Consider the following 56,154-nt stretch of genomic DNA (forward strand, 5'->3'; position numbering starts at 1 on the left):
ATGGCTCGCAGCAACTTCTCCGGCGCGATGCTCGGCCGTCCACCTTTTATGTCCGCTTCGTACATCTCGGCGAACAGTCGATCCATCTTCGCCAGCGCTTCGTTCGCCATTACGCGGATCGAACGCAACGGATGCGACTTGGGGACGAAGTCGTCCAGCTTGCGCACGGAAAACAAACTCTCGGTGAAAGTGTCGGCGCCGCGCATGATCTCCAGTGGGTAAGTGGTGGTTCATCTATCAACGCTTCACGAACTCTGCGCGATGACATGTTTCAGCGGTACTTCAGCAACCTGTTAAGGCGCATTGAATAAGAGACGTTTGACTGTCCTTTCTTCATTCGAGAGCCGTCATGCGCCGCATCACTTATCACTGTGGAAGTAACCGGGTTGCGATTCCGGCACGCCTCTCAATCACGGATCTCCGCATGGACGGCCCGCAGTGCGAGGAGATAACTCTCAATCCCGAAACCGCAGATCTGCCCTCTGACGATATCGGCGAACACCGAATGGTGCCGGAATGGTTCCCTCGCATGGATGTTGGACATGTGCAGTTCGATGACCGGACAGGTCAGGATCGCGAGCGCGTCTCGGATGCCGTAGCTGTAGTGCGTCCACGCACCGGCGTTGATCAGCACAGCGTCCTCGCCCTCTTCGAAAGCTCGATGGATGCGCTCGCACATCGCCGCTTCGCTGTTCGTCTGAAACGATTCGACCTGCACACCTAGTGCCTCGCCCAGCGCCTGCAGCCTGGCATCGATGTCGGCGAGCGTAACCGTTCCGTATTGCGCCGGGTCGCGCTTGCCGAACATGTTGTGATTGATGCCATGAAGCATCAGGACGTTCTTCATCGGGCTCTCCTTTGCGCACTCAGTCGAGCGGCACGGTGAGGCGGTCGATGACCGCAGCCGTCAACGGGCGCACGCCGCGCCACCATGCAAAGGCTTCGGCCGCCTGTTCGACCAGCATGCCCACGCCGTCGGCGACACCGTGTACGCCGGCGTTGCGCGCGAGCCGCAGGAACGGCGTGAGCCGCTTTCCGTACGCAAGCTCGTAGGCAGTGCCATCCGGGCTGAACACGCCCGGAGGGACGGGTGGCAGGTCGCCCGTCAAGCTTGCGGAGGTCGCGTTGACCACAAGGTCGAAGCGGCCTCGCGTCGCGAGATCACCATAGCCGCAGGCGCTTAAGCCCGAACCGCGCGAGCCGACCTGGGCGACCAGCGCCTCGCCTTTGGACACATCGCGATTGGCGACGACCAGTTCGGCTGGACCCGCGGCGAGAAACGGCAGCAGCGCGCCGCGCGCTGCGCCGCCCGCGCCGAGCATCAGCACGCGTTTGCCGGCAAGCGGGACGCCGAGATTGACTTCGATATCGCGCAACAAGCCAACGCCGTCGAAATTCTCGGCAATGATCCGGCCGTTCTCGAACTTGAGCGCATTGGCGGCACCCGCCAGTGTCGCGCGCTCGCTGCGCTCGTCGGCGAGCGCGAAGGCCTTGAGCTTGAAAGGCGCGGTGACGTTCATGCCCTTGCCGCCGTCCGCAGCGAACTGGCGCACGACCTTCGCGAAGCCAGCGTCAGGATCGAGCGGACCTTCGATTGCGACGTAGGACATCGCCTGTTGCGTCGCTTCGGCAAACAGGCCGTGAATCAACGGAGACTTCGTGTGTCCGATCGGGTGGCCGATCACCGCATATTGGTCAGTCATGGTGTCTCACTTCGAGTAGAGAACGCCTTCGCTTTGCATCGCGTCGATCTCGGCGGCGGAAAAGCCGAGCGATTGCGCGACCTCCGTGTTGTGCTGCCCGAGATCCGGCGCGACGTCGCGAATGGTGGTGTCGCAATCAGAAAAGCGGAAAGGCAGGTTGGGCAAACGCAGCGTTCCATAGCGCGGGTGATGCTGCTCGACCACCATGCCGCGCGCCCGGATCTGGGGATCGTCGAGCACCTCGTCGATGCGCTGCACCTTTGCACAAGGCACATCGATGCCATCCAGCAGTTCCAGCACCTGCGCGACTGGCCGCGCGGCAACCCACGGCTGCACGACGGAGAGAATCGCCTGCCGATGCGTGTTACGGCCCACGCTATCGTGAAAGCGCGCATCGCTGCCAAATCCGGCGGGGCCGCCGTGCGCTTCGATCAACGCGGCGAGACGTTTCCATGCGTCATCCACCTGCGCAGCGATCACGAGGTCGCCGTCTGCTGCCCGAAACACGCCATAAAGCGTCGAAGTCGGCATGTCGTGACCGGTCTGTTCCGGCACCACACCTCGCAGCGTGTAGCACTGCACCGCATACTCGTGCATCGAGACGAGTGTGTCGTAGAGCGCCATGTCGATGTGCTGGCCGCGGCCGCTCTTCACGCGGCCGAGCAGCGCCGCGTTGATCGCCGCCACTGCGTGGATGCCCGTGTACATGTCGCCGAGCGAAATGCGCAGCAACGGCGGCGGCTCGCCCGGCGTGCCCACCATCTGCATGATGCCGCTCTTCGCCTCCGCGATCAGGCCGAATCCGGCGCGATGCGCGTCGGGGCCCGTATGGCCGTATGCCGAGATCGAGCAGTAGACGAGGCCCGGATTGCGCGCGGACAACCCCGCATAGCCCAGTCCGAGCTTGTCCAGCGCGCCGGGACGGTAGTTCTCGACGAACACGTCCGCCGAATCGCACAAGCGGCGCATGAACTCCTTGCCGCGCGCATCTTTCATGTTGACGCTGACGCCGCGCTTGCCCATGTTCAATTGCAGGAAATAGCCGCTTTGCTGGCCGTCCAGTACGGTCGCGTGCTGGCGCCCTGCGTCACCGCTGCCGGGACGCTCGACCTTGATGACTTCGGCGCCGAGCGCCGCAAGGCAGCGGCCCACGTAGGGACCGGCGAGGAAGTGGCTATAGTCGACAACGCGAATGCCTTCGAGAGGACGGCCCTGCATCAGTACGCTCCCGGCCGGCGCGGCACCATCAGACGATGCTCGCCGCGTTGAACTACCTTGCTATCCTGATTGATCAGCTCAGATGGCAGCACGACGATGCCCCATCCAGGACGGCTATTGCTGGGCCGCATGGCGCCGACGCGAAACTTCACGTGCAGCACATCGTTGACCTTGACAGGCAGCAGAAAATCCCAGGTCCAGCCGAGCGACATGCCGGGCAGAAAACGATAGTCGCACTGGGTCTTGAGGCCGTCGGCAATCGAGAGCCCGAACAACCCATGCGCGACGAGGCAGCCAAAGTGGCTCGCGTTCGCATACACCTCGTCCACGTGCACAGGCGTATGGTCACCCGTGAGGTCGGCATAGGCGAGGATGCGTTCCTTCGTCACGGTGTAGCTCGGGCTCACGCACTCGTCGCCTTCGCGGGCGTCGTCCCAGAACTTCTCGATAATCGTCATGCTCACGCCTCCGCGCGCGGGTTGATGTTCAGCGCCTGCGCGACACAGGACGCGGGTTTGGCCTGAATCAGTTCGACGGCCAGGCCGTCGGGCAGACGCAGCCAGTTGCGCCCTTGCGGCATTTCGCTGACGCCAAAGGCATGGGCCACTGCCAAAGCGGCTTCGAGGTCTTCGCACATGACGCCCAGATGCGCGAGGCGCCCTTCGGGGCCATCGTGTTGCGGCGCATGAATGAACTGAAGACCGCCGAGCGTCCAGTACTGGCGCGGCGCGTCGACGGTGCCGTCGACTTCGCGCATGGTCATGCCGAGCACGTCTTCGAAGAAGCGGATATGCCACCGGATGTCCTTCACCCAGATCGCGACATGTTCCAGGTAAGCCTTCGAGCCGCTCATGCCGTCGCCTCCTTGCGCGCTTCATCGGCCATCGCGCGCTCGATGCCCTTGATGCAGGCCACCAGCGTCGCGTTGACGGGCGTCGGCACGCCGAGCCGTTGTCCCCAGCGCACCACCGAACCGTTGATGAAATCGATCTCGGTGACCGAGGCTTTTTCGAGGCTTTGCAGCATCGACGTCTTGAACGTCGGAGAGAGACCTTCGGCCGCCAGTGTCCAGGCCTGCTCGGGGTCGGTCATTGACAACGTGATGCCCGCCGCGTGGGCTGCTGCCATAGCTTCGCCGATGGCCGCGAGAGCCGTCGCTTTCAGCAGCGGCTCGTCATAGAGCTGGCCGTAAGTGAGGCGCGTAATGCCCGTAATCGCGCCCGTAGCGACGTTCACGAGCAGCTTGTCCCACATCGTGCCCATGATGTTGTCGCTGACTGTGGTCATCAGCCCCGCTGCGTTGAGGGCCTCGGCGATCGTCTTCACACGGCGCGTGAGCTGGCCATCCAGTTCGCCGATGTACGTCGCCTTGCCGGTGACACCCGACTGGATATGCCCCGGACCGCGCAACACGCCGCCGACATACGTCTTGCCCGCCAGCACGCGCTCGCGGCCCACGATTTCGGCGAGCACGTCTTCATGCCCGAGGCCGTTCTGCAGCGACAGCACGAGCGTTTCGGGCCCGATCAGCGCGAGTGCGCCGCGCATCGCCGCGTCGGTGTGGAAGGACTTGACGAGCACGATCACCACGTCGGCTGCGCCGATTTCGCTCGCCTGGGTCGCGGCGCGCACCGCGATGCGCCGCGTGCCGTTGTCGTCGTCGACCAGCAGACCGTCGCGGAGCATCGTTTCGACATGGACGGGCGAACGGTCCAGCAGCCAGGTTTCGTGGCTGCCCTCCGTGAGGGTGGCACCGATCGCGCAGCCTAGTGCGCCGGCGCCGAGAATCGCAATCTTCACAGGGCTTCTCCTTGACGTGTAGGCACACGATAGGAGTTGCCGCCCATATCGGCAATGCAATGACTACAATGGCGTCATTGCACCAGCCAATAATGCTCGCTACGCCATGATGCCGACCGATTTGCCTGATCTGAAGCTGCTACAGCTGTTCGACCTTCTGTATGACACGCGCAGCGTCACGCGGGTTGCCGAGCAACTGGGGCAAAGCCAACCTACCATCAGCATCTGGCTCGGCCGGCTGCGCGAGTGTTTGCAGGATCCGCTTTTCATCCGCACGCCCGGCGGCATGGCGCCGACACCGCAGGCCGATGCGCTGATCGGGCCTTGCCGCGAGATTCTCGAATCGCTCAGGCGCTTCGTCGCGTGGGAGATCGCGTTCGATCCTGCGACGGCGCAGCGGCGCTTTCGCATCTGCATGACAGATGCGAGCCACATCACGCTGCTGCCGAGACTGCTCGCGCACGTACGCGCCCAGGCGCCCGGCATCCGGCTCGAGGCGGCGGGAATCGACGGCAACACGGAACGGGCGCTGGAGTCGGGTGAGGCCGATCTGGCTATTGGCTACGTCCCCTGGCTAAGCGGCGGCATCTACCAGCAGCAGCTTTATCACCAGGATTGGGTATGTCTGACGAACCTGCATCATCCGCGCGTTCGCGGGCGGCTCGGTTTGAAGCAGTACCGCTCGGAGGGACATGTCGCGATCGAATCGGGCACGGGCGCGCAATTGCTGGAACTGGCGCTGGCGCGCGAGCGGATCGAGCGTGACGTCGTGCTGCAGTTACCGGGCTTCCTCGGGCTCGGAACGATCGTCCAGACGACCGATCTGGTCGCCACGCTGCCACGCCACATTGGAGAAACGCTCGCGCAGGCCAACGATCTGGCTATACATGCGTGTCCCATCCCCGTGGATGGTTTCGCCGTCCGGCAACATTGGCATGCCCGGTATCATCACGAGGCCGGGAATCGCTGGTTGCGTAGTGTGGTCCTTCAGCTGTTTGGAGTATCGCCGCGTAAATGACACTAAGGCGCCGTGCGCCATTTCACGGACAATACGACCGTTGTACCTCTGCAACCAGCCGTCGCCACAGTCTATGAGCGAGCGTCCGGGTTGGGTCGGTTTGATGCATTCGCCGTCCGCCCGTGGTCGGCCATCAAGAGACACCCACCATGCAGCTTCGAACGACCGGAGCGCTGCCGAGTCCGGTCATTCGATGGAGATGCGCTACTGTGCTCCGGCCTCCTGCCCTGAGCTACCGCAAACGAACGGCTTTGCGCTGTTGATCTCCTCATCGGTCACGTTAGTGCTCCTCATTTTGAGACAGACGAGGAGTTCGTGATCGAATTGTGGCGAATGGCAGAACTGGTAAATCACTTCCTGGCCAGCATCTTTACAACTGCTTGGAATGCAGATCAATTTGACTGACAAATAGAGCGCGAATTCTGCCACTCTGAAATTCAAAGCGGTCAAGAGAACGAGGTACTTCCTTCACTAGCGCATGGAAGCTGAAGATGAACCTGGACTTCGGTTTCAGACTTGACCGTGGCCATCGCGGAGCGCTTCGACTGCTTCCAGCAGTCTTAGTTGGATGGCAGAATCCGCCCTGTTTTTGTCAGAGTGTTCCCCTTTGGAATCTGCAATACTTGGTTTGTACGCCTGAATATGAAGGCGCTATGACCCCAAATAGGGAGGCTCAGATGTTGTTCACGCATCGCAACCCCGAGATGGAACTTGACCACAAGCGCACGGCGCTCGTGCTGGTCGACATGCAAAACGAGTTTTTTGAAGAAAAGACCGGGACCTACTACGAGCTGATCGCGGACTCGCTGAAAGAACGGAACGTGATCTCACACACGGAACAGCTTCTCAAAACTGCACAAGAGTTGGGCTACTACATCCTTCACTCCCCCCACTGGTACTACCCAACAGATCTTCAATGGGTGGTTCCCGGTGGCGCTATCGCGCATTACCTCGGAGGGATCGGTTTCTGCGGGCGCAAGGATCCGGTGGACCTGGAGGGCTTTGCTCACTCGCGGGCGGACTATTACGAGCCGTTCAAGAAGTATCTGATGGACGGACGCACCTGCAACACATCTCCGCACAAGCACTTTGGAACTATGGCGAATGACATGGTCAAGCAACTCCGGATGCGCAAAGTGGAGAAAGTCATCATGGCTGGTCCGGCGGCGAATATCTGCCTGGAATCTCACATGCGTGACCTCATCGAAGCTGGTTTTGAGGTTGCAATGGTACGCGACGCGGTAGCGGGACCGAAGAACGAGGAAGGCGACGGCTATGTGGCTGCCATGGTCAATTGGCGCTTCATGGCGAACGGTCTCTGGACGACTGAGGAAGCAGTGAACAAGATGAAGGCTGCTGCGACAGCCGCTTAGCTTTGCGCTTGTGGCGGACGGCGCTGTGGGCAAGTCCGCTTCAACCAACCTGAGGAATAAAGAACTTTGAGTGATATCCAGAAAGTTGTCGTTGTGACGGGATCATCCCACGGGATCGGTGCGGCGTTTGTGAACGCTTATCGCGAGCGTGGGTGGCGAGTCGTAGGGAATGCACGCACCATTGCGGAATCGAATGATCCTGACTACATCACCGTCCCTGGTGATATCGGCAATCCTGAAATTGCACGGAAAGTCATCCATACCGCGCTCGACCGCTTCGGTCGCGTGGATACTTTAATCAACAACGCAGGAATCTGGCGTCCGGGAAGAATCGAAGATATCTCGGAAGAGACTTACCGCCAAGTAATGCGGACTAATCTCGACAGCGTCTTTTTCGCAACGCAAGCTGCAGTCCCGGCGATGAAGAAGCAAGGAGGTGGCCATATCGTCCAGATTTCGACCAGCCTCGTCGAGCATGCCCTGCAAACAGTTCCGGCGGTTGTTGCTTCACTCTCAAAGGGTGCCTGCGTTGCTGCTACGCGTGGTCTGGCCATGGAATTGGCCTCGAGCAACATCCGCGTGAACGCAATCTCGCTCGGCATCGTGATCACGCCGCTTCACGATGGATCAAATCCGGAGGACCTGAAGTCGTTCTCCCCTTTGAACCGTAACGGCAAGATCGAAGACGTCGTTCGCGCGATGAACTACCTCGAAGATGCCGACTACGTCACTGGCGAAATCCACTATGTCGACGGCGGTCGCACTGCCGGCCACTAGCCCGAAGCGTTCGAAGGCGCCCCCGCGCGCCTCCGACGCGACGCCTTCATGCGACAGCGCTCATGGCGCGGCACTACATGAAAGGAATTTCCCGATGAAAGCACTTCAACTCACCGCTTACGGCGACCCCAAAAACGTGATCTAGCTGGTCGAGCAGCCAGAATTCGGCGCATTGGCAGCCGATGAGTGGACTATCGACATGGAAGCCGCGCCGGTCTCGCCGCGATCAGTACATCATTGGGGGCATCTATGGCGAAATGCCGCCACTCCCTCACGGTTTAGGATGCGAGGGCGTCGGGCGCGTGTCCGCAGTAGGAAGCAGCGTTACACACGTCAAGGTGGGCGATCGAGTCATCGCGCCCATGCTTCAGAACACCACCTGGTCAACCCGCTTCGAGGCCAAGGAGACGTGGCAGCGGGCTCTGCCAGAAGGTGATCTGTGCCAGATGGCTCAAGTCGGTATGAACCCCATTACTGCCTTTCTGATCCTGCCTGAGTTCAAGACGTTGAAAGCTGGTGATTGGGCGATCTCCACGGCTGCCAATTCTGCTGTCGGTTGCAGATCTCATGGATCGGTCCGCCGATCTTCCACCCTGACGAGCCAGCCCGGCTAGGGTAACTATAAGAATGAGACCCTCTCTTGCTGACCGATGGCCTGAATATTTGATCGAAGCCTCTCTTTTGGGTTGTTTCATGGCTGCGACATGTTTTCTCGTCGTCGCTTTCGAGTCGCCCCTACTTTGGCCGTTCGCGTACGTTCCTAGCGCTCGTATCCGAACCGCCGTGCTGGCCCCGGCAATTGGCCTCACGGCCGCCCTCTTGATCCACTCCCCATGGGGAAAGCGCTCGGGTGCCCATTTAAACCCTGCCGTCACTCTAGCCTTTTTCATCCTGAAACGGATAAGCCCGTGGGACGCGTTGTTCTATGCGATCTCACAGATCATCGGAGCGGCGTCTGGAGTTTGGGTCGTGGTATTGGCAGCCGGGAAGCTCTTCACAGGGTCGCCGGTACTCTATGCCGTCACAATTCCAGGGGCCGCAGGTGTTTTGGCCGCCTTCATCGCGGAACTAGCGATTTCGTTTCTCCTCATGAGCGCAATCTTGATTTTCGTCGGCTCTCCCCGGCTGATCCGCTTCACTGGAATCGCGGTAGGCACATTGATTGCGTTCTTCATTCTCGTAGAAGCCCCTCTCTCTGGAACGAGCATGAACCCGGCTCGCACCTTAGCTTCAGCCATTCCAGGCAGGATGTGGGCTCATGTTTGAATTTATGTCACCGCACCGTCGCTCGGAATGATGCTTGCCGCGCATGTCTACACACGGATGGCGAACCCCCGAGGCCGAGTTTGCGCGAAGCTCTTACATCCCGGCTCGGTCCGTTGCATCCATTGCGGTTTCAATCCTTCATCGCACGGCTAACAAAACGCGCTGGGCGACGGTGAGACCGCCGCCCAGCGCCTTGTCTCTTATGTCATTCGTAAGAGCAAATCCGTGTTTGCGTCGTCTCTTTCTCTAGGTCGGGTTCCGCAGCGTTCACACGAACTCTTCATTTCCAACATAGACCACTCCTATCCTCAAAGCACCGTACCGTCTGAATCATGAAACCGAGTATCGCTATGAACCTCGTCATTGAGCGTCTTTCTATGAAACTGCAACGTTTTGCAATTCAGCTGATTGAAACCCATGCCGAGCCATGCCAAACCTTCGACGATAGTCTTTCGGCGTCGTCATGAGTTGTTGACTGAATGCTCTGCGAAGTGACAGTTCGTCGCGGAAGCCGGTCAGTCTTGCGATCGCCTTCACCGGCAGATCGTCGGTCGTAAGGTACACACAAGCTGCCTCTACTCGAATCTTTTGAACCCAACGTGCCGGAGTCGTCTTGAAGTGCAACTCAAACTGGCGAGCGAACGTTCGTGGTGTCATGGCGACCGCCTTTGCCATCGTGTTGACATCCAGTTTTTGCGTTAGGCGTGATTGTGCCCATGCGGGCAGGTCGCGAAGGCGTGTACCGCTGACGTCAGCCTGTTGGGCAAGAAGCGTGCTGTACTGCGATTCATGACTAGGGCGACGGACGTAGAGAACCATCGTATGAGCGATTGCGGCAACCTGTTGGTGTCCGAGATCTTCTTCAACGATCGAGAGTGCTAAATCTATCCCTGCCGTTACGCCGGCCGTGGAGTAGATTTTCCCGTCTTTGTGAAAAATCTTGTCCTTATCGACTTTCAGTTTCGGGAAAAGCTGGGCAAGCTTTGCTGCGTGATGCCAATGGGTAGTTACACGCTTCCCGTCAAGTAGGCCTGTGGGAGCCAAAACAAACGCCCCGGTACAGACAGAAACGAGACGGCGTGTTTGGGGTGCACGTCTACGCACCCATTGAATCAAGTCCGGCGAAACCTCAGCAAATGCACTGATACCTCCGACGACCACAAGTGTGTCAATTGGACCTGTGTACTCCGAGTAGGGGATACAGTCAGCAAGCGTGATTCCACCCGAACCCTGGACGACTTGGGTCGGTTGAGTCGAGAGGATCTTGGTCACGTACACAGACTTCCCATCAACTCGCGGGTAGGAGAAGACCGTAGAAATGGAAATCAAGTTGATCAGATCAGCAGGCGATCCAACCAGAAATGCGACTACCTTCGTGCGAGTTGGCATAGCGTTACCTCAAACCAGCGCGCATAGCTTCGTGCATAGCGCGTCGCGGTTTTTTAACTTTCGGGGTGTAGCAGGGCACAGGATCTGAAGCCTCAATGACAGGCCGCTTCTTGGGCGACAGATCTTTCAGATAAGCGGTGAATGCCTGTAGCCTTGCAGGGCGCGGCGACTCGCCCCTGCTGCGCGACGCGCTCCCCCGGCTCAGCCAGATAGCGCGCGCCATCAGCATGGACCTGCAAGGCGCGATCGTCAGTCTGGACGGCGTCTTCGACTGCCGGGCCAACCGCAAGGCGACTTTCAATCGCGGCATGGTTCCCAACATTCCCGAGAAGCAGCGTGGACGCAAAAGCTCAAAGCGCGGTCGTAAGCGACGCTTCGATCGGGCGATCTTTGAAGTGCGCTTTCGCACCACTGAGCGCGTGCTCGCCTGGGAAGATAAATTTCGCCGTCTGCTGCTGCGCTTCGAACGCATCAGTGACGTCCACTACGCCTTCAAGACGCTCGCCTATATGATGATCAATCTGCGCCACTACTGCTGAGCGTCATAGCAGGGGAACGCAGTTCATCAATGGCGCAGAGCGCAATGAATAGTCACGTCACATCAATTCGCTTTCTGATGGAAATATCCTGCTGAACAACCCAATAGCCGCCATTTCTCGCAATTATCCATTCTGCTTCGCAGGTTCATGAATGTCGCCGGTATCCTGCAATGCCGCACAGGCACGAAACTAGCAACCAGTTGCTTGTGTGTTCAGTAGTGAAAGAAGTTCGAGCGGACGTCGACGATCGAACCTTCGCGATACGTCTCTCGCTCATCGCCTGATCAGTCCGGCGAAAAGGTTCTGGATTTCGGAGTACGGCAAGGGATCGCTAGCGAGCGTTTCGGAACGACCGTCGTTCAGAAAGTTCTGCGCGAGGGCCTTCGCCTTGCCGAGCACGACCTGCGAGATGCCGCTGCCCGCGCTCAACCGGCGCACGCCGAGCTTGCCGAGCGTCGCTGCATCGGCGAGTCCTGGCACGGCCATGACGTTAAGAGGCAGACGCGTTGCGCCCGCAATGGTTTCGATATCGGATGACTGCACGAGGGCCGGCAGGAAAAGTCCATCCGCACCGGCCGATGCATATAGATTGCCGCGAGCAATCGACTCTTCGGCTTGCTTGGATTTTTCAGCGAGGCCTGCAAGAAAGACGTCGGAGCGTGCGTTGACGAAGAGATCCGAACCCGACCTCACAAGCGCATTCTTGATCGCCTCGATCTTCAGGGCGAGAAGCGATGCCGGGTCTGAGCCGTCTTCGATATTGATGCCGGCGATGCCGAGATCCACCAGTTGCATGACATGGTCCGCAACGGTCTTTGGGTCGTCGGAATAGCCATTCTCGATATCGATCGACAAAGGCACATTCAGCACGCGGACGATACGCCGAACAGAAGCGACGACCTCATCGAAAGGCAGTACGCGGCCGTCCGGATAGCCCAATGCCCACGCAAAGCCGGCGCTTGTCGTGGCGATGGCGGGTGCACCCAGCGATTCAATGAGACGTGCACTTCCGGCATCCCACGCGTTCGGCAAGCGGAGCGGGACCGAATTGTCGTGCAACCGACGAAATGTATTTACGTTAGACATTGCTTTTTCCTCGAATGGAAATGAAAACTCAAGCCGCTACGGCGCCTTTTGCTGTTTTTGCAAACGATGCGATGCGGCGCGTCGCGAGCCAGGAGACAAGGATCGCGATGACCACGGGAATGCTGGAGAGGTAGCCAAGGTTATGGCTGCCGATGACCGGGATCACAGCAGCACCGAGAGCACCAGCAATGGACACACCCACATAAGTCGCTGAAGTGTTGAGACCGACCAGTACAGCCGTCATCGGAGGATTCAGGCTTGCGAGGCGGAACTGTTGTGGCACCAGCACACCCCATGCACAGGCGCCCCAGATCGTCACCGCAATCGCTGCACTCCAAAGATGTGCGCCGGTGATCGGCATGGTGAGGATGACGATTGCCACGATGGAGAGTTTGATCAGAACGACTTTGTGCGAACCGATCTTGTCGAGGATCCGTCCAGTCAGCAGATTCGACAAGGTTCCTGCCAGTCCCCATAGAACAAGCAGTCCACCCAGTACCAGGGCGCTGTGGCCGATCGCACGATCGAACACAACCGAGAAGTAGCTAAAGATGATGAACGTGCCGATCTGTGCAAGCACAGTCGTCGTGAGCGTAAGTCCGACGCGGGAATCGGTGAGGGGAGATAGGCGTTCGCGCAGCGAAATGGCCGGCGGCAACGGTACGTCAGGCAGGAACGCAAGAATGCCGGCGAACGCGGCTGCGCCAAGTGCGGCAACGAGCACCAGCGTCCAGTGCCAGCTCGCGAGCCCGCCGATCACGGCACCGATGGGCGAGCCCAGCGCGGTAGCGGTTGTTAACCCCGCCACGATGATGGACAACGCGTACCCGCGACGCTCCGGCGGCACCAGTGACGCGCCCGTTCCGCTGGCAGTCGGAGAAAACATCGCTGCACCAAGACCTGCGAAAGCGCGGGTGGCCAACGCGATGGCGAGATTCGGCGCCACGATAGTGCCGAGATTAGCGATGACAAACAATCCGATGCCGCTGAGCAGCAGACGCTTGCGTGCAACGTTCGCAGCAAGCGCTGCGAGGGTCGGACCGAGCAGGGCATAGCTCAGCGCGTAGACGCTGATCAGCTGGCCCGCAGCGCCGATGCTGACGCCAAACGAATGCGCGATTTCAGGCAGGATGCCAGCGAAGACAAAGCTGTCGGTGCCCAACGCGAACATACCGAGTGAGAGTGTTAGAAGGCGGCGATCCATGTCGGCTTCTCCAGAAAGGTTGCGAATTAAGTCTCGTGACGAAACTATAGGGAAGCCGACTGCATCGCACTACGGGCCGAAAGCAGGAAGCTGTTCCCCATAAACCGGTTAAGTCGTGCTTCGGAGTCAGTTCGTCCGCGCGACCTGCTGATGCGGAGCGTCCCATCCCCCGCCAAGCGAACGGAACGTTCTCACTGCAGCACGGGCGGCGTCGGCCTTCGTTGCATCGAGATCGTCGCGTGACTCGAGAAGTTGCCGGTCGGCGTCGAGTACATCAGTGAGCGTGATCGAACCCGCGCGATACGCTTTCTCCGAAAGATCGCGCGCCTTCGTCAGTGCGAGGACTTCCTGTTGAATCTCCTGCGCACGAATCTCCGTTTGCGAAAGCGTCATCAACGCGTCTTCGACGTCTTCGGTCGCTTTGAGAGCAGCCTCGCGATACTGCGCCAATGCCTCCGCGTACGATCCGCGCGCACTCTTGACCTCGGCGTCCACCTTGCCGAAATCGAACAGGCGCCATTGCAGCGCACCTGTCCCGATTGGCTGGAACGACTTCGCGCTCAGGAAGTGACTGGCTGTGATGCTGTCGAATCCCAGTGCGCCAGCGAGCGAAATCTTCGGGTAGTAATCGGCAAGTGCCACGCCGATCGCTTCGTTGGACGCCGCCAGGCGGCGTTCGGCAGCAATGATGTCAGGGCGGCGCCGCAAGACGTCGACGGGCTGATCCGCGCTGCCGATGGCAGGCACGTCTGGAATCACACCCGCATTCGTGCCGAGTTCTGCCGCATAGGTCCCCGGTTGCGCGCCCATCAGCACATCGAGCCGGTTCAATTGCGCTTCGAGCGACACGCGCAAGCTCGGAACGGTGGCACGTGCCTGACGCAACAAGGCCTCAGCCTGCGCCACTTCGCGTTCGTCGGATGCACCGGCCCGTTTGCGCGCTTTCACGAGCTCCAGCAGACGCGCATCGGTATCCACCTGATCCTGGGTGACGGCCAGCTGCGCCTGCAGCCCCCTGATTTGCAGATACGCGTCGGCGGCGTCGGCAGCAACCGTCACGCGCGTGCCGAGTTGAGCGGCCTCGGCGGCCTGCTCTTCATCGGTGGCGGCCGCGTGTGCGCGCCGCAGACCGCCGGCCAGATCGATTTCCCAGCTTGCTGTCGCACCCGCGACGTACTCCTTCTGGTCGCGGCTGTAATTGGGGAAGGCGCTCGCGATCGTGCCAAGAGGACTCTGCACGCTCTGGTGGGTTGCCGTGTACGACGCATTGGCATCGACCGTCGGAAGCAGGCGGGCGCCAGCCGCCTGGGCCGCCGCGCGCGACTGGGCGACGCGTGCGATCGCAGCCTGGAGACTCAGGTTTTGATCCAGCGCCCGTTGCACCACCTTGACCAGTTCGGGGTCGTTGAACCCGGTCCACCAGCTATCGAGGTTCGGGACCGGCAACGTCGTTTGCCGGTCCGCGACGACCTTCGCGTTGTGAAACGGCGCCATCTGCGTGTCGGGCGCAACGTAGTCCGGCCCGACGGCGCAGGCCGCAAGCAAGGCGCTGACGATCAGGCTACCTACGATCGCTTTCGAAGTTCTGGATACGAAGCCGTTCATTTCACTTCTCCACTACCGAGTTGCCGCACGGCAAGCGCGCCCTTGACGCCGAGCTTGCGAACGAAGGCGTAAAACGCCGGGGTGAAGGCGAGCCCGAACAGCGTCACGCCGAGCATGCCGAAGAACACCGTCGTGCCAAGTGATTGCCGCATTTCCGAGCCGGCGCCGCTCGCAATGGCGAGGGGCGCCACACCCGCGATAAAGGCGAATGACGTCATCAGGATGGGCCGCAGCCGCACGTGTGCCGCATGGGTAGCAGCGTCCTCCGCATTGACGCCGTCTTCCTCCTGGCGTTGTCTGGCGAACTCGACGATGAGAATCGCGTTCTTGGCGGCCAGTCCAACGAGCACCACAAAGCCAATCTGCGCAAGAATGTCGATCGGCATGCCTCGCATGTTCAGACCGATCGCCGCTGCGAGCAGACACATCGGCACGATCAGCACGATCGCGAGAGGCGTCTTCCAGCTTTCGTACTGTGCGGCGAGCACGAGGAACACGAACAGTGCCGAAGCGGCGAAGATCACGAGCGGAGACATGGTCTGCTCTTTTTGCTGATGAGCGAGATCGGTCCATTCGTAGGTGATGCCGTTCGGAAGAACCTGCGCTGCGAGTTGTTCCATGTGTTGAATGGCGTCGCCGGACGAGCACCCAGGGCCCGCTGCACCCATGATTTCCGCTGCGGGATACATGTTGTAGCGCGGCACGCGATACGGCTGGGTCGTGTTTCTGAAGGTCGCCACACTGCTGATCGGCACCATGTCACCCGTCGAATTGCGTACCTTGAGCCGTCCGATGTCTTCCGGTGTCCGCCGGAATGCTTCATCGCCCTGAACCCGGACCTGATATGTACGGCCCATGAAGTTGAAGTCATTCACGTATTGCGAGCCAAGGTAGAGGTCCATCGTGGAAAACACATCCGCTGGCGTGAGACCGATCTTCTCTGCCTTGAGGCGGTCGATGTCCGCATAGACAGATGGCGCGCCTGCGTTGTAAAGCGTGAAGACTCCGCCGAACACCTTGTCCTTGTTCGCTGCAGCCACGAGTGCACGCGCCGCGTCGGCGAGGGCCTGCGGCCCGAGTCCGCCGCGGTCTTCCAGCATCAGCTTGAAGCCACCCGCTGCGCCCAGCCCTTGCACGGGCGGCGGATTGATCACGACGACCACCGCGTCCTTGACACCCGCGACCCGCTTGCGGAGTTCGACCAGCATCGACGCCGCATTGACGCCGGGCACATGCTTGCCATACAGCGAAGGCAGCCCGTAGAACAGCGTCCCCACGTTCGGCGCAATCGTGCCCGTCGTCACGTCGAGGCCCGACACAGGCGACGTATGAGTCACGCCTTTGAGTCCGGGCGTGTCGAGCACGATGTCGTTGATCTCGCGAATCACCTTGTCGGTGCGTTCGAGACTCGACCCCGGAGGAAGGAACGCGATCACAGCCTGATAGCCGATGTCCTGATCCGGAATAAAGCCGGTGGGCATTTTCGACATCTGCAAGGCAGTCGCGCCAATCAGACCGACGTAGACGATCAGCATGACGGTCGTCGCGCGAACGGCGCGGCCCGTCATCTTTCCGTATCGGGACGACAGCCATTCAAACGACGCGTTGAACCGGCCGAAAATCGCATGATGGATGCGGCCCAGCGCGGTCGTTCCGCCGTGAGACTTTTCCATTTCGTGCGGCTTGAGCAGCACCGCGCACAGAGCCGGGCTCAGTGTCAGCGAGACGAAGCATGAGATGACAGTGGACGCGGCGATCGTGATCGCGAACTGCTTGAAGAACAGCCCCGAGATGCCGGACATCAACGCGGTTGGCCCGAACACCGCACACAACGTGAGCGCGATGGCGATAATGGCCGTCGAAACTTCGTTCATCGTTCGATGCGCAGCTTCTTTCGGCGACATGCCGAGCGCCATGTTCCGTTCGACGTTCTCGACAACCACGATTGCATCGTCCACAACAATCCCGACGGCCAGAACCAGTCCAAACAACGACAGGTTATTGATCGATGCGCCGAACAGCGAAAGGACGGTGAACGTGCCGATCAGCGACACCGGGATCGCGACAACCGGGATGATCGTGGCGCGCCAGTTCTGCAGGAACAGATACACGACACCGACCACTAGCAGAATGGCGATGCCGATAGTTTTCGCGACTTCCTCGATCGACTGGGAAACGAAGGTAGTCGGGTCGTAGATCTTGATGTAGTCGACGCCGGGCGGGAAGCTCTTCTTCAGTTCAGCCATTTTGGCCCACACGTCATGCTCGACCTGTACCACGTTCGCATCGGGCGTGGCAATGACGAACCACGGCGTCGCCGCGTAGCGGTCGGCATAAGCCTTGGAGCCATAGTCCACCGAACCGAGTTCGACCCGGCCGATATCGCGAATGCGTGTCACGCGTCCTTGCGTATCGGACTTGACCACGACGTCGCCAAACTGTTCGGGCGTGGTGAGGCGGCCCAGCGCGTCGATATTGATCTGGTAGGCACCCGTCCCATTGTTCGACACAGGCGGCTGATTGAGCACGCCTGCCGACACGGCGGCGTTCTGCGCACGAAGCGCGGCCAGTATTTCGCTGGCGCTGATGTTGTACGAAGCAGCCTTGTCGGGATCGACCCAGATTCGCATCGCGTACTGCCGCTCGCCGAACAGCTGAAAGTCCGACACGCCCGGCAAACGCGCGATCTGATCGCGAAGCTTGAGCATGTAGTTCGACAGGTATTCGGGACTGCGGGAACCATCGGGCGAGTAAACATGAACGCCGAGCAGCAGCGCCTGGATGGTCTTTTTCACCTGAACACCCTGCAATTGCACTTCGGCGGGCAGGCGCGACAGCGTGTCTTCCACACGACTGCGTGTCAGCAGAAGCGCGGTGTTGGGGTCCGTGCCGACCTTGAAGATCACCGTGATCGTCAATTGACCGTTGCTGGTCGATTGGCTCGAGATGTAATCCATGTTCTCGACGCCATTGACGGACTGCTCGAGCGGCGTTGCGACCGTGCGCGCAATCGTATCGGCCGACGCTCCGGGATACGAGGTCGTGATCTGAATGGTCGTGGGTACGATGTTCGGATACTGGGCCACCGGCAGCTTCATCATGGTTGCCAGGCCGATGAGGACAGCGAATATGTTGAGCACCGCTGCAAAGCGCGGGTGCTCGATAAAGAAGTGAGTCAGTTTCATGATTTTGCTCCTTCGTCGCCGTGCTCTGCCGAGAACTGGATCCTCCCGGTGTGTGGAGAAATCTTCGAGCCGGGACGCACAGCCGGAATGCCGTCGATCACGATGCGGTCGGTCGGGGCGAGTCCAGATCGGATAACTCGCAGGCCGCCGCGAAGGTCGCCAACCTCGACCTTTCTGGGCGTCGCCACGTTGTCGTCTCCGACGACGTACACCATGTGGTCGGTTTGATCCTGGAGTACGGCGGCATCGGGGACGAGCAATGCCGCCTGCGGTGCCGTCGTGGCCAGCCGCAGGCGCGCGAAGCCGCCGGGCGTCAACGACAGGTCGCTGTTGGGAATCGTTGCGCGCGCATGAATGGTTCCGCTCGAACGGTCGAGCGTGTTGTCGATAAAGTTGAGCGCACCGGTGCGCGCGTATCCACTGTCGCCTGTTGGCGAAATATTTACTGCGTCTGCCAACGGTCCTTTCTGGTTTTCACGCGAGTGCTGGAAAGCGGCATAGTCGTTCTCGCTCATGTCGAAATCCAGGTAGATCGGGTCGAGGGAAACGATGGTCGCAAGCAGCGTGGTGGGGCCGCTGCCGGCGCGGCTGCCGGATACCAGATTGCCCATCGAGACGAGGTGTGTGCCGATGCGCCCGGTGAACGGTGCTGTGATCTTGCAGCGATCCAGGTCGAACCTGGCATCGCGAACCAGAGCATTGGCGTTATCGACAGCCGCTTGAGCAGCGCGTTGTTCGGCGACTTTCTGATCGACGTTCTCGACCGTTCCCGCCTCCGAACGCTGCAGCTCCTGCGCGCGGGCAAGCTCCCGCGTGGCGAGCGCCAGCCGGGCATTCGCGGATTCGAGTCCAGCCGTCGCCTGGCTCAGCTTGATCTGATAGGGTTCCGGATCGATCTCGAAGAGCAGGTCACCTTTATGCACGATGTCGCCATCCTTGAAATGAATCTGCGTGAGCGTGCCCCCGACCTGAGCGCGCAATTCGACACGGTTCACAGCTGAGAACTGACCGAGGAACCCGAGCCGCCCCTCGATATCGCGCTGCAACGGCGCGCTGATGGCGACCGACGGAGGCGGCGGTGCCGCAACAGCGGCTGCACTCGACCAGTGCATGTGAGCCGCTGTCGCCGCCACGGCGACGATCACAGCGGCTGCAACACCTTTACCGACCCATCGAACGCTGCCGGACGGCGCCTCGTTTGCTGGAGTAGCGACTCCTACCTCGGCCTGATCAATACGGTTATTCATGGCATTCCTAAGTATGTTGGCAGGCTGTACGACAGAGAGTCATGTCCCATCTCGCCCGTTAGATGATCAACTTTGCTTTCTCGTATGACGAAAGCGGGTTAGTTCAGAACCAGGCCGCGATCCCGGGAGACTTCCCCGTGAACGACCTGCCGGCTGAGTTTCGTGACGCAACTATAGGCAACACCGTTGCGCCACACTACTGGCCGAAACCGGGAAGCTGTTCCCCGCAATCTGGTTAAGTTGCGTGACGAAACCTGGGCTACGATACGTTCCATCATGTATAGAAAACGCTTCGATGGAATGGACTGTTCGATCGCTCGCGCCCTCGACGAGGTGGGCGAGTGGTGGACGCTTCTGATCGTTCGCGAGTGCACGCAAGGCAGCCGGCGCTTCGACGAATTTCAGAGCGGGCTGGGTATCGCCCGCAATGTCCTCGCGGCGCGGCTGGAACGTTTGATCGAGCTGGATATTCTCGAACGCTTCCCGATCGCAGAACGCGCCAATACGTTCGGTTACCGATTGACCGCAAAAGGGGCGGATTTATATCCAGTGCTGGTCGCGCTCATGCAATGGGGCGACAGGTGGCTAAGGCCGGACGGCAAGCCGCCGATCACGTTGGTGGACCATGCGAGCGGGAAACCCGTGCAGGCCGTCGAAGTTCGCACGTCGGACGGGCAGGCGCTGAGCTATCGGGACGTTCGGTTCGCCGCCGGTCCGGGTGCGAAGAAAACGACGCGGGACGTCATTGAGAACCGGAACGATCGGGTGCTCGGTGATCAGAGCGACGAGTCGTGAGCCTGGAGGGCAACGAAGCAACGAAGCAACGACACCGCGCTAGTGCCGCTTCTGCTTGCCGAATCTGGATAGCGATTGTCTGAGCTTCGGCGCCGCAAAGTCGATGAAATGCCGCAGTTTGATGGCCATGAGATTTCTGGACACATGAACCAGATGGACGGGCACCGGCTCGATCTCGAACTGCGGCAGGAGTATCTCCAGTTGCCCGTTGCGGAGTGCTTCATCGGCATCGTGCTCGAAGACGTAGGTTATGCCCGCGTTGTCCACGGCGGCGCTGACGGCAGCGTCGGGTGTCGTGACTTCGAGCCGGGGTTTCACGCCGAGCACATAAATCTTGCTCGTCGTGGGAAGGCGGAAGCGCCACGGCGATAGATAGGGGCTATTGAAGACGACGCATGAATATTTGACGAGATCGTCGGGTTCGCGCGGCGGCGTATGGCTGGCAAGAAAGGCCGGGCTCGCGCAGACGATAGGCCGCAATGAACCGACGCGCGTGGCGATCATGCTGCTATCCGCGAGTTCTCCGATCCGCAAGGCGAGATCGGCGTGCGAATCGATGAGATCGATGTTTCGGTCGGAGAGAAGGAGCCGAACGGTGATGTCCGGATACTGCGCGAGGAACTGATTGATAACGGGCAAAACATGCAGACGCCCAAGCTGCACGGGCGCCGTTACGACCAGTTCACCTTTGGCTGTCGCGAACTCGCCCGTGGCCTCGTGTTCCTGGTCACGCACGAGGTCGAGAATGCGCCGGGCCGCCGCGACGTACGACATGCCCGCGTCGGTCAACGTCAGTTTGCGGGTGGTTCGTATCAGCAACCGGGTTCCGAGCAACTCCTCTAGATCGGCTACCCTGCGAGTGAGCGTGCTGACAGGGATTTTCAGTTCGCGTGCTGCCGCCGACAGGCTTCCCCTGTCCACGGCGGTCAGCAGCATTTCCATGGCTTCTAGTCGGTCCAATGCGTTCGCTCATGTGCGATCAGCTCGCAATATTGTATGGGAAGTCCTTCGCGGGCGCCGTACCAAAGCATGACATGACGAAAACAACATTACTGGAGATTCAGATGTATGCACAGGCTATCGCGCAATGCGTGCAAGCAGTAGAAACAATGGAGACTTATCTTGACAAAGCCGAGCGCTTCGCGATTGCGAAGAAGTTCGACGTTGCCGTACTGTTGTCGACCCGTCTCGCTCCCGACATGGGCGGGCTGCTCTATCAGATACAAAGCGCTTGCGACTATCTGAAGGGCGGAGCCGCCTGGCTTTCAGGACAGCAGCCGCCGCAGCACGAAGACAATGAGCAGACGCTTGATGAAGCACGTGCGCGCATCCGCAAGACGATCGACTTTGCTGAAAGCGTGGCGGTAGACCGGTACGCTGACGCCGCCAGTCGGATCGTAAAAGTATCCTGGGTGCCGGGTAAGCTGACTGGCGAAAACTATCTGCTGCAGATCGTGATTCCGAACATCTACTTCCACGTAGTCATGGCTTACGCGATTTTGCGCGCGAATGGCGTAGACCTCAAGAAGTTGGATTTCATTGGCCCGGTCAATGCCTTCGATGCCTGATTCGTGGGCGGCCCGAGTCGTTGCTAAAGGGCGAACCGGAGAAAGCTGACGTTTTCGTCGAACACGATCTGTTGACGATGCGTTACGATGAGCGACCGCCTCGCGATCGAAAGCAGACATTGGCTCGCAGAAGACGACCGTCAGCAACGGGTCGACTACGGAAGTTCGCCGGCCAATGCGATCCGCTGCGCACGGGCTTCCGATGGACCTCCGGGTTCGGTCATCGACAGGCGCTGGCCCACACCTTCGCGCGGACGTTCGAACATCGGCGCCACCCCTACGACGTGCCTTTCGAGCGAGATCACGTCGGTCGCGCATCGCCTTCGCTGAGTCCACGCATGACAACGCGGGACACATAGTCGGACATACGGACGCCGTTGCGGTAGCAGCGGGTACGCAATGAAAGGGAGCAGGCTATTCCCACGATCCTATGTCGGCGTCGTTACCCTCACCGCCTTGCTTTGCGTCGGCGCCGTAGCTGAATACGTCGATCTCACCATGCACACCCGGATTGAGATACCGATACGCGTTGCCCCATGGATCGTTCGGCAAACGCTGGAGATAGCCGCCGTCCTTCCAGAAGATCGGCACCGGACTAGTAGCAGGTTTCTCGGTCAGCGCCCGCAGGCCTTGCTCCTGGGTTGGATAGCGGCCGTTGTCGCGGTGGTATAGCGTCAGCGCCTGCACGATCGTGTCGACGTCCTGTTTCGCAGCGACACGCTTCACCCCTTCCGGGCCACTCATGACCTTCAAGGCGATTAGTGTGGCCAACACGCCGAGCATCGCAACCACGACGATAATTCTTTTAAACGCAAACCCTTGCTGATCACGGCTGCGCAGACCCGCGATATCCGTGCGGCGACCAGTCCTAAATTTCATAATTTGTTGCCTATTGTTCGGGAAAAAACGCGCGGGGTTCCTCGCGACCAGAGAGCGGTCAAATAAGGCCGGCCGGTCATTCTAAGTTTTGTCGTGCCAGGGATGTAAAGAAAATGTAGTGTGCGGAGCGGGCAGACAATGGATGAGGAACGATCGTGCGCTCTGACCGATGCCGTGTCGTCGATCGCCGATAAAAGGATGAATCTCGAGCCGGAATGATCGTCGCGTTCAGTCGTGGGGCGCTGTGCGGCCGACTGCAGCTGTTCGCCCGCGTGCTCAGAAGGGCACCAAGCGGCCGCTCCGCATCAAACAACGGACGGTCGTGCGGGGCCGGGTCGAAGGACTTATAGCGCCGACATTCACGCATCGGCGTGCGTGCGTCGGCAAGCAGCTTCGACAACGCTGCAGTGAAGGGGCGATCGAAGCGGTGACGAGCGCGCCACGGCCCTATTGTGGAGAAACAAACGAGATGACTGCAGCGAAAAAGCGCGTGCGAATGATCGAAACCACCGTGCTGTCCGACGACTGGTATGTGCTACGCAAGGTGACCTTCGACTTCCTGCGCAACCTGCGCAAGGTGTTCGAGGCGTACATGAGCCCCGGCTCCGTGACCGAGAAGCTGTATTTCTACCTGGGCGAATACGACCCCGCCGAGCGGCCCGGCGCGGGCGGCGGAGTCGAGGAGGAAGGCGAGGATCTGGAAGTGGTCGAAGTGCCGCTTGGCGAGGCGCTAAGGATGATCGAGCGCGGCGAGATCGTGGACGGCAAGACGATCATGCTGTTACAACACGCGGCGTTGCGCGGTCTCGCGCGCTAACATACACGCTTCGCCCGTTTTCTACCGACCACCCATGTACATCGTTTCGCTGTTCTATACCGCTTCGCTCGAACGCATCGACGACGCCTTGCCCGCGCATCGGGCGTACCTCGACGCACAGTTCGAAGCCGGCAATTTCATCGCCGCCGGCCCGAAAATGCCGCGCGACGGCGGCGTGATCATCGCCTCGCACATGCCGCGCGAGCGGCTCGACGCGCTGCTCGCCGCCGACCCCTTCGCTCAGCAGGGGGTCGCCACCTTCGAAGTGACGGAATTCAAGGCCACGCGCCTCGCGACCGGCCTCAACCTGCCGCGGCCCGAAACGCCGTGAGTGTGGCCGCTGCGGGCCAGCGCCGGTTCAGTTCGGCGAGCCCGCAACCGGCACCACCATGCCCGACCACACGATCTCCAGCTCCACCGCAATGGATCGCGCGAGCCCGTCGAGCCCCGGAAACAGCGACGCATTCGTGATGTTCATGCGGTAGAGCCACTTCATCGCGTCCATGCGGATGCGCTCGGGCAGTACGATCTTGTGCAGCAGTTCCTCGTGGCTCTCGTAGCCTTCCAGAATGGCCTGCAAGGGCTTGTCGATCACGCCCGGCACGACGAACGTGCCCGACTGCGCGACGAGCCGGTCGTCCATCTCCGTGGGTTCGCCCGACCAGAGAATTTCGTTCGTGTTGCTAAAGAAGTAACGCTCGAAGTTGTCGTGCGCGCGCGGGTCGATCACGTCGCGCGTGAGCGTGGGATTGGTCTTGGGCAGCGCGCGGCTGTTCCAGAGCGCAGGCGTGTTCAGCGCGTAGACGGCCGCGTCGCCGGTTGCGCGTTCGAGCGCGAAAAAGGCCGCGACGAACGGGCTCTTGGTGAAGTCGAGCAGCCGCGTGGGCGCGCCGTGGTGCTGCATGAGCGCGAGACAGCGCAGGTCGTCCTTGAGCAGGTCCGGATGCGCGAGAAAATTGTGCGCCTTGCGGCGAAACACGCGAATGGCGCGCTCCTCGCGCTGGCGCCATTGCAGCCGGTCGCCCACGTAGTCGCGCATGTAGCGCGTGAGCGAGCTTTCGAGGTGCCACTGCGCGTTCTGCTGGCCGCGAAACGCCCAGCCGTCGAGCTGCGTCGTCAGCGCCATGAACTGCTGCCAGTCTGTGAGTACCGTGGTCTGCATCGTTGTTCCAGTAGCGTTTGTTTTTGCGTTGCGCGGGGCCCATGAGGCGCGCGTCCCGCAGAACACGCTAGCACATCGACGATGACAACATCACGAAGCTTTTCGCCACGCACTTCAGGCAAACTCAGGCGAATCCACGCAGCATCGCGATCTGCTCGCGCCAGCGCGCCAGCACCTGCGGGGGCTCGTAGAGCCGGAACGTCACGCCGCTCAGCACCTCGGCATACTTCGCGCGATGCTCGGTGACGGATTCGATTTCCACGCGAAATACGCTCAGTTCGAGTGCCGTTTGCCTCTGCGCCACGGCGTGTGAGCGTGCGCGAATCTCCAGCAGCGCGCCGTCATGGACGAGCGAGAGTGTGAGGCGGCCGTCGCGCGCGAGGTTGGCTGTGGTGCTGGACTGCGGCCAGATCGCGATCAGCAGCGTGGCCGCGTTCACGGCCAGGATCTCGCCCGCGCTCAGTTGCGCGCCGTGCGGCCAGCCGTCCTCGCTTACGGTCGATAGGCGAACCGCATCGGCGAGGCGCGCTTCGAGGTGCTCGCCGTCGAATTCGCGCACGAGCGCTGCGGGTAATTGAGTGGACGATGCGGGCTGCATCGCCTGCGGGGCCGGTTCGTTTTGCTGCATGGGGCGTTCCTTGCGGGCGTGACTTGCGTCGGGTCGTTCGAAATTGGACCGTAGCGCCGCGCCGAAGTCAAATTGCCCCGCCTTTCATCCACCGTTCAGCCCTTGGTCGCGCCGAACGTGAGCCCCGCCACGAAGTGCTTCTGCATCGCAAAGAACATCATCACCGAAGGCAGGGCAGCAAGGACCGAGCCTGCGGAAACGAGGTTCCATGCCGTCGTCCACTGTCCCTTGAGGGCCGCAACGCCCACGGTGATCGGCGCGGCGTCGTCGCCCTGGGTCAGGCACAACGCCCAGAAGTAGTCGTTCCAGACGAACGTGAACACGAGAATGGCGAGCGCTGCGAGTGCCGGGCGAATGAGCGGCAGCACGATGCGCACGAACACGGTCCATTCGTTCGCGCCCTCGATGCGCGCGGCCTCCACGAGTTCGAACGGCAGTTGCTTGATGAAATTGCGCAGGAAAAGCGCGCAAAAACCGGTCTGAAACGAAAGATGGAACAGGATCAGGCCGCCAACGGTGTTGTAGAGCCCAAGCTTGAGCGTGAGGTCGCGCACCGGAATCATCAGCACCTGGATCGGCACGAAGTTGCCTGCGACGAAGGTCGCGAACAGCGCCGAATTGCCCGGAAAGCGGTAGATGGCCAGCGCATAGCCTGCCAGCGCCGCGAGTGCGATCGCCCCGGCCACGGCGGGCAGCGTGATCTGCACGCTGTTCCAGAAGTAATGGAGCATGGGCGAAGTCGTGAGCGCGTCGCGATAGTTCTCGACCATTGCGAAGTGCCTCGGCCAGCCCCAGTAGTTGCCTTCGCTCAGTTCTTCAGTGGAGCGCACCGAAGTGACCAGCACCGCAATGAGCGGCAGCAGCCAGATAAGGAGCGCCACAGGCAGCGAGAGCTTGTACAGGCGGCGCGACGCGGGCTTCCATTTGTCGACCGGAATCGGAAACATGGGGGCTCCTCGTAGCGGATTCAGTGCTCGCTGCGCAACAGGCGGCGCAGGTGATAGACGATGTAAAGCAGCATGATCGCGAACAGCACGACTGCAATCGCGGCCGAATAACCGAGCCGGTAGTATTTGATTGCCTGGTCGTACATGTAGTACGCGAGCACCGTCGAGCTTTCGAACGGGCCGCCGCCTGTCATCACGGATATGAGGTCGAAACTGCGCAGCGCGCCAATGACCGTGACCACCACGGCCATGAACGTGACGGGCCGCAGTTGCGGCAGGATCACGTGCCAGAGCATGCTCCATCCCTTCGCGCCTTCCATGCGCGCAGCCTCGATCTGCTCGCTGTTGAGCGTGGTAAGGCCCGTAAGATAGAGAATCATGCAGTACGCGGTTTGCGGCCAGAGCGCCGCGAATATGATGCCCGGCGTGGCGTAGTTCGGGTCGCCGAGCACGGGAATGCCGTGGCCCAGCATGAGCGCGAGCAGGCCGAACGTGGGGTCGTAGAACCACGAGTAGATGAGGCCCACCACCACGCCCGAAAGCACGAATGGCGCGAAGAACAGCGACTTGACGATGCGGATGCCGCCCACGGCCTGGTTGAGGTACAGCGCGATCGCAAGGCCCATGGGCGGCGCGAGCAGGAACAGCACCAGCCAGATCACGTTGTTCTTGAGCGCCGTGTAGAACGTGGGCGAGTGGAACAGTTCGACGTAATTCGCGAACCCCACGAAGCTCGCTTCGGTCATGCCGTCCCAGTTGTAGAGCGAGAGACGCAGCGTCGAGAGAATCGGCCAGATCACGTACACCGCGAACATGATGACCGCGGGCGCGAGAAAGAGGCACGCGGCACGGCGCTGGCGACGCGCGGTAGGCGACGCGCGGCGGCGCGGCTGAATGCCCCGCCTGCTTGCGTGCGGCATGCCGCCGTTCTCGCCACCTGCCGGCGCGGCGCCGTCTACGCGATGCGCAACGGTGTGACTGACTGCCTGTCTCACGGCAAAAACCTCCTGTCGGCCAGAGTTGGCGCTCTAGCGCTCTGGTCCCATGCAAAGCTCTCGAGGGCAGGCAGCGCAACCCGCACTGCCCGCCTTCTCTTCGAACAGCTTACTTCTTGTAGATCCGCTGACGCGTCTGCTCCAACTGCGAGAGAATCGAGTCGAGCCTGGTCGGATCGGACACGAACTGCTGCATGCCCTTCATGCCTTCGTCGGCCATTTCCTTCGTCATGTCGCGGTCATAGAACTGCGCAATGCCGCCCTTCGTGTTCGAAAGGATCTGGAAGCCGATCTTCGAAATCGGGTCGTCAGGCTCCGGCGACTTGCTGTTGGCCGAAAGCGAACCCAGCCCCTTGGCAAGTTGCTCGCCAATTTCGGGCGTTTCCGCAAACGCGAGGAACGCGTGCGCATCGGCCTTGTTCTTCGCCTTCCCCGGAATATGCAGCGATTCGACCGGACCGTCTTCGGCCGTCGGCACGTTCGGGTCGATGATCGGGAACTGGAAGTAACCCATCTGCTGCTTGACCGTCGGGCTGAAGCCGCCCGTAATGAAGGTGCCCATCAGCATCATCGCGGCCTTGCCCTGGAACAGGAACGGCTGCGCCGCATCGAGATCGTACGAGAGCGAATTGGGAATGAAGTCGCCGTCGTCGAGCAGTTGCTTCCACGTCACGTAGACCTTTTTCACGCGCGGGTCGGTGTACGGCACTTCGCCCGCCATCAGCTTCTGGTGGAACGCGTTGCCGTTCAGGCGCAGGTCCAGATAGTCGAACCAGCCCGCCAGCGTCCACGCGTCGCGCCCGGCCACGGCAATCGGCGCGATGCCCGCGGCCTTGAGCTTCTTGCAGGCATCGAGGAATTCATTCCACGTTTTCGGCTCGCTCTTGATGCCTACCTTGTCGAACAGGTCCTTGCGATAGAACATGCCCCACGAGTAATACACCGTGGGCGCGGCGTACTGCTTGCCCTGGTACGACGAAGCCTCCTTCGTCGAGGCGTACATGCTGTCCCAGTTGTTCTTCTTCCAGTCGTCCGAAAGGTCCGCGAACAGGCCGCGCTTCGCGTAGTAGGCCATGCGCTCGCCGTCGTGCCAGTTCACGATGTCGGGCGGCGCGGTTGTGAGCCAGTTCGGCAACTGGACCTTGTAGGCTTCCTCGTCGACGAACGACACCTTCACGTCGGTGCCGGGGTGCGTCTTCTTGAACTCGTCGATCACCTGCTCCCACACGGCGCGCTGGCTTGCGCCCTTGTAGGCAATGTTCATTTCGAGCGTGCCGGCCTGCGCCGCGCTCGCGAACGCGCCTGCAAGCGCGCCCGCCGCCAGCGTCGCAGCAACGAGCAGGGTGCGTGGTCTAAAGGTCTTGCCGATCATGCGTGTCTCCTTGGTTATACGTCGTTGTCGGTGCTGCATCGGAAGGAACTGCGCAATGGGTCTATTGCGTACGGTAGGCGCTCACGCCCTGCGGCTCTATCGTACGCGAGCCGATCACGATTGCCTCGTCGGGAATATCCGCAGAAAGCGTGTGCGTGCCCGGCCCATAGTTGAATACCCAGGTGAAGCCGCCGCGCCGGCTCACGCGGAGCGCGTCGCCAAGCGGCTGCGGCGCGAGCCCCGCTTCGCGCGCCACGCGCGCAAAGAGCGCCTGTGTGCTCGCCTCGTCGAACAGGCTCGCGAGGTAGTGGACCGCGCCGCTCTTCACATAAGCGGGATGGCCGTCGCTGAACGTCGCGCGCACTTCCGGCACGACCCATTCGTTTTCGCCGGTGTTGGCACCGAGTTCGATCAGATCGCGCCAGTGGCGCGCGTGGCCTTCGTGCGCACCGTCCAGGTCGAAGCGCACCGGCTCGCTGATATTGGGCCGCAGCGACTCCACGCGCCACACGCGCAGCGGCAGCAGCGCGGCGAGCGGCCCAGGCGGCAGGTTGGCGGGAATCTGCAGATCGACGGTTTTCGAGCCCGTGCGCGGCCCGATCACCACTTGCGCGCCCGAACTGGCGAGGCGCTGCGCGAAGTCGTCGGGCACGACGGGCAGCGGCGGCACGACCACGAGCCGGTAACCGTCGAGCGGCGCGTGCACCGAAACGATATCCACGTCGAAGCCGAGCGCGCGCAGCGCCGAGTAGTACTCCACAGCGAAGCGCGGATAGTGGAAATCCGCGCCCTGCGGATGAATCTCGAAGAGCCACTTCGCCTCGTAATCGAGCACGAGGGCAACGGGCGTCTTCACGTCGAAGTCACGGCCGCCCTTCGCCGCCGCGAGGACGGCCTCGATTTCCTCGGCCACGCGCGCCGCCTCCGCACTGCCGAGGTCAGGGCGGTTGTCGGGCGTATTCAGGCCCGCGTGCATCTGCTCCTGCGCGAACGGCGCCTGGCGCCAGCGGAAATACGACACGCAGCCTGCGCCGTGCGCGAACGCCTCCCAGCTCCAGAGGCGCACCATGCCGGGCAGCGGTGCGGGGTTCCAGTGCGCCCAGTTGACGGGGCCGGGCTGCTGCTCCATGACCCAGAACGGCAGCTTCGACATGCCGCGATACACGTCGTGATTGAACGAGGCGAAGTCGGGGTGGCCGGTGCGTAGATAGCGCGCCTTCACTTCGGGCGCGAACCACTGCTGGTCGAGCGCGCCGAGCGGATAGCTGTCCCACGTCGCGACGTCGAGATCGGCGGCGACCTTGTAGTGATCGAACTCCATGAAGAGTTGCATGAAGTTGTGCGCGATGGGCCGCCCCGGCGAATGCGCGCGCAGGATATCGACCTGCATGCGGTTGTAGCGCTGCACTTCGTCGGAGGCGAAGCGCTGGTAGTCGAGCCGGTGCGACGGATGCGCCTCGGTCACGGTGCCGACGGGCGCCTCGATCTCGTCGAAGCTGCGGTACTCCATGCTCCAGAACACGGTGCCCCAGGCGGTGTTGAGCGCGTCGATGCTGCCGTAGCGCGCCCTGAGCCATTCGCGAAACCGCTGCACCGCCGCCGGCGAGTAGCTGACCACCGTTTGATGGCAGCCGTACTCGTTATCGGTTTGCCAGTACGCGACGGCGGGATGCTGGCCATAACGCGCGGCGACCGCCTCGCAGATGCGCCGCGAAGCCTCGAAATACGCCGGCGACGAAAAATCGTAATGCCGCCGCGAGCCGAACCCGCGCACGCGGCCATCGGCGCCCACGGGCAGGATGTCCGGGTGCTGGTCGATCAGCCACTTGGGCGGCGTGGCCGTGGGCGTGCACATCACTACTTGCAGGCCGGCGGCGCCAAGCGTGTCGATCGCGCGATCGAGCCAGCCCCAGTCGAATTCGCCGGGCGTCGGCTCGATGCGGCTCCACGCGAACTCGGCGATACGCACCTGCGCGATGCCCAGCGCCTTCATGCGCGCGGCGTCGTCGTTCCACATGGCCTCCGGCCAGTGCTCCGGGTAATAGCAGACTCCAAGACGCATCCCTGTGTCCTCGTTCGTTGTTGTCATGCGGGTTGCTCGGCGGTGGCGAGCGGTGCGACAGCAAAGCCGTCTTCCGCGAACAGATGGCAGGCGCTCGGGCTCGCACGGAACTGGGCGGCGTCGCCGCTATGGAGCCGGGCATCGCCTGGCGCCTTGGCGACGAGCACTGCCCCACCCGGCTGATCGAGATGTACATAGCTGTGCTCGCCAAGCTCCTCGACCAGCGTGATAGCACGCGAAATCGCCAAGGCATCCTGAGCATCGCGCGAGGTGGGCGAGGCAACGCCCTCCACCACCAGTTCGAGATGCTCGGGACGCACGCCGAACGTGACCGGCGCACCCACGGCGAGCCGCGCGCCCTGCACCGGAAGCCGCACCGTTTCGCCGCTGTCGTCGAGCGTGACGCTCACGCCGATGGCCTCGATGGCCGCCACGCGCGCCGGCAGAAAATTCATGCGCGGCGAGCCGATAAAGCCCGCCACGAAGCGGCTAGCGGGCCGGTGATAAAGCTCGAGCGGCGCACCCACCTGGGCGATGCTGCCGTATCGTTCGGTATCCTGACCGCTATGCAAAAGGACGATTTTGTCGGCGAGCGTCATCGCCTCGATCTGGTCGTGCGTCACGTACACCACGCTCGCCTGCTCGAACTGTCGATGCAGGCGCGCGATCTCGATACGCGTCTGGCCGCGCAAGGTCGCGTCGAGATTGGAAAGCGGCTCGTCGAACAGGAACACGCCGGGCTCGCGCACGATCGCGCGGCCAATCGCCACGCGTTGCCGCTGCCCGCCCGAAAGCGCCTTGGGGTGACGCTCGAGCAACGCCTCGAGCTGAAGAATGCGTGCGGCTTCGCGCACCTTGCGATCGATCTCGGCCTTCGGCGTTTTCGCGAGCTTGAGGCCGAACGCCATGTTCTCGTACACGGTCATGTGCGGGAACAGCGCGTAGCTCTGGAACACCATGGCCACGCCGCGCTGCGCGGCGCTCACGTCGTTCACGAGCTTGCCGCCGATCGAAATATCGCCGTCGGTCACATCTTCCAGGCCCGCGATCATGCGCAGCAGCGTGGACTTGCCGCAGCCCGAAGGGCCGAGGAATACACAGAACTCGTTCCTGCCGATCTCCAGATCGACGTTGCGAATCACCGGCGCATTCTCGCCGTATGCCTTCTGAACGCCGCGCAACGAAATGCTCGCCATCGTGCCGTCTCCATGTTCTAATCAGCGCGACACGGAGATTAAGCGCTTAATCAGCAGCCCATAAAAAAGCGATCGCTTCTGCGATCTGGCTGCCTTGTCTCCGATATTCGCTTTGATTGTCGGGCCAATGTTGCAGTGCCCGTCACAATCATGCAAATGTTGAATCGCCTTCCCATATTTTGAGATCGCATGCCGACCCTGAACGAAGTCGCGCGCCGCGCCGGCGTCACGCCGGCCACCGTCTCTAACGTCTTGCGCGAGCGCGGGCGCGTGGGCGAAGCCACGCGCCAACGCGTGCTCGAAGCGGTCGAGGCGCTCGGCTATCGCCCGCATTTGTCGGCACGCGCGCTCGCCGAAGGACGGCCGCCCACCATCGCGCTCATGGTGTCGAGCATCGCGAACCCGTTCTACCCGGAGTTCGCGCTCGCCGTGGAGAATGCGCTGCGGCGCAGCGGGCGCTTCCTCATCATCTGCAATACGGATGGCGACCCGCAAACGGGCCGCGCCTACCTCGAACAGATTGCGGGCACGCTCTCGGCGGGCGTGCTCGTGATGAACGCCAATCTCGACTTTGCCGACCTGCGCGCCACCGTGCGGCGCGGCGCGCCGGTCGTGCTGTGCATGTGGGAGCGGCCGCTCGACCCGCCGGGCCTGCCGTGCGTGGCCGTGGACTTTCGGCGCGCGGGGGAGCTTGCCGGGCAGCATTTGCTGACGCTCGGGCATCGGCGCATTGGCGCGATCGTCGGCAGCAAGGTTTCCGGCATCCACGCGGCGCGCTATGACGGTTTCGTCGCGGCCATGCAGGCCGCCGGGCTCGACGGCACGGGCGCGCCCGTACGCTATGCGCCGGATACGACGCAAGGCGGCTATGCGGCCACGAGCGAGCTGCTCGCGCGGCATCCCGACCTCACCGCGATCTTCGCGACCAACGACCTGCCCGCGCTCGGCGCGATGCAGGCCGCCGCCGATCTCGGGCTCGACGTGCCGCGCGAGCTTTCCGTGGTCGGCATCACCGATATTCAGCTGGCACGCGAGTCGCGGCCCGCCCTCACGACCGTTGCGGTCGCAACGGTCGAGGCGGCGGAGCTGGCCGTCGAGTTGCTGACGGAATTGGTCGAAGCGCCGGATTCGGCCGCTGGCGCGACCGCGCGCATGTGCGTGGTCCCGGCGCCGCGGTTGGTCGTGCGGGCTTCGACGGCGGCGCCGCGAGCGAAAGGTTAACGAAAGAATCTGCGCTCTACTCCCATCCGGCGCAAAGAACCCATAAGCAAACCTTAAGGTTCCGTTCGAACCATCCGTTAAACACGATGGCGCTGCACATGAGCACCGTCACGAGAAAACAAATCGAAGATGGCTGGAGAAAAACAAACGTGAAGCGAACAACGTTGAATCAGAAAGCCTGGGGCATCGTCGGGCTGTTGTGGATTTCGCTCGTCGTGCTAGTGGTGGCCAACGCCTTCATGACCCGCTCGGGGATGGAGACGGACCGCAAGACCCTGATCGAGCAGGAGACGCAAACCGCATTGGGCGTGGTCTCGTACTACCAGAAGGAAGCGGCCGCCGGCCACATGAGCGCCGACGACGCGAAGCGCCTCGCCATCGCCACGCTGCGCGGCACGCGCTATGGCGACGACCAGAGCGGCTACTTCGGCATTTACGACAGCAACGTCGTGGCGCTGCTCGTGCCGCCCAAGCCGGAGATGGAAGGCAGGAGCCAGGCGAACATGACGGACCCGCGCGGCACGCATGTGGCGCTCGAGATCGTCAAAAGCTCGTCCACCGGCGGCGACGGCTACAGCAGCTACTGGTGGCCGAAGCCCGGCAAGAGCGCGCCGGTCGAAAAGATCACCTATTCCGCCCTCGTACCGGGCTGGGACTGGCACATCTTCACCGGCATCTATACCGACGACATCGACGACGCCTTCCGCAGCGCGCTGATCAGCAACCTCCTGCTCGTGACGGTGATCGGCGCGGCCGTGACGCTCGGCCTCATGTGGCTCATCGGCACGATCCGCCGCAGCCTCGGCGGCGAGCCGGAATACGCCTCGCAGATCTGCCAGCGCATCGCCGAAGGCGATCTCACGGCCCATGTGAATCTCGCGCCCGGCGACCAGCATAGCCTGCTCCACTCGATGCGGCAGATGCAGCGTCAGTTGGTCGAGACCGTGCAGCGCATCCAGACTTCGGCCGAATCGATCACGACGGGCGCCAAGGAAATCGCGGCGGGCAATCTGGACCTTTCCTCGCGTACGGAAGAGCAAGCCGCCTCGCTCGAGGAAACGGCCGCCAGCATCGAGGAGCTCACGACTACGGTCAAGCACAACACCGACAACGCGCGCCAGGGCAACACGCTCGCGGTGAACGCATCGGAAGTCGCCGCTCGCGGCGGTGAAGTCGTGCGCCGCGTGGTCGAAACGATGAACGAGATTTCGACCAGCTCGCAGCGCGTGGAGCAAATCATCGGCGTGATCGACGGCATCGCCTTCCAGACCAACATCCTCGCGCTCAATGCGGCCGTGGAAGCGGCGCGCGCGGGCGACCAGGGCCGTGGCTTCGCCGTCGTGGCGGGCGAAGTGCGCAGCCTCGCACAGCGCAGCGCGACCGCCGCCAAGGAGATCAAGGATCTGATCGGGCAGTCGGTGGCGCAAGTATCGGAAGGCACGAAGCTCGTCGATGAAGCGGGTAAAACCATCGACGAGGTGGTGGTTTCGGCGCGCCGCGTGGCCGACCTGATGGGCGAAATCGCAGCGGCTTCCGAAGAGCAGCACACCGGCATCGAGCAGGTGAACCGCGCCGTCGCGCAGATGGACGAAGTGACGCAGCAGAATGCGGCGCTGGTCGAAGAAGCATCGGCGGCGGCGCAGTCGATGGCGGCGCAGTCGAACGGGTTGCGCGATGTCGTGACGGTGTTCCGGGTCGGGACGCAGGCCGAGTCGGCGTTTGCGTCTGCGGCTGCAACGCCTGCTCAACGCGCGCGTGCCGTGCGCCCGGCGGCACCGCCCAAGCGCCCTGCCCCCGCACGCGAAAAGGCCATGGGAACCAAGCCGGTCCGCAAGGCCGCGAACGCAGCACCCGCGGCAACGGCAAAGGCGGCTTCCGCCAGCCCCGTGGCCACCGCGTCTAACGAAGCGGCAGACTGGGAAACCTTCTAAACACGGGTCAGGAAGTCATCACGCAAGGCGGCCGCCCTCACCCGGCGCGCCTTGCTCCGCCCGCCACGCGGCAAACGTGATCAACCCGGGCGCAAGCCCCGGATCGCCGATACGAGTCCAGCTCGTATAGGTATCGTCGAGTCCCGGCACCGGCTGCGGCGTGGCGAACTCCACGCGCGACATGCCGGGCCGATACGCCTCGTTCGGCCAGTAAACCGGCATGACGCGGCGCGCCGCCATTTCCTCGCGCAACGCTTCGGGGCCGCCTTCATCGGTCACGACATCGCATTGCGCGGCCCAGTCGTGACTATCCCACGCGAGAAACACGCCGGCGTTGCCTTCGGCGTCGAACGTCAGCACGGCATTCTGCTCGGGGCGCCAGTAGTATTCGACGATGCGCTCGCGCTGCGCGACTTCGTGCAGGACGTCGGCGATGCGCCGGTTCGCGTAGATCGCGCCCACGCCATGCACGCCGATATGGCCGCGCCGCGCGCAGAACTTGCGCTTGGCGTCGTCGATCGCGCCGCGCAGCTTGCGGGTCATGGCGGGATCGGACTTCTTCACGTAGAAGTCGATCAGCCCCGCGTTGAACGCCTCCACCGCGTGTGATTCGTCGGCCGTGGCCGTGAGCAGGATGCGCGTGCACGCCACGTCCTTCGCGGCGGCAAGAAACTCGACGCCGGTCATCTCCGGCATTTCGTAGTCCACGACGAGCGCGGCGATGTCGCCAAAGCGCGCCGCGTCGGTCATCACGTCCTCGCCCAGCGCGTTGCCGCCTCGCTTCTCGAACTCCGACCATGCCGCGCCCGCGGCGGGATTGCGCGCACTCTGCCGCGCCTCGTGCGAAGCAACGAAAGCCAGCGCCTTTCTCGCGCTCGTGAAGTAGCGGTCCGTGCCCGCACCCGGAAAGAGGCCGCGCAGCGCGTAGAGGAAGTCGGGGCTGTCGTCGAGAAAAACGACGGAGACGGGATGGTAAACCGGCTGTCTGACGATGGAACTCATGCTGGATCTCGGTAAGCGCGCTGCGCCTCGTGCGGCGCCGCTCGACACCTGGAGCGGCACCGCGAGGAAAACATGTCGATTATGCGGCGTGTCGCCTGGACACAGCAACCCGAAGCCGCAGGTGCGCGGTCAATGAAACACGCGCAAACGTTATCGCACCCAGCGTGGGTGAACCGGTTTGCGTATGTGGGGAGCACGGTATTGGATGAAGAGGAACGCGAAGAGAATGGTGCATGCCTCCTTTTCTCCGGAGGCACGCGCGGCTGCCGCCTGCAGTCCCTATCTGGAGTCACTCTGATGTACGCACGCGAATCCATTCCCGCCGTCCTGTCCCGTGGCACCGCCGGATTCTCCGACGAAATCATGGAAGCTACGCCGACCAAAACGTTCCATCATGTCATCGACATTTACCTGAAGGACTCGAACGCATTCATGAACACGTATTTCGCCCGCTATTTCGAATGGCAGGGCATTTGCCGCGAACGCTGGTTTCACGAGTGCATTCACAACAATCTGCTCGCCTCGGGTGGCGTGTTCGTCACCAAGCGCGCGCACCAGGAATACGTGCAGGAAACCTTTCCGTTCCAGCGCGTGGATTGCTACCTCAACACCTTCCAGGTGCGTCAGTGCTCCGCGTATCTCGTGTTCCGCTTTTGCGTGGACGGACGGCCCGTTTCGCTCGGCTATCAGCAGATTCTCTTCGCCGGCACCGACAAGCGCATTCGCCGCTTTCCGCCCGGCATCATCGAGCGAGTGAAGGAATACGAGCTGGTCCTGCCTTCGGGTTCGAACTAAGCGTCTTGAACCCGGCTACATGAACTAGCCCGCGAAATCCTGCCCCGCCGGAAAACGGCGGGGTTTCGCCGGCGCGTCGTGCAGCGCGCGGTCGGCACTCGTGCCGGGCTCGGGCAGGCGGATCGTGAAGGTGGTGTGCACATGCGGCTCCGACTCGCAGGCTATCGTGCCGCCCAGCGCCTCGGCCACGCGGCGGCAAAACGTGAGGCCCATGCCAGCGCCCCGCCCATGCGCCTTGGTCGAATAAAACGGATCGAACACGCGCGGCAGGATATCGGCGGGAATGCCGCAGCCGTTGTCGGTAAAGCGCAGCACGCAAAAGCCCGCTTCGCTCGTTGCGCTGATCTGAACGCGGCCCGCGTAATCGCTCACCTTGTCGCTCCTTTCGGCCATTTCCGCGTGAATCGCGAAGAGCGCGTTCTTGAGCAGATTGAAAAGCACGAACACGACGAGAGAATCCGAGCCCGAGAAACTCAGTTGCGCGTCCATGGGGGCCACCTCCACCATGTCGCGCTCGCCGGTGCGGAATGGAAAACGTTCGAGCGCGGCATTCACGCAGGAGCGCACCGGGTAGGTCTCGAAGCTGCGGCGGTCGAGCCGGTCGAGCGTGAACGAAGCCAGCGACATTTCGACCACGGTGCTCGTGCTGTCCACCTGACGGCGTATCGAGGTGGCGAGCGAGGAAAGGCGCTCCGACTGACCGGGGTAGAGTCCGTCCACGCACAACTGGTGCTGCACGGCCAGCTGGTAGCCGCGCATGAGTTCGGGCAGCACGTTGCCGATTTCCTCGGCATGCATGCCGATGGCCGCGAGCGGCGTAGCGACCTCGTGCGCCACCGTGGCCGCGATGAGGTACGGGCGCATGAGGCCGTAGCGCACGATCGTGACCGCGAGAATGCCAAGGCTAACTGCGATGAACACCGCGCCCACGGGATAGAACGCGAGCCCGTAATTCACCGCGTAATCGGTGGCGGCGAGCGCGTACAGGCCGAGGCTCACGAAGCACAGGTCGAGCAGCTGGCGGCGGTCGTGCGCCTGCGTCTGGCCGCGCGCGGCGTACAACAGCCAGGCGCTGCGGCACGCGAGCAGCACGGTCTGCGCCACATGCACGGGATGCAGCATGCCCGCCTTCGGATACTTGCCGAAGAAGAACGTGCCGTAGCCGTCCACGACGGCATCGCTCAACAGCAGCAGCGCCGCGAGCAGCACGCTGAGCAGATACGAGGCGATGAGGAGCGGGCGTTCGCCGCGCCGGGCGCTCACTTCGGTCACGAAGTGATAGAACGTGGTAGGCAGAAAGAGGATGAAGAAGTAGCCGACCTTGACGAGCACGGCGGACAGTTCGGGGTCGGACGTCTGGAACAGAAAGGCCCAGGTGCCCTGCCAGAAGAACGTGGTCGCGCACATCAGGGCGAACGGCACCGAGAGGCGCGTGAAGCCCTCAGTCAGGAGCACGTAGACGCCGAATCCGAGAAATAATGCGGACACGAACGCTGGCAGGATCGAATACATAGTCTGTCGCGTGGGTTCTTGTTCTTACCGACCTGGTTGGCGCGGCGCGTTCCCAGCAGCGTCCCCGTGCGCCGAATGTGCGATTCGCGGGCCAGATCTCGCCGCCAGATGCAGGGCGCATGAAATGCGCGCCGATCGAATCGATTTTGCCGATTATCGCCGCTAATCCCTTGTTGCGGCGAAATTTTGCCGGTTTCGGCGACGCCGCCATGCGCCGCGAATCGCCGCTGGCCCAATTTCGGTCGAATTGGCAGAAAACCACGGTATCCGTCGATTGAGGACAACCCTGGCGCCGCCCAGAATGGAGGTCATCACCCACCCCGACGGAGCACCCACATGACCCCGACCCTCGCCGATGTCGCCATCCCCGACAGCAAGCTCGCCCGCGAAATCACCGAACTCGTGCGCGACACCGAATCGCCGCTGCTGTTCCATCATTCGAGCCGCGTCTATTATTTCGGCGCGCTGGCCGGCCGCCGACTCGGCCTGAAGTTCGATCGCGAACTGCTCTACGCCGGTGCAATGTTTCATGACATGGGCCTCACGCACGCGCACAGCAGCGAGCACGAGCGCTTCGAAGTGGACGGCGCGAATGTCGCGCGCGATTTCCTGCGCGGCCACGGCATCTCGCAGCAGGACATCGACCTCGTGTGGACCGCCATCGCGCTGCATACGACGCCGGGCATCCCGCAGCACATGCATCCGGTGATCGCGCTCTTGACGGCGGGCGTCGAAATGGACGTGCTCGGCATTGCCTACGACCGCTTCAGCGACACCGAGCGCGAGGCCGTGGTCCACGCGCACCCGCGCAGCGAGCACTTCAAGGAGGACATCATCCAGACCTTCTATGACGGCATCAAGCACAAGCCCGCCACCACGTTCGGCAACGTCAAGGCCGACGTGCTCGCAGACAAGGATCCGCACTTCCATGCCGGCAACTTCTGCAGCGTGATCCGCCATTCTGCCTGGCGCGGTTGAGTGACACCGGGAGCGATCCGGGAGGCCTGAGGCACGGTTAGGCGCGGTTCTGACAGGCGATGCTATGCTCATCGCGATGCCTGGAAACGCGCCGCCGGGCCACGCCGCAACGCGATGCGCGCGCGCCCATCCGCTGTCGGGGGGCTTCATGCAGCACACGCCAGGCCGCACGCGGCCGCACGGCTTCTCCAACATGGTCATGAAACGCCCGCACCTCGTCGTGACGGTGTGCTTTCTTGCGGCCATGGCGCTGGTGAGCGGCGTGGGCCTGCGCCAGCTCTACCAGATGACACGCTACGAGCTCCATAGCCGCCAGCGCGACCTGGAGGTGCGCGCCGTGGGCGTGGATGCGCTGATTTCCGCGGAGCGCCGGCGCCTGCTGTTCCTGCGCGACTACGCGCAACACGTGCTCGCCTCGCCGAGCCAGCAGCGCACCGGCTTGCAGAATCTGAATGTGCAGGCCGCGCTGCGCGACAGCGACAAGCTGCAGTGGGACATTCCCGGCGCAATGGATGGACCGCTTGTTTTCGGCACCAATGCGCAAGGGCTCGCGGGCATCGAGGGCTTTCACCGCGACGCGGCCACGCTGGCCGCCGACATCGTGCTCGCACGCTCGATCAGCCCGCTCCTCGCGATCAGCCAGCACGCCGACGCGGTGCAGAGCACGGTCGCGTACATCTCGGCCAACGGCCTTTACGTGGTCTCGCCCGAGCGCCCGGACGCGCACGCGCCCGACCTGTTGCGGCGCTTCAGCACCATGCCCTACTACCGCCTGCATGTGACCGGCGAGAATCGGGGACGCGATATCGTCTGGACGCCGATCTATACGGAATCAAAAAAAAGCGAGGCCATCTCCACGCTCAGCGCGCCTGTCTACGCGAACGGACAGTTTCGCGGCGCCGTGGTGATGGACGTCGCGCCCTCGCGCCTGCTCGCGCTCCAGCTTGCCTCCGCGAACTTGACCGACAACGACGAGCCTGCCGAGTTCGGCCTCCTGAACAGTAACGGCGACCTTGTCTATTTCGTCGATGGCAAGATCACCGCGCAGCGTCCCGCACGGTTCGATCCGTCTCTGCTCCACATGGCGCGCGCGTCTGCGGCCGCATGGATGAAGCGAGGCCAAGGGTACGCCGTACGCTCGGGCCGGTATCTGCTCTTTCAGCACGTGGGGGATTCGCACTGGATCCTGCTCACGAATACGGACGACTCGGAACTCACGCTCGCGGCGGCGCGCCGCGTGTTCAGCAGCCCGCTGATCGTCGCGTGGCTGGCGATCGCCGTTCTGCTCGTCGGCACGCTGCGCGTCGTCAAGCACATATTCGGCCAGTACGTCGAAGCGAGTACGCGGCTCGAAACGCTCGCGCGCAGCGACCCGCTCACCGGCCTCGCGAACCGCCGGCGCTTCCAGGAAGTGTTCGACGAGACGCTGGAGCGCGCCGCCCGCGAAGGCGGTGATGAGGCGGCGACGCCCGCCATGGCGATGCTGATGCTCGATATCGACTACTTCAAGCGCGTGAACGACCGCTTCGGCCACGCAGCGGGCGACCGAGTGCTGGTGATCTTCGCGGGCATCCTGCGTAACAGCCTGCGCAGCGCTGAAATACCCGCGCGCGTGGGCGGCGAGGAGTTCGCGGCGCTGCTGCCCGGCGCCGATCTCGCGACAGCCGCGGGCGTGGCCGAGCGCATCCGCCAGGCGGTCGAAGCGCACGCGGCAAACGCCGCGCATGCCGCCCGCACGCCGGGCGACGCCGCCAACCGCGATGCGGATGCGATTGCGTTCACGGTCTCGATCGGCGTGGCGGCCAGTCCCGCCGATTGCCCCGCCCGCTATGAAGCACTCATGCAGGTAGCCGACCGGCGGCTCTACGCCGCGAAGGCAGGCGGCCGCAATCGCGTCGTTGCAGAGGATTCCCGATCGATCGATCCCGCGCGTGCCTGACGTGCGCCTGACATTTGCTTGACGACCCCGCCGGCCGCTTGCATGCGTTACGCATGAGCGGGAGCGCCGGCGGCCACTGCGATTGGGCTCGCGCGCCGGACAGCAGCGCGTCGCCGCCAGCGGAAAGACGCTACCATCGGCAGCAGCGATCGACGAAAGCCGCGCGTCGCCTTCGTTCGCGACGCCGGAGCCCGACCGTACACCATGAGCAGCCGACTCACCGCCCTGACGACGTTTTGTGTCGTGGCGTTCGCCGTCCTGGCAACGCTCACGGCGGCCGTGTACGCGTCAGACGCCGTGTTCGAACGCCAGCAGCGCCAGCACGTGGACGTCTTTTCGCATCGCGCGCTGCTGCGCGCCGACCTGGTGAACTCCGAAGCCGAGGCCGCTTTGCGCGAGCTGATGCCATACTCCGACACGCCGTGCACGAGCGACCACACGCAGCGCTTGCGGCATGTCGAGGAACAGTATCGATACATTCGCGAAGTCGCCACGACCGATGGCGTACGGCTGCACTGCAGTTCGCAACGCGGCGCCATCGATTCCGCATTGCCGCCGGCCGAATGGACCTATGCCCAAAGCTTCACCGCATGGCATACCGAAGTCGGCATGCCCGGCAGCGAGCGGCGCATGCTCAACATGCGCCTCGGCAATCACGTCGTGGTGATCGATCCGCGCTTCTACCTCGACATCGTGCCGCTCGACGACACCATCGAGCTGACCGTGCTCGAAACACAGAACGGCGCCGTGATTACAAGCTGGACGAACGCCGACCATGCCCTCGTACGCGCAGCGCTGCGGCGCACCAACAGGAGCCCGTATTTCGAGGGACGCTATTACGTCGTCGAGCGCTCGCAGCGCTATCCCATCGCGGTGGTCGCGTATGAGCCCGAGGAACGCATGCGCCGCAACCTGCCCGCGCAACTCAGGACCGTGATCCCGCCCGCGCTCGTCCTGAGCGCGATCGGCACGTGGCTCGTCCTGCGCTGGCGCCGCAAGCTGCGCACGCCGCGCAGCGCGATCCTGCAGGGCATCCGGCGGCGCCAGTTCGTGGCGTGGCTGCAGCCGCTCGTCTCGCTGGAAAGCGGGCGCTGCGTCGGCGCGGAAGCGCTCGTGCGCTGGAAGCTCGAAGACGGCACCGTCGTCGCGCCGGACACGTTCATTCCCATGGCGGAATCGCTCGATCTCGTCGAGCCCATCACCGATCAAGTCATCCGCTCCGTGTTCGAAGGCGTGGGCGCCGTGCTCGCGCGCCGCCGCGATCTGCACGTCTCGCTCAACCTTGCCGGCAAGGATCTCGCCGGCACACGCGTGCTCGTAACCCTCAAGGCCAGCCTCGCGAAATATGCCGTGCACCCCGAACAAATCTGGTTCGAAGCGATCGAGCGCACGCTCATGGACACGGCCAGCTCCGCGCCCGTTCTCGAAGCGTTTCGTGCGGCCGGCCACCGCATTTTCATCGACGATTTCGGCACGGGCTATTCGAGTCTCTCGTACCTGCAGGAGTTGCCGGTGGATGGCATCAAGATCGACCGCTCGTTCATCCGCTCGCTGGCGAGCGGCGAGGAAATGAACAAGATCGTGCCGCACGTGATCGAGATGGCGCGCAGCCTCGACCTGCTGATGGTCGCCGAGGGTGTGGAAACCACCGCGCAAGCGGAGTATCTGCGCGAGCGCGGCGTGCAGTTCGCGCAGGGCTGGCTCTATGCGAAGGCCATGCCCGCCGACGAATTCCTGCGCTATCTGGAGCGTGAAGCGGCGCGCACTAGCCGCGCGTGAGCGCGGCGCGCGCTCACGCGAACGGACTCGGCGACGCGGCGTGCGGCAGCCCGCCAGGCAAGTGCGGGAATGCCGCGCCGCACCGCGCCGCGGCTGCCCTGCTGAGCACGGCGCTGTCGTAGCCGCGACCGGCAAAGCGCACGACATCGACGAGACTAAAGCCTTGTGCGCGATAGAACGCGATGAGGTGGGCGGCAGGAAACGGCGTGTCCAGCGCGAGCTGCGTGTAGCCGCGCGCAGCCGCCCAACGCCCCGCGAAAGCGAGCAGCGCGCGGCCGATACCACGGCTTTGCCATTTGGGCTCGATACCGAACTGATGGACCGAAGCCACGCTGCGCTGGCGATAATGTTCGCACTGCGAATCGCTGTCGTGACCTTCCACCGTGAGCGTACCGATGATCCTGCCATTGCAGACGGCGACGAAGCAGTCTCCAGCCAGCGCGCGTTCACGCGTGAGGCTCGCTGCCTGATCGGCACATGAGCAGTGCAATCCGAGCGACGCGAGCCGCGAAAACGCGCGATGCAGCAAACGCGTGAGCGCTTCCCATGAGTCGTGGCGCGGATCGAAGCGCCTCAGCACGAGCCGGCCGAGGCCGGGCTGCACGGAGGTGATCTGCTCATCCGGGCGCTGGGTTGCACGCGAGATCGACATGGCGTCTCCAGTCGTTTCGATGCCTCCAGTCTAGGGTTGGCCCGTAAGGGTCACAAGAAAAAATGTCGTAAAAACCGCCGCGAATGTTGTGTATGCAGGGACGCATGCGCGCTAGCCTTGCGCTGCCATGCGCTCCACCACGGCGAGCACGATGCGCCGCGCCGAGTCGATATGCGCCACCGTCAAGGCGCGCGCGCTGCGGGCGTTGCGCGCGAGGCAGGCTTGCAGGATGGCCTCGTGTTCGTGCTGAAACGAAGGCGTATCGGCAAGCAGCGTATTCTGCAGCCGCTCGTAGCGCTCCACCTGCGCGCGCAGCTCGCGGATCGCCACCAGTTGCCGGGCGTTGCCGCACGCGCCGTAGAGCAGTTCGTGAAACTCGCGGTTGAGTTCGCCCTGCTTCTGCGTGGTGAGCGCCTCGCCCAGCAGCCGGTGAACGAGTTCCGCGCGTGCGAGCGTTTCGTCGTCGATGCGCTTGACGCCGTGAAAGATCGCGTCGCCTTCGAGCAGCGCGCGCAGGCCGTAGATCTCCTCCACGTCCCGCGGCGTGAGCATGCGCACGACCGCGCCGCGATTGCGGAAAATCTCGACCAGCCCCTCGCGCGCGAGCCGCTGGATCGCTTCGCGCAGCGGAATGCGGCTCACCTCGAAACGCTCCGCGAGATCGCGCTCGACGAGGCGCTCGCCGCTGCCCAGCTCGCCGCTGACGATCAGGTCGCGCAATCCGGACGCAACCGCGTCTGCCGTGGAGTCGAATTTTGTTTCCATGCGTGTCATACCCGGTTCGCGCCCGGTTCTCATTTTGGCCAATTCGGCATAATGGTATACCAAAATGCCGAATGCGCTCATAATGACGTACCCCTTTTCGATTGGACGGAGAGTCAGCATGGCGCATGGCGAACACACCTATCGCGTTTCGGTGCAATGGACGGGCAATCGCGGCAGCGGCACCTCGGGTTATCGCGACTACGACCGCGATCACGTGATCCGCGCGAACGGCAAGCCGGACATTCCGGGCTCATCGGATCCGGCCTTTCGCGGCGACGCCTCACGCTGGAATCCCGAGGATCTGCTCGTGGCCTCGGCTTGCGCGTGCCACAAGCTCTGGTATCTGCACCTGTGCGCCGAGGCGGGCATCGCGGTGCTCGCCTATGAAGACGAGGCCGAAGGCACGATGGCCGACACGCCGCAGCGCGGCGCCTTCACGAAGATCGTGCTGCGCCCGCGCGTGACGATCCGCGCGAGCGACAACCGCAGCCTCGCCGAGCGGCTGCATCATGCAGCGCACGAGCAGTGCTATATCGCCAATTCGGTGAACTTCCCCATCGTTTGTGAGCCGGCCATCGAACTGGCTGCGTAACGCTCGCGAACGGCCCAGGCCGCTCCGCCGGCCGTGCCGGCACTCCCGGGAGTGCCGGCAAACAGGTCTCGATCACGAATTTCCACACACAACGATAGCTAACATCATCGCGACCGATCGCCCTTCCGAAGCCACCCCACATAACTCGCATACGATTTAATCTTATCCGCTTGACATGCCGGAATTTCTCGTCCACTATGCATCGCATGCGATTCGATCGTATGCGAGGCATATGACCCAAACCTGAAATCCATCAAGGAGCGCACCATGGCAACGATCGACAAAGTGCTGTTCTCGGGCAACACCCACACCACCATCAATCACGACCCCGCAGTCCAACGCGGCGAATTCGGCGTGGTCGACCTCGAACTGTCGTCTTCAAGCGGCGAAACCCTCGACATCGTCGCGACCGAACCGCACCCGCGCGCCGAGCAGCTGTTCGCCGGCGCATGGTCCGCCTGCTACATCTCTGCGCTCGCCATCGCGGCCTCGCTGAAGAAGGTCGCCCTGCCGGCGGACGCTTCGGTCGACATTCAGGTCGATATCGGCCAGACCGGCGCCGCCTGGTTCCTGGGCGCGCACTTCACGGTCGAACTGCGGGGCGTCGAGCAAACCGTGGCCGAGGCCATCGCGCGCAGCGCCCATCAGATCTGCCCGTACTCGAAGGCCGTGCACGGCAACATCGACGTGAGCCTCACCGTCGTCACCGCATAACCGGCAAGCGCAATCGCCTCTTTCACCCAATTTCACTGCAATTCACCTAGCGAGATCCGATCATGAAGACCCAATTCATCGCCAAGCTCCTCATCGCCCTTTCTGTCAGCGCAGCCGCCCCCGCATTCGCCAGCGGCTACGGCCCGGCCCCGTCCTATCGGCCCGAAGTCGGCGCACCGGCATCGCAACGCGGCCAGAGCGTGCAAACGCTCGCGGCCGAGCGCACCGAGGGCGGCAACGCAGCGACGGCGTACGGCGGCATGGCCGACGTCACCTCGGACGCGGGCAGCCGCGTCTCGATGGAGCGAAACAGCCTCTTCGCCCACCATTGATTGCGCCACCGCGTCGTGGCTGTTTCGCCGGGCATCGCGATGGCGATGTACGGCGGAACCGGTGTCGGGCTGCGATATAATCGCAAGCGATTTATTCAAGTTCGCGAGCCATTGAGGCCTTTGCCTGAAGAGGATGACCATGAAATCGACGGACCACCCGGCGCAGGGCGCCACGCCCGCGCCGCTCGCAGACTACCTTTGCTTCGCGGTGTACTCGACCAATCTGGCGTTCGGCAAGGCGTACAAGCCGATCCTGGACGAACTCGGGCTGACCTATCCGCAGTACATCGCGATCATCGCGCTCTGGGAGCAGGACAACCAGACGGTGAGCGGCCTGGGCGAGAAGCTGTTTCTCGAATCCAACACGCTGACGCCCATGCTGAAAAAGCTCGAAGCGATGGGGTATGTGCAACGGCGGCGCGACCCTGAGGATGAACGCCAGGTGCGTGTGAGCCTGACCGCCAGCGGCCGGAAACTGCGCGAAAAGAGCCTGAAAATCGCGGATCTCACCGACGCGACCGGGCTGGGCCACGACGAATTCGTGAAACTGCAAAGGGCAATCGTGAACCTGCGCGCCAATCTGATTCGCTCACTCGACACCGAATAGCCGTCGCAGCCGCGCCCACGGTTTTTGCGGACCGGCTTCGATCGGCAATAATCAGGACTACGACAGGTATTGTGGTTGAGGAAAGGCATACGCACGTCCAATGCGTCCTGCTCGCCACGGTCCAACGTCACCATCAGGAATTGATATGTCAAACGATCTTCATCCCACACCGCTTTCGCGCCGGCGCTTCATCGGCGCCGCTGCTGTCACGCTTGCAGGCGCCGCAATGAGCCGGCTTGCCTTCGCAGAATCGAAGCCGGCGGCCGGCGGAATCACGCAGATTGCCGGCGGCGATCCGACTTCGATTCGTCCGCTGCGCGTGCATGTGCCGGAAGCGGCGCTGACCGATTTGCGACACCGCGTCGTCGCGACGCAATGGCCCGAGCGCGAAACGGTCGACGACGCCTCGCAAGGCGTGCAGCTCGCGACCATGCAACGGCTCGCCAGCTACTGGGCGAACGACTACGACTGGCGCAAGGTGGAAGCGAGGCTCAACTCGCTGCCGCAATACGTCACGGAAATCGACGGGCTCGATATTCACTTCATCCATGTGCGCTCGAAGCACGAGAACGCGCTGCCGATCATCGTCACGCACGGCTGGCCCGGCTCGATCATCGAGCAGCTGAAGATCATCGAACCGCTGACCAACCCGACCGCGCATGGCGGGAGCGCATCCGACGCGTTCCACGTCGTCATTCCCTCGCTGCCGGGCTACGGTTTCTCGGGCAAGCCGACGAAGACCGGTTGGGACCCCCAGCGCGTCGCACGCGCCTGGGCCGTGCTGATGGACCGGCTCGGCTACCGGCGCTACGCCGCGCAAGGGGGCGACTGGGGCAATGCCGTGACGGAACAGCTCGCGCTGCTCAAGCCGGCAGGACTCGTGGGCATTCACACCAACATGCCCGCGACCGTGCCCGACGCTGTCGCCAAGTCGCTCAAGGACGGCACGCCGCCCCCTGCCGGACTGTCGCCGGAAGAGCAGCACGCGTACGAGCAGCTCGATTACTTTTACAAGCACGGTTTGGGCTACGCGCTCGAAATGGCGAACCGTCCGCAGACGCTCTACGCAATCCAGGATTCGCCGGTCGGCCTCGCTGCATGGATGCTCGACCACGACGCGAGCGGTCAGGCGATGATCGCGCGCGTGTTCGCAGGCCAGCCCGAAGGCCTGACGAAGGATGACGTGCTCGACAACGTCACGCTCTATTGGCTGACGAAGACGGCGGTCTCCTCTGCGCGCCTGTATTGGGAAAACAAGCTCAACTTTTTCGAGCCCAAGCATGTGGAGCTGCCGGTCGGCGTGAGCGTCTTCCCGGACGAAATCTACGCGGCACCGAAGAGCTGGACGGAACGCGCCTACCCCAGGCTGGTTCACTACAATCGCCTTCCGAAAGGCGGCCATTTCGCAGCGTGGGAGCAGCCTGCCGCGTTCACGGATGAAGTTCGCGCAACCTTCAGGACGCTGCGCCAGCCGGCCTGACGAAATGCCGCACGCGTGAGCATTCGGGTGTCCGGCGATTTTATCAAGGACTCCGAAGGCTCACGCCACCGCCGGCGGAAAAAAGCCCCGAGCGCCGTGCGACGAGACTGACACAACCGACGCCCCGCTCCCAAATACTGCGCTGCGAGTGCCGCCAGCATCCCTCAAGAGGGAAAAACGGCGCATTTTCCGGCGCTTTTCCACGAATAGAAATGCGCGCACTTCGCGGACAATGCCGGTCATAGCCCGATTTGCGGCTATTTCAACCATGCGCCCGCCGGCGCAAGCCAAACTTCGATGTTAAAAAAAGAAAGGTGATTGTCTTGTTTGCCCGGATATTCCTGCTGTGGATGGCGTCGTTGATGCTGGTGCAAGTCGGTTTTCGATATCTCGATGCGGATTCGCCGCTCAACTTCGGCGACACGGCATTCGAACCGGCTTCCGCGACGCAGGCCGCCCAACAGCAGGACGCCGACCTGGTGCTGGAACTGGCCGCGCAAGGTGCGAGCGTCCATGGGATCGCCCCGCTGGTGTCGATCAAACCGGACATCGTCAATCTCGGCGCCGAGGTAACGCCTCATCTGCGCGATGCCATCTGGGCGCCGCATGTGGGGACGGCCTCGAACGCCTCCTATCTGCGCGAAGCCTGTTCGTCTGGCGTCACGCGCCTGAAGAGGGCCGTCCGCTGGTTCGATGCGCGGTTCGCGGCGCTCATGCTGGCGCTCGGCGGGCTGCTGTTCGCGCTGCGCGCCTGGTGGCTGCGAACGGTGCGCCATGACCTGCTCGCCATGATCGCCACGCTGCGCGTCGCGACGAGCGGCACCGGCCCGGCACCCGCGCTCGCGCTCGTGGACTGCCCGCGCAAGCTGCACGGCCTCGCCCGCACGATCGGCGATCTGCTGTGCCGCCGCAGCGGCGCGGTCGAAGATCAGTCGGCCACCTTCGCCGCTTTCCTGCGGCAGACCGAATCGCGGGTTGCGCGCTTGCGCGCCTATGCGATGAACGTCACGCGATGGAATTTGCGAGTGGCGCTCGTCGAGGACATCGATCTCTTTCAGGACCTCGCGCGCCAGTTCGTCGACACGGCCGGCCACGGCGGCGCGAATCATGCGCCCGTGAACGTGGACGCGTATCTGAAGGACCGCTTCGTCTACGGCGCGAACGCGGACGCGAGCATCGTGCTTCGGCTGGACGCCGGCGAGGCGTTTGCGCTGCCGCGCTCCGCGCTCGTGCGGCTCGTCGACAATCTCGTGGGCAACGCACACGCGCACGGCAAGCCGCCCATCGAAATCTGCACGGCGCGCGGGCCGCGCTCGTGGACCTTGAGCGTGCGGGACCACGGCGAAGGCGTCGCCGCGAGTCTGCCCGAGGGTGGCGCGCCGGCGTCGCCGTTGCTTGCCTCGCGCGCGGCGAGCCTTGGACTCGATACGCATTGGGGCATGGGCCTGTCGATCGTCCGGCGCCTCGCGCGCCTGTGCAACGCGAAGCTCAAGATCGGCAATCATCCCGAGGGCGGCCTCTGGGTGCGCGTAATCGTGCCGATGGACAAAGCGCGGCACGCCTGACGCGAACCCCTCCCCTCAAGCCCCCAGCAGCACGCCGCTGCGTATCGGCCGGGTGCCCGTTACGCGGCCGAGCGGCGCGCCGGCCGTGACGAAGCGAATCGCCCTCCGCATATAGAAAACGCCTTCCGCGGTGCTCTTCACCGTCGTCGTTTCGCCCGTCATCGGATCGACGATATCGAACAGCGGGTCGTTCTCGCGAATCCAGTCGCCGATTTTCGCGCGGTGCACGAGGATGCCGCTGCGCGGCGCATTGAATTGCGCGCTGCCGGCGAGCGGCGTGGCCGGCATCAGCAGCTCCGGCAGCGGCTTCACCTCGCCGTCGGCGAGCGCACCGCGCCAGCGCAGATAGTCGATCAGCGCGTCGGCGTCATGCTGCGCGGTTTCCCACGAGACGTCGCGCTGGCCGCGGCACTCGATCGTCACCGCAGTGGGCCCGGCGGGCACGGGCTGCGTGGCCGGCATCTGTTGGCGCAGTTGCCACCACAGCAGGCTATGCGCCTCGTCGAACGCCTGCGCGCCCGAGTCAGTGGCGAGCAGTTGCGCGCGCGAGCCGAGGTAGCGGGCGAGCGGCTCGACATCGGGCCAGCCTGCCTCGCTCGTGTACACGTGCATGACCGCCTCGAGCGAGCAATGCAGGTCGATGATCAGATCGGCGTCGTGCGAGAGCCTCAACAGCGCCAGCTGGAGCGAATCGAATTCCGTTGGCGGCGCCTGTGCGTCGAGCGCTTCGCGCATCAGTTGCCGGATCAGCTCGCGATTGCGGTCGACGTCGGCGCCGAGCGTCTCCTTCGCGCGCGCGAGCAGCCTGGGAAACGCGTGGAAATGGCGGTTGAAGTTCCTGCCGCTCGCGAGATCGAACCGGCCGATGAACTGGCCAAGCACATGCTGGTTCAGGCCCACGGGATTGGCGAGCGGTACGAGCACCACCTGCGCGGCGAGCGCGCCTTGCGCCTCGAGTTCAGCCAGTTGCGCGCGCAACAACACGGCCGCCAGCATGGCGGGTGTTTCGTCGGCATGCAGCGACGCCTGGATATAAACCTTCTGGTGCGCGTCGGCGGGGCCGAAATGGAAGCTGGTCAGTTCGCGGTGCGTGCCTGGCGTGGCGCTCAGGAGCGGAATCGATTGCTGGTTCATGAATTCAATGCGGTTTCAAAAATGTGTGCAGCGACTCAGTTTCCGTACGGATCGAAGTCGAAATAGCGATGCGCGATCTGCGCGTAGGTGCCGTCCTTCAGCATGGACGCGATCGCGTCGTTCATCTGCGCCTGCAGCGCGGTCTCGTCCTTGCGCATGCCGATGCCGGTGCCGCGGTCGCCCATCGATAGCGGGCCACCGGCAAACGCGAAGCCGCTGCCCTGCGGCGTACGCAAGAAGCCGTAGTCGGCTTCGACGTAGCCCAGCAGCGCGGCGTCGAGCCGCCCGTTGACGAGGTCGGCGAACACTTCGTCCTGGCTCTTGTAGGTGACGACGTGCACGCCCGCCGGCGCCCAGTTCGCGAGCGCATAAGTCTCGAACTGCGTGCCCGCCTGCACGCCGACCGACTTGCCGGCCAGCGACTGCGCGGTTCCGCCGAACGAGGTGCCCTTGCGCGCGACGAGTCGCGACTTGAACTGGAACAGCTTCGAGGTGAAGAGAATTTGCTGCTCGCGCTTCGCGGTGATCGCCATCGACGACATGATCGCGTCGATCTTGCGCGCCTGGAGCGCCGGGATCATGCCCGAAAACTCCAGCTCGACCCACTGGCAACGCGCGTGAATACGGCGGCAGATCTCGTTGCCGAGATCGACGTCGAAACCTTTGAGCGAGCCGTCGGGCGCCTTGGCGTCCATGGGCGGATAGGTCGGATCGATGCCGAGGCGCACGACGTCGCCCTCGCGCGCGAAGGCACTGCTGCTCAGGGCCAGCGCGAGGGAAAGCAGGATCGACGGGATTATTTTCATGATGAGCGATCAGTGAACGGGAGAGTCTCCTGCCCGACCGATGGTAGGACGACACGGCGTTCGGGAAAAGCTCGAATTCGTCTATCATGATCACTTATACCGATCGCATCCAGGCATCGCCCATGAGTCTCACGCTTTCCCAGTTGCGCGTTTTCGTCGCCGTCGCCCAGCGCGGCAGTGTGCGGGCGGCCTCGCGCGCGCTCGGCCTGGCGCAAAGCGGCGTGACGCAGCAGTTGCAGAATCTCGAAGCCGAACTGGGCGGCGCGCTGCTCACCCGCACGAATCGCGGCGTGACGCTCACGGTGCTCGGGCAGCGCCTCTTGGTGCGCGCGGCATCGATTCTCGGCGAGTGCGAGCGCGCGAGCGAAGAGGCGCAGCAACTGCGCGGCGACTACGCGGGCGAAGTGGCGTTCGGCCTGACGACCGACCCGCTGATGGACGCGCTCGTGCCCGTGCTCGGGCAGTACAGCAAGCGGTTTCCGCGCGTGGCGCTACGTCTGCGCACGGGAACGTCGCGCATGATGATTTCGTGGATACGCGAAGGCACGCTCGATTTCGCGCTCGCACTCGTTTCGGACCAGACCGATACGACCGATCTCTCGGTGACGGAGCTTTACCCGTCGGACCCGGTAGTCGTCTGCCGCCTCGATCATCCGAAGGCGGGGGCGCGCACGCTGCGCTCGCTCACGCACTGCGACTGGCTCGCGACGCGCTCGCCCAATATCGCGGACGCCTTCGCTTCGAGCCGGCTCACGACGTTCTTCACCGACCACGGCTTGCCGCCGCCGCGCATCGTCGCGACGGTGGAGGGGCTCTTCGAAACGCTGCATTGGGTCAGCGAGACAGACTGCCTCGCGCTGGAGTCGTCGGTGGTCGCCACGCGCGGCCCGTTTGCCGAACGGCTCGCGCGCATCAGGATCGCCGAGCGGCCCGCGGCGCAGCAGGTCTGTTTGCTGCAGCGCGCGGCCGTGCCCCTCACGCCTGCCGCTCAGGAACTCGCGACGATGCTGGCTTCGTATGCGCGGGCAGGCCGTGCGCCGCGTTGAGGCGGTATTTACGCGCCTTGTCCCTGGATATAAGCAGCCAGCCCCGACGCCAGCGCCGCAAAGGTCACGGCGCAGCGCGCGCTCGTGCGCAAATCCTCATGCATGGCCACCCACGTATCCAGACTCAGCGAGAACTCGTCGCGCAGAACGCGAACCAGCTTCGGGTCTCTTGCCGCCAACGGCGACTGGCACCCGCCGATGCCGAATCCAGCGCGTATCGCGCCCAGTTGGGCAAGGTCGCTGTCGGCGCGAAATGCAAAGTTATTGCGGCTGTAGGCGGCGAACCTGGGCTGAACCGAACGAATGAACGCGTTCTCATGATCGAAGCCGATGATCGAATGGCGCGACAACTCTTTCATCGACTTCGGCACTCCATGAAGCGCCAGATATCGTTCGTGGGCATGCAAGCCCACTTCGATCGCGCCAACACGTTTGGCGACCAGCGCCTCCTGCACTGGCCGGAACATGCGTATCGCAATGTCCGCTTCACGACGGAGCAGGTCGCCCGCCCTGTTTGACAGCACAAGTTCGATCGTCAGCTCCGGATAGTCGTGGCGCAGGCCCGCCAGTATCGGCGGCAGGACCTCGACGCCGATGACTTCGCTCGCCGTCAGTCGCACCGTCCCGCGCACGCCCGATCCGTGACTGCTCGCCGCGCGGCGCAAGGCTGCCGTGGTCATCGCAAGGCCGACGGCGTAGGGCCGCAGCTCGTTCGCCGCCTCGGTTGGCGAGAACCCGTCGGACGAGCGCGTAAACAGCGTGAGTCCCAGCGCCGCTTCCAGACTTTCGATATGGCGGCCAACGGTCGGCTGCGTGATGCCCAGCGCGCGGGCGGCCGCCGAGAGCGAGCCGCTCTCCAGGACCTGCAGAAAGCTCCGGTACCACTCCCAGTTCGGTTCCTTTTCGGCCATGCATCGTCCCCAATTCAGATCGCGGTCTATGCATAAATGTATAGCCTATGGTCGACTCTCGGCAATTTTTTATTGACGGCAAACGGCGCAGAATGCTCCTCATCACAGCTCACCCGTAAGGAGAACCCGCATGAACGCCAGCCCCATCAATCGACAGAACCGCGCCCTCGTGCTTGGCGCAAGCGGCGGAATCGGCAGCGAAGTCGCGCGCCAGTTGCTCGACGCCGGCTGGCAAGTCCGCGCGTTGCGGCGCGGCGGTGCGCCGGGCACGGCGGCGGCCGGCGCCATCGAATGGCTCGACGGCGACGTGCTCTCGCGCGAAGCAGTGGTACGCGCCGCGCAGGGTTGCGCGGTGATCGTGCACGCCGTGAACCCGCCCGGCTACCGGCGCTGGGCGCAGGTCGTGCTGCCGATGATCGACAACACGCTCGCCGCCGCGGCCGCCGTGGGCGCGACTGTCGTGCTGCCGGGCACCGTCTACAACTTCGGGCCCGACACCTTCCCGGTGCTGCGTGAAGATTCGCCCCAGCGGCCGCTCACGCGCAAGGGCGCGATTCGCGTGGAACTGGAGCGGCGCATGCAGGCCGCGAGCGAGCATGGCGTGCGCTCGATCGTCGTGCGCGCGGGCGACTTTTTCGGGCCGCACGTGGGCAATAGCTGGTTTGCGCAAGGAATCGTGAAGCGTGACGAGCCGGTGCAGGTCGTGCGCCAGCCGGGTACCCGCGGCGTGGGCCACGCGTGGTCGTACGTGCCCGACGTCGCGCGCACGATGCTCGAGCTGATCGAACGGCGCGACACGCTGCCCGCGTTCGCGGTGTTCCACATGGCCGGCCACTGGGATGCCGATGGCTCGCAGTTCGTCGAAGCGATCTGCCGCGTCGCCCGGCGCCACGGAATGAAGCCGCAAAGCAAGCCATTCGCCTGGGCCTTCGTGCGCGCCATCTCGCCCTTCGTGACGACGCTGCGCGAACTGATGGAAATGCGCTATTTGTGGAGCGAGCCGTTGCAGCTCGACAACGCCCGCCTCGTCCGCGAACTCGGGCGCGAGCCGCATACGCCGCTCGACGAAGCCGTCGAGGCGACGCTCATGGGCCTGAACTGCCTCGGCGCCGACGAGCGGGCGCCAAAGGCGGCTTGAAGGTTACGCTTTTACGCGCCGCGCGATTTGATATGGATTCCGAATGTCAATGCGAGTGGCTCGGCACGTCCGAGCCGCGGCAGCCCACCAGGAAGTCGAAATCGCAGCCCTCGTCGGCCTGCAACACGTGCTCGACATAAAGCTTGCGATACCCGCTGCGATCAGCGGGGATGGGTTGCTGGTTCGCGGCCCATTCGTCGAGCCGCGCGACGATCGCCTCGTCGCTGATATCCACGCGCAGCACGCCCTTCTCGCAGTCCAGTTCGATCCAGTCGCCGTCGCGCACGATCGCGAGCGGGCCGCCCGCGCGCGCCTCGGGCGCCACGTGCAGCACCACCGTGCCATACGCCGTGCCGCTCATGCGCGCGTCCGACACGCGCACCATGTCGGTCACGCCCTGCGCGAGCAGCTTGGGCGGCAGGCCCATGTTGCCCACCTCGGCCATGCCCGGATACCCCTTGGGCCCGCAGTTCTTCATGACGAGCACGGAATCGGCCGTGACATTGAGATCGGGGTCGCCAATGCGCGCCTTGTAGTCGTCGAAGTTCTCGAACACCACGGCGGGCCCGCGATGCTTCAACAGCTTCTGCGTGGCCGCCGACGGCTTCAACACCGCGCCGTTCGGCGCGAGATTGCCGCGCAACACGCACAACGCGCCGTCTTTCACGAGCGGATTGTCGAGCGGACGAATGACTTCGGCGTTGTGAATGGGCGCTTCGCGCACGTTTTCCCACAGCGTTTTGCCGTTGGCCGTGAGGGCATCGGGATGCGGCAGCAGGTTCGCTTCACCGAGGCGCCGCAGCACCGCGGGCAAGCCGCCCGCGTAATAGAACTCCTCCATCAGAAAGCGGCCCGAAGGCTGCAGGTCGACGAGGGTCGGCGTACCTCGTCCGATGCGCGTCCAGTCGTCGAGTTCGAGCGGCACGCCGACGCGTCCCGCGATCGCCTTCAGGTGGATCGCCGCATTGGTCGAGCCGCCGATCGCCGCGTTCGTGCGAATGGCGTTCTCGAACGCCGCGCGCGTGAGCAGCTTCGAGAGGCGCAGGTCTTCGAGCGCCATCTCCACGATGCGCATGCCCGACATATGCGCGAGCACGTAGCGGCGCGCGTCCACAGCCGGAATCGCCGCGTTGTGCGGCAGCGTGACGCCAAGCGCTTCGGCCATGCACGCCATGGTCGACGCCGTGCCCATGGTGTTGCAGGTGCCCGCCGAGCGCGACATGCCCGACTCCGCCGACATGAACTCATGGATCGAGATCTTGCCCGCCTTCACCTGCTCGCTCAGTTGCCACACCACCGTGCCCGAACCGATATCGCGCCCTTCGTGCTTGCCGTTGAGCATCGGGCCGCCGGTCACGGCAATCGCAGGCACATCGCAGCTCGCCGCGCCCATCAGCAGCGCGGGCGTGGTCTTGTCGCAGCCC

54 protein-coding genes and 1 pseudogene (1 of these 55 only partly in view) are annotated in these 56,154 nt (G+C 63.2%); 25 read left to right on the top strand and 30 right to left on the bottom strand.

The window, feature by feature from the left end:
• From M3A49_RS15165 to M3A49_RS15195, 7 genes and pseudogenes are all read right to left on the bottom strand, one after another.
• Window positions 1-206: pseudogene (locus M3A49_RS15165) on the bottom strand (IS5/IS1182 family transposase); the annotation flags it as partial.
• Window positions 207-406: 200 nt separating this feature from the next.
• Complete coding sequence (gene aroQ / locus M3A49_RS15170) at window positions 407-847, bottom strand: type II 3-dehydroquinate dehydratase (protein ID WP_266229360.1); 441 nt, start codon at window positions 845-847, stop codon at window positions 407-409.
• Window positions 848-866: 19 nt separating this feature from the next.
• On the bottom strand, window positions 867-1,703 hold the full coding sequence (aroE, locus tag M3A49_RS15175; protein ID WP_266229361.1) for a shikimate dehydrogenase: 837 nt from the start codon (window positions 1,701-1,703) through the stop codon (window positions 867-869).
• Between the two features lie 6 nt (window positions 1,704-1,709).
• A complete protein-coding gene (locus M3A49_RS15180; protein ID WP_266229362.1) occupies window positions 1,710-2,921 on the bottom strand; it encodes a CaiB/BaiF CoA transferase family protein in 1,212 nt (403 codons plus the stop codon).
• The gene (locus M3A49_RS15185) at window positions 2,921-3,379 is read right to left on the bottom strand and encodes a MaoC family dehydratase (protein WP_266229363.1); all 459 of its coding nucleotides are present in this window, start codon (window positions 3,377-3,379) and stop codon (window positions 2,921-2,923) included. The genes M3A49_RS15180 and M3A49_RS15185 overlap by 1 nt, the downstream gene beginning before the upstream one ends.
• Window positions 3,380-3,381: 2 nt before the next feature.
• A complete protein-coding gene (locus M3A49_RS15190; RefSeq protein ID WP_266229364.1) occupies window positions 3,382-3,774 on the bottom strand; it encodes a VOC family protein in 393 nt (130 codons plus the stop codon).
• Window positions 3,771-4,721 (bottom strand): ketopantoate reductase family protein, encoded by a 951-nt coding sequence (locus tag M3A49_RS15195; RefSeq protein ID WP_266229365.1) that lies wholly within the window; start codon window positions 4,719-4,721, stop codon window positions 3,771-3,773. The genes M3A49_RS15190 and M3A49_RS15195 overlap by 4 nt, the downstream gene beginning before the upstream one ends.
• A 106-nt stretch (window positions 4,722-4,827) precedes the next feature.
• On the opposite strand from M3A49_RS15195, the gene M3A49_RS15200 reads away from it, so the two are divergent.
• From M3A49_RS15200 to M3A49_RS15220, 5 genes are all read left to right on the top strand, one after another.
• A complete protein-coding gene (locus M3A49_RS15200; RefSeq protein ID WP_266229366.1) occupies window positions 4,828-5,739 on the top strand; it encodes a LysR family transcriptional regulator in 912 nt (303 codons plus the stop codon).
• 677 nt (window positions 5,740-6,416) lie between these two features.
• On the top strand, window positions 6,417-7,112 hold the full coding sequence (locus M3A49_RS15205) for an isochorismatase family cysteine hydrolase (RefSeq protein ID WP_069266541.1): 696 nt from the start codon (window positions 6,417-6,419) through the stop codon (window positions 7,110-7,112).
• Window positions 7,113-7,178: 66 nt separating this feature from the next.
• On the top strand, window positions 7,179-7,889 hold the full coding sequence (locus tag M3A49_RS15210) for an SDR family NAD(P)-dependent oxidoreductase (RefSeq protein ID WP_266229367.1): 711 nt from the start codon (window positions 7,179-7,181) through the stop codon (window positions 7,887-7,889).
• Window positions 7,890-8,071: 182 nt separating this feature from the next.
• Complete coding sequence (locus tag M3A49_RS15215) at window positions 8,072-8,503, top strand: alcohol dehydrogenase catalytic domain-containing protein (protein ID WP_416338960.1); 432 nt, start codon at window positions 8,072-8,074, stop codon at window positions 8,501-8,503.
• Between the two features lie 13 nt (window positions 8,504-8,516).
• The gene (locus M3A49_RS15220; RefSeq protein ID WP_266229368.1) at window positions 8,517-9,155 is read left to right on the top strand and encodes an MIP/aquaporin family protein; all 639 of its coding nucleotides are present in this window, start codon (window positions 8,517-8,519) and stop codon (window positions 9,153-9,155) included.
• 375 nt (window positions 9,156-9,530) lie between these two features.
• Here the strand turns inward: M3A49_RS15220 and M3A49_RS15225 are convergent, their stop codons facing one another.
• Complete coding sequence (locus tag M3A49_RS15225) at window positions 9,531-10,544, bottom strand: GlxA family transcriptional regulator (protein WP_266229369.1); 1,014 nt, start codon at window positions 10,542-10,544, stop codon at window positions 9,531-9,533.
• A gap of 137 nt (window positions 10,545-10,681) precedes the next feature.
• Between M3A49_RS15225 and M3A49_RS15230 the strand changes: the two genes are divergently transcribed.
• Complete coding sequence (locus M3A49_RS15230) at window positions 10,682-11,083, top strand: hypothetical protein (protein ID WP_266229370.1); 402 nt, start codon at window positions 10,682-10,684, stop codon at window positions 11,081-11,083.
• Between the two features lie 273 nt (window positions 11,084-11,356).
• Here M3A49_RS15230 and M3A49_RS15235 read toward each other — a convergent pair whose 3' ends face one another.
• From M3A49_RS15235 to M3A49_RS15255, 5 genes are all read right to left on the bottom strand, one after another.
• Window positions 11,357-12,169, bottom strand: a complete 813-nt coding sequence (locus M3A49_RS15235) for an isocitrate lyase/PEP mutase family protein (RefSeq protein ID WP_266229371.1) — start codon at window positions 12,167-12,169, stop codon at window positions 11,357-11,359.
• Window positions 12,170-12,197: 28 nt separating this feature from the next.
• The gene (locus tag M3A49_RS15240; protein WP_266229372.1) at window positions 12,198-13,373 is read right to left on the bottom strand and encodes an MFS transporter; all 1,176 of its coding nucleotides are present in this window, start codon (window positions 13,371-13,373) and stop codon (window positions 12,198-12,200) included.
• 126 nt (window positions 13,374-13,499) lie between these two features.
• A complete protein-coding gene (locus M3A49_RS15245; RefSeq protein ID WP_266229373.1) occupies window positions 13,500-14,978 on the bottom strand; it encodes an efflux transporter outer membrane subunit in 1,479 nt (492 codons plus the stop codon).
• Complete coding sequence (locus M3A49_RS15250) at window positions 14,975-18,163, bottom strand: efflux RND transporter permease subunit (RefSeq protein WP_266229374.1); 3,189 nt, start codon at window positions 18,161-18,163, stop codon at window positions 14,975-14,977. The genes M3A49_RS15245 and M3A49_RS15250 overlap by 4 nt, the downstream gene beginning before the upstream one ends.
• Window positions 18,160-19,410: an efflux RND transporter periplasmic adaptor subunit gene (locus M3A49_RS15255; RefSeq protein WP_266229375.1), complete on the bottom strand. Its 1,251-nt coding sequence runs from the start codon at window positions 19,408-19,410 to the stop codon at window positions 18,160-18,162. The genes M3A49_RS15250 and M3A49_RS15255 overlap by 4 nt, the downstream gene beginning before the upstream one ends.
• A 276-nt stretch (window positions 19,411-19,686) precedes the next feature.
• On the opposite strand from M3A49_RS15255, the gene M3A49_RS15260 reads away from it, so the two are divergent.
• Complete coding sequence (locus tag M3A49_RS15260) at window positions 19,687-20,205, top strand: winged helix-turn-helix transcriptional regulator (protein WP_266229376.1); 519 nt, start codon at window positions 19,687-19,689, stop codon at window positions 20,203-20,205.
• A gap of 39 nt (window positions 20,206-20,244) precedes the next feature.
• Here M3A49_RS15260 and M3A49_RS15265 read toward each other — a convergent pair whose 3' ends face one another.
• On the bottom strand, window positions 20,245-21,147 hold the full coding sequence (locus M3A49_RS15265; RefSeq protein WP_266229377.1) for a LysR family transcriptional regulator: 903 nt from the start codon (window positions 21,145-21,147) through the stop codon (window positions 20,245-20,247).
• A gap of 92 nt (window positions 21,148-21,239) precedes the next feature.
• Between M3A49_RS15265 and M3A49_RS15270 the strand changes: the two genes are divergently transcribed.
• Entirely contained in the window at window positions 21,240-21,773 is a 534-nt protein-coding gene (locus M3A49_RS15270; protein WP_266229378.1) for a DUF1993 domain-containing protein, read from the top strand.
• A gap of 414 nt (window positions 21,774-22,187) precedes the next feature.
• On the opposite strand, the gene gspG is transcribed toward M3A49_RS15270, so the two are convergent.
• Entirely contained in the window at window positions 22,188-22,652 is a 465-nt protein-coding gene (gspG, locus tag M3A49_RS15275) for a type II secretion system major pseudopilin GspG (RefSeq protein WP_266229379.1), read from the bottom strand.
• A 469-nt stretch (window positions 22,653-23,121) separates the two neighbouring features.
• Between gspG and M3A49_RS15280 the strand changes: the two genes are divergently transcribed.
• Both M3A49_RS15280 and M3A49_RS15285 read left to right on the top strand, forming a co-directional pair.
• Window positions 23,122-23,469, top strand: a complete 348-nt coding sequence (locus M3A49_RS15280; protein WP_266229380.1) for a hypothetical protein — start codon at window positions 23,122-23,124, stop codon at window positions 23,467-23,469.
• 34 nt (window positions 23,470-23,503) lie between these two features.
• Entirely contained in the window at window positions 23,504-23,800 is a 297-nt protein-coding gene (locus M3A49_RS15285) for a YciI family protein (protein WP_266229381.1), read from the top strand.
• A 27-nt stretch (window positions 23,801-23,827) separates the two neighbouring features.
• On the opposite strand, the gene M3A49_RS15290 is transcribed toward M3A49_RS15285, so the two are convergent.
• From M3A49_RS15290 to M3A49_RS15320, 7 genes are all read right to left on the bottom strand, one after another.
• Window positions 23,828-24,631 carry an FRG domain-containing protein gene (locus M3A49_RS15290; protein WP_266229382.1) on the bottom strand — a complete coding sequence of 268 codons (804 nt, stop codon included), beginning with the start codon at window positions 24,629-24,631 and terminating at the stop codon, window positions 23,828-23,830.
• A 124-nt stretch (window positions 24,632-24,755) separates the two neighbouring features.
• Complete coding sequence (locus tag M3A49_RS15295; protein WP_266229383.1) at window positions 24,756-25,259, bottom strand: pyridoxamine 5'-phosphate oxidase family protein; 504 nt, start codon at window positions 25,257-25,259, stop codon at window positions 24,756-24,758.
• A 95-nt stretch (window positions 25,260-25,354) separates the two neighbouring features.
• Window positions 25,355-26,206 (bottom strand): carbohydrate ABC transporter permease, encoded by an 852-nt coding sequence (locus tag M3A49_RS15300; protein ID WP_266229384.1) that lies wholly within the window; start codon window positions 26,204-26,206, stop codon window positions 25,355-25,357.
• A gap of 20 nt (window positions 26,207-26,226) precedes the next feature.
• Entirely contained in the window at window positions 26,227-27,201 is a 975-nt protein-coding gene (locus M3A49_RS15305) for a carbohydrate ABC transporter permease (RefSeq protein WP_416338961.1), read from the bottom strand.
• 109 nt (window positions 27,202-27,310) lie between these two features.
• A complete protein-coding gene (locus tag M3A49_RS15310) occupies window positions 27,311-28,573 on the bottom strand; it encodes an ABC transporter substrate-binding protein (RefSeq protein WP_266229385.1) in 1,263 nt (420 codons plus the stop codon).
• Between the two features lie 61 nt (window positions 28,574-28,634).
• Complete coding sequence (locus tag M3A49_RS15315; RefSeq protein ID WP_266229543.1) at window positions 28,635-30,635, bottom strand: beta-galactosidase; 2,001 nt, start codon at window positions 30,633-30,635, stop codon at window positions 28,635-28,637.
• 23 nt (window positions 30,636-30,658) lie between these two features.
• Window positions 30,659-31,831 carry an ABC transporter ATP-binding protein gene (locus M3A49_RS15320; RefSeq protein WP_266229386.1) on the bottom strand — a complete coding sequence of 391 codons (1,173 nt, stop codon included), beginning with the start codon at window positions 31,829-31,831 and terminating at the stop codon, window positions 30,659-30,661.
• Between the two features lie 189 nt (window positions 31,832-32,020).
• Here M3A49_RS15320 and M3A49_RS15325 point away from each other — a divergent pair, with 189 nt between their 5' ends.
• Window positions 32,021-33,052: a LacI family DNA-binding transcriptional regulator gene (locus tag M3A49_RS15325; protein WP_266229387.1), complete on the top strand. Its 1,032-nt coding sequence runs from the start codon at window positions 32,021-32,023 to the stop codon at window positions 33,050-33,052.
• A gap of 149 nt (window positions 33,053-33,201) precedes the next feature.
• A complete protein-coding gene (locus M3A49_RS15330) occupies window positions 33,202-34,983 on the top strand; it encodes a methyl-accepting chemotaxis protein (protein ID WP_266229388.1) in 1,782 nt (593 codons plus the stop codon).
• Between the two features lie 18 nt (window positions 34,984-35,001).
• Here M3A49_RS15330 and M3A49_RS15335 read toward each other — a convergent pair whose 3' ends face one another.
• Window positions 35,002-35,985, bottom strand: coding sequence for a response regulator (locus tag M3A49_RS15335; protein WP_266229389.1), 984 nt, complete (start codon window positions 35,983-35,985; stop codon window positions 35,002-35,004).
• A gap of 297 nt (window positions 35,986-36,282) precedes the next feature.
• Here M3A49_RS15335 and M3A49_RS15340 point away from each other — a divergent pair, with 297 nt between their 5' ends.
• Window positions 36,283-36,780 (top strand): acyl-CoA thioesterase, encoded by a 498-nt coding sequence (locus M3A49_RS15340; RefSeq protein ID WP_069265858.1) that lies wholly within the window; start codon window positions 36,283-36,285, stop codon window positions 36,778-36,780.
• 24 nt (window positions 36,781-36,804) lie between these two features.
• On the opposite strand, the gene M3A49_RS15345 is transcribed toward M3A49_RS15340, so the two are convergent.
• On the bottom strand, window positions 36,805-38,292 hold the full coding sequence (locus M3A49_RS15345) for a sensor histidine kinase (protein ID WP_266229390.1): 1,488 nt from the start codon (window positions 38,290-38,292) through the stop codon (window positions 36,805-36,807).
• 119 nt (window positions 38,293-38,411) lie between these two features.
• On the opposite strand from M3A49_RS15345, the gene M3A49_RS15350 reads away from it, so the two are divergent.
• The 4 genes from M3A49_RS15350 (at window position 38,412) to M3A49_RS15365 (ending at window position 42,988) form a co-directional block, all read left to right on the top strand.
• Window positions 38,412-38,570 (top strand): hypothetical protein, encoded by a 159-nt coding sequence (locus M3A49_RS15350; protein WP_266229391.1) that lies wholly within the window; start codon window positions 38,412-38,414, stop codon window positions 38,568-38,570.
• A gap of 58 nt (window positions 38,571-38,628) precedes the next feature.
• Window positions 38,629-39,270, top strand: coding sequence for an HD domain-containing protein (locus M3A49_RS15355; RefSeq protein ID WP_266229392.1), 642 nt, complete (start codon window positions 38,629-38,631; stop codon window positions 39,268-39,270).
• A 148-nt stretch (window positions 39,271-39,418) separates the two neighbouring features.
• Complete coding sequence (locus tag M3A49_RS15360) at window positions 39,419-41,209, top strand: diguanylate cyclase (RefSeq protein WP_266229393.1); 1,791 nt, start codon at window positions 39,419-39,421, stop codon at window positions 41,207-41,209.
• Window positions 41,210-41,413: 204 nt separating this feature from the next.
• Entirely contained in the window at window positions 41,414-42,988 is a 1,575-nt protein-coding gene (locus M3A49_RS15365; protein ID WP_266229394.1) for an EAL domain-containing protein, read from the top strand.
• Between the two features lie 13 nt (window positions 42,989-43,001).
• Here M3A49_RS15365 and M3A49_RS15370 read toward each other — a convergent pair whose 3' ends face one another.
• Both M3A49_RS15370 and M3A49_RS15375 read right to left on the bottom strand, forming a co-directional pair.
• Window positions 43,002-43,640 carry a GNAT family N-acetyltransferase gene (locus M3A49_RS15370; protein WP_266229395.1) on the bottom strand — a complete coding sequence of 213 codons (639 nt, stop codon included), beginning with the start codon at window positions 43,638-43,640 and terminating at the stop codon, window positions 43,002-43,004.
• Between the two features lie 111 nt (window positions 43,641-43,751).
• Entirely contained in the window at window positions 43,752-44,405 is a 654-nt protein-coding gene (locus M3A49_RS15375; RefSeq protein ID WP_266229396.1) for a GntR family transcriptional regulator, read from the bottom strand.
• Between the two features lie 118 nt (window positions 44,406-44,523).
• Here M3A49_RS15375 and M3A49_RS15380 point away from each other — a divergent pair, with 118 nt between their 5' ends.
• The 6 genes from M3A49_RS15380 to M3A49_RS15405 all read left to right on the top strand — a co-directional run bounded on the left by M3A49_RS15380 (window position 44,524) and on the right by M3A49_RS15405 (window position 49,695).
• Entirely contained in the window at window positions 44,524-44,997 is a 474-nt protein-coding gene (locus M3A49_RS15380; protein ID WP_266229397.1) for an OsmC family protein, read from the top strand.
• Window positions 44,998-45,264: 267 nt separating this feature from the next.
• On the top strand, window positions 45,265-45,711 hold the full coding sequence (locus M3A49_RS15385; protein WP_266229398.1) for an Ohr family peroxiredoxin: 447 nt from the start codon (window positions 45,265-45,267) through the stop codon (window positions 45,709-45,711).
• A 62-nt stretch (window positions 45,712-45,773) separates the two neighbouring features.
• The gene (locus tag M3A49_RS15390; RefSeq protein ID WP_266229399.1) at window positions 45,774-46,043 is read left to right on the top strand and encodes a hypothetical protein; all 270 of its coding nucleotides are present in this window, start codon (window positions 45,774-45,776) and stop codon (window positions 46,041-46,043) included.
• A gap of 139 nt (window positions 46,044-46,182) precedes the next feature.
• A complete protein-coding gene (locus M3A49_RS15395) occupies window positions 46,183-46,650 on the top strand; it encodes a MarR family winged helix-turn-helix transcriptional regulator (protein ID WP_266229400.1) in 468 nt (155 codons plus the stop codon).
• A 145-nt stretch (window positions 46,651-46,795) separates the two neighbouring features.
• Window positions 46,796-48,130 (top strand): epoxide hydrolase family protein, encoded by a 1,335-nt coding sequence (locus tag M3A49_RS15400; RefSeq protein WP_266229401.1) that lies wholly within the window; start codon window positions 46,796-46,798, stop codon window positions 48,128-48,130.
• 323 nt (window positions 48,131-48,453) lie between these two features.
• The gene (locus M3A49_RS15405) at window positions 48,454-49,695 is read left to right on the top strand and encodes a sensor histidine kinase (RefSeq protein ID WP_266229402.1); all 1,242 of its coding nucleotides are present in this window, start codon (window positions 48,454-48,456) and stop codon (window positions 49,693-49,695) included.
• A 15-nt stretch (window positions 49,696-49,710) separates the two neighbouring features.
• Here M3A49_RS15405 and M3A49_RS15410 read toward each other — a convergent pair whose 3' ends face one another.
• Window positions 49,711-50,829, bottom strand: a complete 1,119-nt coding sequence (locus M3A49_RS15410) for a succinylglutamate desuccinylase/aspartoacylase family protein (protein ID WP_266229403.1) — start codon at window positions 50,827-50,829, stop codon at window positions 49,711-49,713.
• A gap of 35 nt (window positions 50,830-50,864) precedes the next feature.
• Window positions 50,865-51,635, bottom strand: a complete 771-nt coding sequence (locus M3A49_RS15415) for a transporter substrate-binding domain-containing protein (protein ID WP_266229404.1) — start codon at window positions 51,633-51,635, stop codon at window positions 50,865-50,867.
• Between the two features lie 122 nt (window positions 51,636-51,757).
• Between M3A49_RS15415 and M3A49_RS15420 the strand changes: the two genes are divergently transcribed.
• The gene (locus tag M3A49_RS15420) at window positions 51,758-52,681 is read left to right on the top strand and encodes a LysR family transcriptional regulator (RefSeq protein ID WP_266229544.1); all 924 of its coding nucleotides are present in this window, start codon (window positions 51,758-51,760) and stop codon (window positions 52,679-52,681) included.
• 8 nt (window positions 52,682-52,689) lie between these two features.
• On the opposite strand, the gene M3A49_RS15425 is transcribed toward M3A49_RS15420, so the two are convergent.
• The gene (locus M3A49_RS15425) at window positions 52,690-53,592 is read right to left on the bottom strand and encodes a LysR family transcriptional regulator (protein ID WP_254356630.1); all 903 of its coding nucleotides are present in this window, start codon (window positions 53,590-53,592) and stop codon (window positions 52,690-52,692) included.
• A 130-nt stretch (window positions 53,593-53,722) separates the two neighbouring features.
• On the opposite strand from M3A49_RS15425, the gene M3A49_RS15430 reads away from it, so the two are divergent.
• Window positions 53,723-54,730, top strand: a complete 1,008-nt coding sequence (locus tag M3A49_RS15430; protein WP_266229405.1) for an NAD-dependent epimerase/dehydratase family protein — start codon at window positions 53,723-53,725, stop codon at window positions 54,728-54,730.
• A 46-nt stretch (window positions 54,731-54,776) separates the two neighbouring features.
• Here M3A49_RS15430 and M3A49_RS15435 read toward each other — a convergent pair whose 3' ends face one another.
• Window positions 54,777-56,154, bottom strand: the 3' portion of a protein-coding gene (locus tag M3A49_RS15435; RefSeq protein WP_266229406.1) for an IlvD/Edd family dehydratase. Its footprint extends 365 nt past the window's final position; 1,378 of the gene's 1,743 nt are visible here — the last part of the coding sequence; its start codon lies off the right edge, out of view — the gene reads right to left on this strand; its stop codon occupies window positions 54,777-54,779.

The sequence above is a fragment of the Paraburkholderia sp. CNPSo 3076 genome (assembly GCF_026343935.1).
Taxonomy (GTDB): Bacteria; Pseudomonadota; Gammaproteobacteria; order Burkholderiales; family Burkholderiaceae; genus Paraburkholderia; species Paraburkholderia nodosa.

What these genes read in the sequence shown, in the direction of transcription:
- M3A49_RS15190 (WP_266229364.1), bottom strand. Translation starts at nt 3,774, where the DNA reads ATGAGCGGCTCGAAGGCTTACCTGGAACATGTCGCGATCTGGGTGAAG.
- aroE (WP_266229361.1), bottom strand. Translation starts at nt 1,703, where the DNA reads ATGACTGACCAATATGCGGTGATCGGCCACCCGATCGGACACACGAAG.
- M3A49_RS15395 (WP_266229400.1), top strand. Translation starts at nt 46,183, where the DNA reads ATGAAATCGACGGACCACCCGGCGCAGGGCGCCACGCCCGCGCCGCTC.
- M3A49_RS15270 (WP_266229378.1), top strand. Translation starts at nt 21,240, where the DNA reads ATGACGAAAACAACATTACTGGAGATTCAGATGTATGCACAGGCTATC.
- M3A49_RS15180 (WP_266229362.1), bottom strand. Translation starts at nt 2,921, where the DNA reads ATGCAGGGCCGTCCTCTCGAAGGCATTCGCGTTGTCGACTATAGCCAC.
- M3A49_RS15430 (WP_266229405.1), top strand. Translation starts at nt 53,723, where the DNA reads ATGAACGCCAGCCCCATCAATCGACAGAACCGCGCCCTCGTGCTTGGC.
- M3A49_RS15295 (WP_266229383.1), bottom strand. Translation starts at nt 25,259, where the DNA reads ATGCAGCAAAACGAACCGGCCCCGCAGGCGATGCAGCCCGCATCGTCC.
- M3A49_RS15235 (WP_266229371.1), bottom strand. Translation starts at nt 12,169, where the DNA reads ATGTCTAACGTAAATACATTTCGTCGGTTGCACGACAATTCGGTCCCG.
- M3A49_RS15185 (WP_266229363.1), bottom strand. Translation starts at nt 3,379, where the DNA reads ATGACGATTATCGAGAAGTTCTGGGACGACGCCCGCGAAGGCGACGAG.
- M3A49_RS15425 (WP_254356630.1), bottom strand. Translation starts at nt 53,592, where the DNA reads ATGGCCGAAAAGGAACCGAACTGGGAGTGGTACCGGAGCTTTCTGCAG.
- M3A49_RS15365 (WP_266229394.1), top strand. Translation starts at nt 41,414, where the DNA reads ATGAGCAGCCGACTCACCGCCCTGACGACGTTTTGTGTCGTGGCGTTC.
- M3A49_RS15340 (WP_069265858.1), top strand. Translation starts at nt 36,283, where the DNA reads ATGTACGCACGCGAATCCATTCCCGCCGTCCTGTCCCGTGGCACCGCC.
- M3A49_RS15315 (WP_266229543.1), bottom strand. Translation starts at nt 30,635, where the DNA reads ATGCGTCTTGGAGTCTGCTATTACCCGGAGCACTGGCCGGAGGCCATG.
- M3A49_RS15215 (WP_416338960.1), top strand. Translation starts at nt 8,072, where the DNA reads ATGAGTGGACTATCGACATGGAAGCCGCGCCGGTCTCGCCGCGATCAG.
- M3A49_RS15205 (WP_069266541.1), top strand. Translation starts at nt 6,417, where the DNA reads ATGTTGTTCACGCATCGCAACCCCGAGATGGAACTTGACCACAAGCGC.
- M3A49_RS15380 (WP_266229397.1), top strand. Translation starts at nt 44,524, where the DNA reads ATGGCGCATGGCGAACACACCTATCGCGTTTCGGTGCAATGGACGGGC.
- M3A49_RS15325 (WP_266229387.1), top strand. Translation starts at nt 32,021, where the DNA reads ATGCCGACCCTGAACGAAGTCGCGCGCCGCGCCGGCGTCACGCCGGCC.
- M3A49_RS15350 (WP_266229391.1), top strand. Translation starts at nt 38,412, where the DNA reads ATGAAATGCGCGCCGATCGAATCGATTTTGCCGATTATCGCCGCTAAT.
- M3A49_RS15260 (WP_266229376.1), top strand. Translation starts at nt 19,687, where the DNA reads ATGTATAGAAAACGCTTCGATGGAATGGACTGTTCGATCGCTCGCGCC.
- M3A49_RS15420 (WP_266229544.1), top strand. Translation starts at nt 51,758, where the DNA reads ATGAGTCTCACGCTTTCCCAGTTGCGCGTTTTCGTCGCCGTCGCCCAG.
- M3A49_RS15285 (WP_266229381.1), top strand. Translation starts at nt 23,504, where the DNA reads ATGTACATCGTTTCGCTGTTCTATACCGCTTCGCTCGAACGCATCGAC.
- M3A49_RS15385 (WP_266229398.1), top strand. Translation starts at nt 45,265, where the DNA reads ATGGCAACGATCGACAAAGTGCTGTTCTCGGGCAACACCCACACCACC.
- M3A49_RS15390 (WP_266229399.1), top strand. Translation starts at nt 45,774, where the DNA reads ATGAAGACCCAATTCATCGCCAAGCTCCTCATCGCCCTTTCTGTCAGC.
- aroQ (WP_266229360.1), bottom strand. Translation starts at nt 847, where the DNA reads ATGAAGAACGTCCTGATGCTTCATGGCATCAATCACAACATGTTCGGC.
- M3A49_RS15345 (WP_266229390.1), bottom strand. Translation starts at nt 38,292, where the DNA reads ATGTATTCGATCCTGCCAGCGTTCGTGTCCGCATTATTTCTCGGATTC.
- M3A49_RS15255 (WP_266229375.1), bottom strand. Translation starts at nt 19,410, where the DNA reads ATGAATAACCGTATTGATCAGGCCGAGGTAGGAGTCGCTACTCCAGCA.
- M3A49_RS15370 (WP_266229395.1), bottom strand. Translation starts at nt 43,640, where the DNA reads ATGTCGATCTCGCGTGCAACCCAGCGCCCGGATGAGCAGATCACCTCC.
- M3A49_RS15335 (WP_266229389.1), bottom strand. Translation starts at nt 35,985, where the DNA reads ATGAGTTCCATCGTCAGACAGCCGGTTTACCATCCCGTCTCCGTCGTT.
- M3A49_RS15400 (WP_266229401.1), top strand. Translation starts at nt 46,796, where the DNA reads ATGTCAAACGATCTTCATCCCACACCGCTTTCGCGCCGGCGCTTCATC.
- M3A49_RS15360 (WP_266229393.1), top strand. Translation starts at nt 39,419, where the DNA reads ATGCAGCACACGCCAGGCCGCACGCGGCCGCACGGCTTCTCCAACATG.
- gspG (WP_266229379.1), bottom strand. Translation starts at nt 22,652, where the DNA reads ATGAAATTTAGGACTGGTCGCCGCACGGATATCGCGGGTCTGCGCAGC.
- M3A49_RS15320 (WP_266229386.1), bottom strand. Translation starts at nt 31,831, where the DNA reads ATGGCGAGCATTTCGTTGCGCGGCGTTCAGAAGGCATACGGCGAGAAT.
- M3A49_RS15225 (WP_266229369.1), bottom strand. Translation starts at nt 10,544, where the DNA reads ATGCCAACTCGCACGAAGGTAGTCGCATTTCTGGTTGGATCGCCTGCT.
- M3A49_RS15300 (WP_266229384.1), bottom strand. Translation starts at nt 26,206, where the DNA reads ATGTTTCCGATTCCGGTCGACAAATGGAAGCCCGCGTCGCGCCGCCTG.
- M3A49_RS15375 (WP_266229396.1), bottom strand. Translation starts at nt 44,405, where the DNA reads ATGGAAACAAAATTCGACTCCACGGCAGACGCGGTTGCGTCCGGATTG.
- M3A49_RS15220 (WP_266229368.1), top strand. Translation starts at nt 8,517, where the DNA reads ATGAGACCCTCTCTTGCTGACCGATGGCCTGAATATTTGATCGAAGCC.
- M3A49_RS15410 (WP_266229403.1), bottom strand. Translation starts at nt 50,829, where the DNA reads ATGAACCAGCAATCGATTCCGCTCCTGAGCGCCACGCCAGGCACGCAC.
- M3A49_RS15200 (WP_266229366.1), top strand. Translation starts at nt 4,828, where the DNA reads ATGATGCCGACCGATTTGCCTGATCTGAAGCTGCTACAGCTGTTCGAC.
- M3A49_RS15245 (WP_266229373.1), bottom strand. Translation starts at nt 14,978, where the DNA reads ATGAACGGCTTCGTATCCAGAACTTCGAAAGCGATCGTAGGTAGCCTG.
- M3A49_RS15290 (WP_266229382.1), bottom strand. Translation starts at nt 24,631, where the DNA reads ATGCAGACCACGGTACTCACAGACTGGCAGCAGTTCATGGCGCTGACG.
- M3A49_RS15280 (WP_266229380.1), top strand. Translation starts at nt 23,122, where the DNA reads ATGACTGCAGCGAAAAAGCGCGTGCGAATGATCGAAACCACCGTGCTG.
- M3A49_RS15250 (WP_266229374.1), bottom strand. Translation starts at nt 18,163, where the DNA reads ATGAAACTGACTCACTTCTTTATCGAGCACCCGCGCTTTGCAGCGGTG.
- M3A49_RS15415 (WP_266229404.1), bottom strand. Translation starts at nt 51,635, where the DNA reads ATGAAAATAATCCCGTCGATCCTGCTTTCCCTCGCGCTGGCCCTGAGC.
- M3A49_RS15240 (WP_266229372.1), bottom strand. Translation starts at nt 13,373, where the DNA reads ATGGATCGCCGCCTTCTAACACTCTCACTCGGTATGTTCGCGTTGGGC.
- M3A49_RS15355 (WP_266229392.1), top strand. Translation starts at nt 38,629, where the DNA reads ATGACCCCGACCCTCGCCGATGTCGCCATCCCCGACAGCAAGCTCGCC.
- M3A49_RS15265 (WP_266229377.1), bottom strand. Translation starts at nt 21,147, where the DNA reads ATGGAAATGCTGCTGACCGCCGTGGACAGGGGAAGCCTGTCGGCGGCA.
- M3A49_RS15310 (WP_266229385.1), bottom strand. Translation starts at nt 28,573, where the DNA reads ATGATCGGCAAGACCTTTAGACCACGCACCCTGCTCGTTGCTGCGACG.